The sequence below is a fragment of the Faecalibacterium sp. DFI.5.82 genome (assembly GCF_029076575.1).
GTDB lineage: Bacteria > Bacillota > Clostridia > Oscillospirales > Ruminococcaceae > Faecalibacterium > Faecalibacterium duncaniae.
Map to the genome: position 1 here is coordinate 171,625 of NZ_JARFIS010000003.1, position 57,671 is coordinate 229,295.

The 57,671-nt window shown below is 53.6% G+C and carries 49 protein-coding genes, 1 tRNA gene, 4 pseudogenes and 1 other annotated feature (2 of these 55 only partly in view); of the genes and pseudogenes, 36 read left to right on the top strand and 18 right to left on the bottom strand.

Going from position 1 to position 57,671, the window contains the following annotated elements; genetic code table 11:
- A protein-coding gene (locus tag P0G09_RS06475) for a glycosyl transferase (RefSeq protein ID WP_275252252.1) crosses the window boundary here: on the top strand, positions 1 to 525 show its final stretch. Its footprint begins 1,911 nt before the window's first position; the window shows 525 of its 2,436 coding nt (coding positions 1,912-2,436); its start codon lies off the left edge, out of view; it ends in the stop codon at positions 523 to 525.
- Positions 526 to 672: 147 nt separating this feature from the next.
- Positions 673 to 2,397, top strand: coding sequence for a DUF262 domain-containing HNH endonuclease family protein (locus P0G09_RS06480; protein ID WP_275252253.1), 1,725 nt, complete (start codon positions 673 to 675; stop codon positions 2,395 to 2,397).
- Positions 2,398 to 2,451: 54 nt separating this feature from the next.
- Here the strand turns inward: P0G09_RS06480 and P0G09_RS06485 are convergent, their stop codons facing one another.
- The 3 genes from P0G09_RS06485 to P0G09_RS06495 form a co-directional block, all read right to left on the bottom strand.
- Complete coding sequence (locus tag P0G09_RS06485) at positions 2,452 to 3,186, bottom strand: amino acid ABC transporter ATP-binding protein (protein ID WP_156070181.1); 735 nt, start codon at positions 3,184 to 3,186, stop codon at positions 2,452 to 2,454.
- A 31-nt stretch (positions 3,187 to 3,217) separates the two neighbouring features.
- A complete protein-coding gene (locus P0G09_RS06490; RefSeq protein WP_097773339.1) occupies positions 3,218 to 3,982 on the bottom strand; it encodes an amino acid ABC transporter permease in 765 nt (254 codons plus the stop codon).
- Positions 3,983 to 4,090: 108 nt separating this feature from the next.
- Positions 4,091 to 4,927 (bottom strand): ABC transporter substrate-binding protein, encoded by an 837-nt coding sequence (locus P0G09_RS06495; protein ID WP_097773338.1) that lies wholly within the window; start codon positions 4,925 to 4,927, stop codon positions 4,091 to 4,093.
- A gap of 373 nt (positions 4,928 to 5,300) precedes the next feature.
- Here P0G09_RS06495 and P0G09_RS06500 point away from each other — a divergent pair, with 373 nt between their 5' ends.
- Positions 5,301 to 5,918: a hypothetical protein gene (locus P0G09_RS06500; RefSeq protein ID WP_156059792.1), complete on the top strand. Its 618-nt coding sequence runs from the start codon at positions 5,301 to 5,303 to the stop codon at positions 5,916 to 5,918.
- A gap of 50 nt (positions 5,919 to 5,968) precedes the next feature.
- On the opposite strand, the gene P0G09_RS06505 is transcribed toward P0G09_RS06500, so the two are convergent.
- From P0G09_RS06505 to P0G09_RS06520, 4 genes are all read right to left on the bottom strand, one after another.
- Positions 5,969 to 6,427: a threonine/serine exporter family protein gene (locus P0G09_RS06505; protein WP_156059793.1), complete on the bottom strand. Its 459-nt coding sequence runs from the start codon at positions 6,425 to 6,427 to the stop codon at positions 5,969 to 5,971.
- The gene (locus P0G09_RS06510; RefSeq protein ID WP_275252255.1) at positions 6,424 to 7,218 is read right to left on the bottom strand and encodes a threonine/serine exporter family protein; all 795 of its coding nucleotides are present in this window, start codon (positions 7,216 to 7,218) and stop codon (positions 6,424 to 6,426) included. The genes P0G09_RS06505 and P0G09_RS06510 overlap by 4 nt, the downstream gene beginning before the upstream one ends.
- A 134-nt stretch (positions 7,219 to 7,352) precedes the next feature.
- On the bottom strand, positions 7,353 to 9,257 hold the full coding sequence (locus tag P0G09_RS06515) for a hypothetical protein (protein WP_275252256.1): 1,905 nt from the start codon (positions 9,255 to 9,257) through the stop codon (positions 7,353 to 7,355).
- Positions 9,258 to 9,262: 5 nt separating this feature from the next.
- Positions 9,263 to 11,362, bottom strand: coding sequence for an MMPL family transporter (locus P0G09_RS06520; protein WP_275252258.1), 2,100 nt, complete (start codon positions 11,360 to 11,362; stop codon positions 9,263 to 9,265).
- A 249-nt stretch (positions 11,363 to 11,611) separates the two neighbouring features.
- Between P0G09_RS06520 and P0G09_RS06525 the strand changes: the two genes are divergently transcribed.
- The 4 genes from P0G09_RS06525 (at position 11,612) to P0G09_RS06540 (ending at position 15,538) form a co-directional block, all read left to right on the top strand.
- Positions 11,612 to 12,205, top strand: coding sequence for a TetR/AcrR family transcriptional regulator (locus P0G09_RS06525; RefSeq protein WP_275252259.1), 594 nt, complete (start codon positions 11,612 to 11,614; stop codon positions 12,203 to 12,205).
- A 143-nt stretch (positions 12,206 to 12,348) separates the two neighbouring features.
- Positions 12,349 to 12,424, top strand: a tRNA-Val gene (locus P0G09_RS06530).
- Between the two features lie 373 nt (positions 12,425 to 12,797).
- Positions 12,798 to 13,181, top strand: a complete 384-nt coding sequence (locus P0G09_RS06535) for a hypothetical protein (protein ID WP_154256266.1) — start codon at positions 12,798 to 12,800, stop codon at positions 13,179 to 13,181.
- Between the two features lie 242 nt (positions 13,182 to 13,423).
- Positions 13,424 to 15,538 carry a cytidine deaminase gene (locus P0G09_RS06540; protein WP_275252261.1) on the top strand — a complete coding sequence of 705 codons (2,115 nt, stop codon included), beginning with the start codon at positions 13,424 to 13,426 and terminating at the stop codon, positions 15,536 to 15,538.
- Positions 15,539 to 15,823: 285 nt separating this feature from the next.
- Here the strand turns inward: P0G09_RS06540 and P0G09_RS06545 are convergent, their stop codons facing one another.
- Positions 15,824 to 16,177 (bottom strand): cupin domain-containing protein, encoded by a 354-nt coding sequence (locus P0G09_RS06545; protein ID WP_080788749.1) that lies wholly within the window; start codon positions 16,175 to 16,177, stop codon positions 15,824 to 15,826.
- A 142-nt stretch (positions 16,178 to 16,319) separates the two neighbouring features.
- Here P0G09_RS06545 and P0G09_RS06550 point away from each other — a divergent pair, with 142 nt between their 5' ends.
- Positions 16,320 to 16,652, top strand: a complete 333-nt coding sequence (locus tag P0G09_RS06550) for a helix-turn-helix domain-containing protein (RefSeq protein ID WP_005943481.1) — start codon at positions 16,320 to 16,322, stop codon at positions 16,650 to 16,652.
- 280 nt (positions 16,653 to 16,932) lie between these two features.
- On the opposite strand, the gene P0G09_RS06555 is transcribed toward P0G09_RS06550, so the two are convergent.
- Positions 16,933 to 17,877, bottom strand: a complete 945-nt coding sequence (locus P0G09_RS06555; protein ID WP_275252262.1) for a bile acid:sodium symporter family protein — start codon at positions 17,875 to 17,877, stop codon at positions 16,933 to 16,935.
- Positions 17,878 to 17,983: 106 nt separating this feature from the next.
- Positions 17,984 to 18,240, bottom strand: a binding site (T-box leader).
- A gap of 267 nt (positions 18,241 to 18,507) precedes the next feature.
- Here P0G09_RS06555 and P0G09_RS06560 point away from each other — a divergent pair.
- Both P0G09_RS06560 and P0G09_RS06565 read left to right on the top strand, forming a co-directional pair.
- The gene (locus tag P0G09_RS06560; RefSeq protein WP_275252263.1) at positions 18,508 to 19,038 is read left to right on the top strand and encodes a DUF6514 family protein; all 531 of its coding nucleotides are present in this window, start codon (positions 18,508 to 18,510) and stop codon (positions 19,036 to 19,038) included.
- A 78-nt stretch (positions 19,039 to 19,116) separates the two neighbouring features.
- Positions 19,117 to 19,431, top strand: a complete 315-nt coding sequence (locus P0G09_RS06565) for a hypothetical protein (RefSeq protein ID WP_097773328.1) — start codon at positions 19,117 to 19,119, stop codon at positions 19,429 to 19,431.
- Positions 19,432 to 19,518: 87 nt separating this feature from the next.
- On the opposite strand, the gene P0G09_RS06570 is transcribed toward P0G09_RS06565, so the two are convergent.
- The 3 genes from P0G09_RS06570 to P0G09_RS06580 form a co-directional block, all read right to left on the bottom strand.
- Positions 19,519 to 20,889, bottom strand: coding sequence for an NCS2 family permease (locus P0G09_RS06570; protein WP_156066003.1), 1,371 nt, complete (start codon positions 20,887 to 20,889; stop codon positions 19,519 to 19,521).
- A 331-nt stretch (positions 20,890 to 21,220) separates the two neighbouring features.
- Positions 21,221 to 21,679 (bottom strand): large conductance mechanosensitive channel protein MscL, encoded by a 459-nt coding sequence (gene mscL, locus P0G09_RS06575; RefSeq protein ID WP_005935290.1) that lies wholly within the window; start codon positions 21,677 to 21,679, stop codon positions 21,221 to 21,223.
- Between the two features lie 106 nt (positions 21,680 to 21,785).
- A complete protein-coding gene (locus P0G09_RS06580) occupies positions 21,786 to 23,477 on the bottom strand; it encodes a M3 family oligoendopeptidase (RefSeq protein WP_275252264.1) in 1,692 nt (563 codons plus the stop codon).
- A 244-nt stretch (positions 23,478 to 23,721) separates the two neighbouring features.
- On the opposite strand from P0G09_RS06580, the gene acpP reads away from it, so the two are divergent.
- The 10 genes from acpP to fabZ all read left to right on the top strand — a co-directional run bounded on the left by acpP (position 23,722) and on the right by fabZ (position 32,308).
- Entirely contained in the window at positions 23,722 to 23,949 is a 228-nt protein-coding gene (gene acpP, locus P0G09_RS06585; RefSeq protein WP_005935295.1) for an acyl carrier protein, read from the top strand.
- Between the two features lie 11 nt (positions 23,950 to 23,960).
- Entirely contained in the window at positions 23,961 to 24,833 is an 873-nt protein-coding gene (gene accD / locus P0G09_RS06590; RefSeq protein WP_097773327.1) for an acetyl-CoA carboxylase, carboxyltransferase subunit beta, read from the top strand.
- Positions 24,830 to 25,783 (top strand): acetyl-CoA carboxylase carboxyltransferase subunit alpha, encoded by a 954-nt coding sequence (locus P0G09_RS06595; protein WP_275252266.1) that lies wholly within the window; start codon positions 24,830 to 24,832, stop codon positions 25,781 to 25,783. The genes accD and P0G09_RS06595 overlap by 4 nt, the downstream gene beginning before the upstream one ends.
- On the top strand, positions 25,780 to 26,724 hold the full coding sequence (locus tag P0G09_RS06600; protein ID WP_207697726.1) for a beta-ketoacyl-ACP synthase 3: 945 nt from the start codon (positions 25,780 to 25,782) through the stop codon (positions 26,722 to 26,724). Before P0G09_RS06595 ends, P0G09_RS06600 begins: the two co-directional genes overlap by 4 nt.
- A 178-nt stretch (positions 26,725 to 26,902) precedes the next feature.
- Positions 26,903 to 27,838 (top strand): DUF561 domain-containing protein, encoded by a 936-nt coding sequence (locus P0G09_RS06605; RefSeq protein WP_275252268.1) that lies wholly within the window; start codon positions 26,903 to 26,905, stop codon positions 27,836 to 27,838.
- Entirely contained in the window at positions 27,832 to 28,899 is a 1,068-nt protein-coding gene (locus P0G09_RS06610) for a nitronate monooxygenase family protein (protein WP_275252269.1), read from the top strand. The genes P0G09_RS06605 and P0G09_RS06610 overlap by 7 nt, the downstream gene beginning before the upstream one ends.
- Positions 28,896 to 29,828, top strand: a complete 933-nt coding sequence (locus P0G09_RS06615; protein ID WP_097771629.1) for an ACP S-malonyltransferase — start codon at positions 28,896 to 28,898, stop codon at positions 29,826 to 29,828. Before P0G09_RS06610 ends, P0G09_RS06615 begins: the two co-directional genes overlap by 4 nt.
- The gene (gene fabG / locus P0G09_RS06620; RefSeq protein WP_154276937.1) at positions 29,825 to 30,574 is read left to right on the top strand and encodes a 3-oxoacyl-[acyl-carrier-protein] reductase; all 750 of its coding nucleotides are present in this window, start codon (positions 29,825 to 29,827) and stop codon (positions 30,572 to 30,574) included. The genes P0G09_RS06615 and fabG overlap by 4 nt, the downstream gene beginning before the upstream one ends.
- 15 nt (positions 30,575 to 30,589) lie before the next feature.
- Entirely contained in the window at positions 30,590 to 31,828 is a 1,239-nt protein-coding gene (gene fabF / locus P0G09_RS06625) for a beta-ketoacyl-ACP synthase II (RefSeq protein WP_275252270.1), read from the top strand.
- 3 nt (positions 31,829 to 31,831) lie between these two features.
- Positions 31,832 to 32,308, top strand: a complete 477-nt coding sequence (fabZ, locus tag P0G09_RS06630) for a 3-hydroxyacyl-ACP dehydratase FabZ (protein WP_275252271.1) — start codon at positions 31,832 to 31,834, stop codon at positions 32,306 to 32,308.
- A gap of 322 nt (positions 32,309 to 32,630) precedes the next feature.
- Here fabZ and P0G09_RS06635 read toward each other — a convergent pair whose 3' ends face one another.
- From P0G09_RS06635 to P0G09_RS06655, 5 genes are all read right to left on the bottom strand, one after another.
- On the bottom strand, positions 32,631 to 34,310 hold the full coding sequence (locus tag P0G09_RS06635; RefSeq protein WP_275252272.1) for an AIPR family protein: 1,680 nt from the start codon (positions 34,308 to 34,310) through the stop codon (positions 32,631 to 32,633).
- Positions 34,311 to 34,437: 127 nt separating this feature from the next.
- Positions 34,438 to 35,292, bottom strand: coding sequence for a hypothetical protein (locus P0G09_RS06640; protein ID WP_275252273.1), 855 nt, complete (start codon positions 35,290 to 35,292; stop codon positions 34,438 to 34,440).
- Positions 35,293 to 35,653: 361 nt separating this feature from the next.
- Positions 35,654 to 38,359, bottom strand: a complete 2,706-nt coding sequence (locus tag P0G09_RS06645) for an AAA domain-containing protein (protein WP_275252274.1) — start codon at positions 38,357 to 38,359, stop codon at positions 35,654 to 35,656.
- Between the two features lie 97 nt (positions 38,360 to 38,456).
- Complete coding sequence (locus P0G09_RS06650) at positions 38,457 to 40,703, bottom strand: DEAD/DEAH box helicase family protein (RefSeq protein WP_275252275.1); 2,247 nt, start codon at positions 40,701 to 40,703, stop codon at positions 38,457 to 38,459.
- Between the two features lie 48 nt (positions 40,704 to 40,751).
- Entirely contained in the window at positions 40,752 to 41,876 is a 1,125-nt protein-coding gene (locus P0G09_RS06655) for a hypothetical protein (protein ID WP_275252276.1), read from the bottom strand.
- A gap of 16 nt (positions 41,877 to 41,892) precedes the next feature.
- Here P0G09_RS06655 and P0G09_RS06660 point away from each other — a divergent pair.
- The 10 genes and pseudogenes from P0G09_RS06660 to P0G09_RS06705 form a co-directional block, all read left to right on the top strand.
- A pseudogene (locus P0G09_RS06660) lies at positions 41,893 to 43,140 on the top strand (type IV secretory system conjugative DNA transfer family protein); the annotation flags it as partial.
- Between the two features lie 140 nt (positions 43,141 to 43,280).
- Positions 43,281 to 43,409, top strand: a pseudogene (locus P0G09_RS06665) (Maff2 family protein); the annotation flags it as partial.
- A gap of 657 nt (positions 43,410 to 44,066) precedes the next feature.
- The gene (tet(W), locus tag P0G09_RS06670) at positions 44,067 to 45,986 is read left to right on the top strand and encodes a tetracycline resistance ribosomal protection protein Tet(W) (protein WP_087325445.1); all 1,920 of its coding nucleotides are present in this window, start codon (positions 44,067 to 44,069) and stop codon (positions 45,984 to 45,986) included.
- Positions 45,985 to 46,071 (top strand): annotated as a pseudogene (locus P0G09_RS06675) (helix-turn-helix domain-containing protein); the annotation flags it as partial. The gene tet(W) and the pseudogene P0G09_RS06675, both read left to right, overlap by 2 nt.
- Before the next feature lie 497 nt (positions 46,072 to 46,568).
- Positions 46,569 to 46,967, top strand: a complete 399-nt coding sequence (mobC, locus tag P0G09_RS06680) for a plasmid mobilization relaxosome protein MobC (protein ID WP_002596229.1) — start codon at positions 46,569 to 46,571, stop codon at positions 46,965 to 46,967.
- Positions 46,939 to 48,564 (top strand): relaxase/mobilization nuclease domain-containing protein, encoded by a 1,626-nt coding sequence (locus tag P0G09_RS06685; RefSeq protein ID WP_002596230.1) that lies wholly within the window; start codon positions 46,939 to 46,941, stop codon positions 48,562 to 48,564. Before mobC ends, P0G09_RS06685 begins: the two co-directional genes overlap by 29 nt.
- Complete coding sequence (locus tag P0G09_RS06690) at positions 48,554 to 48,940, top strand: cysteine-rich VLP domain-containing protein (protein ID WP_002596231.1); 387 nt, start codon at positions 48,554 to 48,556, stop codon at positions 48,938 to 48,940. Before P0G09_RS06685 ends, P0G09_RS06690 begins: the two co-directional genes overlap by 11 nt.
- A 72-nt stretch (positions 48,941 to 49,012) precedes the next feature.
- Positions 49,013 to 49,807 carry a replication initiator protein A gene (locus tag P0G09_RS06695; protein ID WP_006356266.1) on the top strand — a complete coding sequence of 265 codons (795 nt, stop codon included), beginning with the start codon at positions 49,013 to 49,015 and terminating at the stop codon, positions 49,805 to 49,807.
- The gene (locus P0G09_RS06700) at positions 49,804 to 50,646 is read left to right on the top strand and encodes an ATP-binding protein (protein ID WP_002596233.1); all 843 of its coding nucleotides are present in this window, start codon (positions 49,804 to 49,806) and stop codon (positions 50,644 to 50,646) included. Before P0G09_RS06695 ends, P0G09_RS06700 begins: the two co-directional genes overlap by 4 nt.
- Before the next feature lie 14 nt (positions 50,647 to 50,660).
- A complete protein-coding gene (locus P0G09_RS06705; RefSeq protein ID WP_002596234.1) occupies positions 50,661 to 50,855 on the top strand; it encodes a transposon-encoded TnpW family protein in 195 nt (64 codons plus the stop codon).
- Positions 50,856 to 50,919: 64 nt separating this feature from the next.
- Here the strand turns inward: P0G09_RS06705 and P0G09_RS06710 are convergent, their stop codons facing one another.
- The gene (locus tag P0G09_RS06710; RefSeq protein ID WP_002596235.1) at positions 50,920 to 51,120 is read right to left on the bottom strand and encodes a hypothetical protein; all 201 of its coding nucleotides are present in this window, start codon (positions 51,118 to 51,120) and stop codon (positions 50,920 to 50,922) included.
- Between the two features lie 225 nt (positions 51,121 to 51,345).
- On the opposite strand from P0G09_RS06710, the gene P0G09_RS06715 reads away from it, so the two are divergent.
- From P0G09_RS06715 to P0G09_RS06740, 6 genes and pseudogenes are all read left to right on the top strand, one after another.
- Entirely contained in the window at positions 51,346 to 52,962 is a 1,617-nt protein-coding gene (locus tag P0G09_RS06715; protein ID WP_002596236.1) for a recombinase family protein, read from the top strand.
- Positions 52,963 to 53,049: 87 nt separating this feature from the next.
- Positions 53,050 to 53,145: pseudogene (locus tag P0G09_RS06720) on the top strand (Maff2 family protein); the annotation flags it as partial.
- A gap of 218 nt (positions 53,146 to 53,363) precedes the next feature.
- The gene (locus P0G09_RS06725; RefSeq protein WP_275252277.1) at positions 53,364 to 54,230 is read left to right on the top strand and encodes a CD0415/CD1112 family protein; all 867 of its coding nucleotides are present in this window, start codon (positions 53,364 to 53,366) and stop codon (positions 54,228 to 54,230) included.
- Positions 54,231 to 54,243: 13 nt separating this feature from the next.
- Complete coding sequence (locus tag P0G09_RS06730) at positions 54,244 to 54,609, top strand: PrgI family protein (RefSeq protein ID WP_342760522.1); 366 nt, start codon at positions 54,244 to 54,246, stop codon at positions 54,607 to 54,609.
- A complete protein-coding gene (locus P0G09_RS06735; protein WP_118554117.1) occupies positions 54,581 to 56,953 on the top strand; it encodes a DUF87 domain-containing protein in 2,373 nt (790 codons plus the stop codon). Before P0G09_RS06730 ends, P0G09_RS06735 begins: the two co-directional genes overlap by 29 nt.
- Positions 56,950 to 57,671, top strand: partial view of a C40 family peptidase gene (locus P0G09_RS06740; RefSeq protein ID WP_275252278.1) — the 5' end (the start) only. It continues 1,024 nt past the right edge of the window; the window shows 722 of its 1,746 coding nt (coding positions 1-722); it begins with the start codon at positions 56,950 to 56,952; its stop codon lies beyond the right edge, outside the window. The genes P0G09_RS06735 and P0G09_RS06740 overlap by 4 nt, the downstream gene beginning before the upstream one ends.

The following is a 57,671-nucleotide window of genomic DNA, read 5'->3' on the forward strand; positions in this document are numbered from 1 at the left end:
TCCAGCTATCCCCCGGGCTACAAGGAGAACGCCGGTATCTTCTGCCACAACAACCCATGGATCAGCTGTGCTGAGACCGTGCTGGGCCACGGTGACCGGGCCTTTGCTGTCTACAAAAAGACCTGCCCGGCCTATATCGAGGACATCAGCGAGATCCACCGCACCGAACCCTACGTTTACAGCCAGATGGTGGCAGGCCGCGATGCCCCCACCTTCGGCGAGGCCAAGAACAGCTGGCTGACCGGCACGGCGGCATGGACCTTCGTGAACGTAAGCCAGTACATTCTGGGCATCCAGCCCACTCTGGACGGCCTGCGCGTTGACCCCTGCATCCCCCACACGCTGGCAGGCTACACCGTCACCCGCCGTTACCGGGGTGCCGTCTACCACATCCGGGTGGAGAACCCCCATGCCGTGCAGAAGGGCGTGCAGAGCGTCACCGTGAACGGCGCTCCTATTGCGGGCACCCTCCTGCCGCTGGCAAAGGCCGGTGAAAGTGTAGAAGTTGTTGTGACCATGGGATAGGCGCATAGCTTCTGTTTTGTAGAATTGTAAAGCTCCCGTTTTTCAGCTTTTCCTGAGAAACGGGAGCTTTTGTTTGTGATTCATTGAATTCACAGTGGATTCGTGCTATTCTACTAATAAATCTGAAAAGCAGCGGGAGGATTTTCTATGAATGCGCATAAAGCGACAATCACCAGCATTTTTGATGGAACCACATTGATTGAAATTCCATTTTTTCAACGTTCCTACGTCTGGGACAAATATCTTTGGGAGCGCTTCCTAAATGATATGGAATTCACGGTCAAAACAAAGTCCCCACATTTTCTTGGTACCCTGATTTTCAAAGACAACGGAACGCCAAAATCGTCCGAGCCTTATTCCACGCAGTTGCTTCTGATCGATGGTCAGCAGCGATTGACAACATATCTCATCTTCTTGAAAGTTCTCTGTCTAAAGTTAGGGCAGTCTCTTACATTTGATTCTCATTATCGATTTCCAGACACGAATGATTTGAGCCTTCAGCATGGAAAAAACGATCGTCCTGCCTTTGAAAAGGTAATGGGTATGACCGCACCAGTTTCTATTACAGATGACTTTTCAAAATCCCGTGTCGTTCAGGCTTACAACTTTTTTGTGGAATCATTGGATACATCCAAATTAAATTACACCACGATCGTTGGAAAAACTCACTTTGTTCGGATCGACCTGGATGCGAATGATGATGAACAGCAAATATTCGATTCTCTGAACTCTCTTGGAGTCAGCCTGACCACCTCTGAACTGCTCAAGAATTATTTTTTCAGTCGTAATAACCTGACAGATTATCAGACGATCTGGGAGCCTGTCTTTGATAATAGCGTCGCAACAAAAGAATACTGGGATACCATTATAGAGACCGGCCGCATTCGCCGTCCTCTGATCGACATCTTTTTTGATGCTTATTTTCAATTGTTCATCCAAAATAAAAAATACAGTATCAGCACAGAGGACAAACTGATTTATGCCCGCACAGATCGACTGTCAAATTCCTATCAGAGCTTTGTGGACAACTACTGCGGCGGAAGCAAGCAGATCATCCTTTCCTCTCTGAAGGAGTATGCCGAGTTGTTCCGTAAGACATTTCAGCCGGATATCTGCGATACTACAATTCCATCCACATTTGGTATCGAGCGGCTGAATGTGGTTATCTTCGGTCTAAAAACAACAACCCTGATTCCGTACGTTCTCTATCTTGCCAAAAATATTTCTGATACGAATGCTCTGAACCAGATGTATGGTATTCTTGAAAGCTACGTTATGCGTCGTATCGTGACCCATGCAACATCTAAAAACTATAACAATCTTTTTCTTTCTTTGATTGCTAATGAGATTCTGGATGCTGACGATCTGCGCACCCGATTACAGGCCGCTAGTGGAACGAATTCTTATATTCCGACAGATACTGAGCTTCGGGACGGTTTTGAACATTCTAAACTGATGAACCTTTATTCTAAAGGTGTTCATTATCTGATTGAAAGCCACATCCACCCTGCTCAGAGTGCTGTTGTGCTGCATGGTTTCAACAATTACAGTCTTGAGCATCTGATGCCCAAAAAATGGCGCAACAACTGGCCCGCCTGCCCTACCCCGCTGGACGCAGAAAAGAGAGATTCTATCCTTCTGACTCTGGGGAATCTTGCAATCATCCCGCAGTCTTTGAATGCCTCCATCCGGGACAGTGACTGGAGCACAAAGAAAGCCGGAAAGGGCCAAGAAAAGCCCGGTCTTACGCTCTGCGCATCGGGCCTTTCCACGCTTCAGGATGCCCTGACAAAAACGGACTGGAACGAGATTGAGATTCAGGCCCGTGCCCTCTGGCTTTACAAACAGGCACAAAGTCTCTGGAAACTTTAAACCATTCAAAAAATGCCGCCGCACGAATTTGTGCGACGGCATTTTCAGCTTCAATTACAGCATCCTGGAAAGGAAAGCCTTCAGACGAGGATGCTTGGGGTTCGAGAAGAGCTCCTGCGGGGGCTCATCTTCCTGGATCCTGCCCTCATCGATGAAGATGACGCGGTTGGATACCTCGCGGGCAAAGCCCATCTCGTGGGTGACCACCAGCATGGTGATGCCGGTGTGGGCCAGCTCCTTCATCAGCTCCAGCACCTCGCCGACCATCTCAGGGTCAAGGGCGGAGGTGGGCTCGTCGAACAGGATGACATCCGGGTCCATGGCCAGAGCACGGGCAATGGCAATGCGCTGCTGCTGGCCGCCGGAAAGGCTCTTGGGGAACACATTGGCTTTATCGGACAGGTCGACACGGGCCAGCAGCTCCTCGGCACGCTTGGAAGCCTCCTCCTTGCTCTTGAGCTTGAGCAGCTCCGGGGCCAGGCAGAGGTTCTGCTTGACGGTCAGGTGGGGGAAGAGGTTGAAGTGCTGGAACACCATGCCCATCTTCTGGCGCACGGCATCGATGTGGGCATCATCCACCTCGATGCCCTCAAACTTGATGGAGCCGCCGGTGGGGATCTCCAACCGGTTCAGGCAGCGCAGGAAGGTAGACTTGCCGCAGCCGGAGGGGCCGATCAGGCAGACCACATCGCCGCGGTAGATGTCGATGTCGATGCCCTTCAGGACATCCAGGGTGGGGGTGGGCTGCTTTGCGCCCTTTTTGGCCTCACCGCCGTAGGTCTTGGTCAGACCACGGACTTCCAGGATCTTTTCAGCATGATTAGCGGTCACCTTGCGCCATCCTCCTCTCAAACTTCGACAGCAGCCATGTAAAGAGCATGACTAAGACCAGATAGACCACTGCAACGCCCAACAGGGGGAACATGGCCTCGTAAGTACGGTTCATAATGCCCTGCGCCGCATACAGCAGCTCCTTGCCGCCGATAACGGTGATGAGCGAGGTATCCTTGAGCAGGACGATGAACTCGTTGCCCAGTGCAGGCAGCACCGCGCGGATGGCCTGCGGAATGACAATGACCACCATGGTGGTCATGTAGTTCAGGCCCAGGCTGCGGCCGGCTTCCATCTGGCCGGGGTCCACCGCCATCAAGCCGCCGCGGATGATCTCCGAGACGTAAGCGCCCGAGTTGATGCCCAGTGCCAGCGCACCGACCATGGTAAAGTTGCGGCTGTTGGAAAAGATGACCATGCTCATAATGAGCAGCTGGACCATCATGGGGGTGCCGCGGATGATGGTGGTGTACACCTGACAGACGGCATTGAAGAAGCCCAGCACCGGGTTCCTGCGGCCGGGACGCTGCTGGTCGTGCGCAACACGCACCAGTGCCACCACACTGCCCAGCACCACGCCCAGTGCCAGCGCAATGGCGGTGACCAGCAGCGTAGTGCCCACGCCCTGGATGTACTGCACCCAGCGGTCGTTCAGGATGAACGCCTGATAGAATTTGAAGAACATTTCCTGCCCGAAGTCCAGCTTCGTGCCGCTGTTGAGCAGCTCTTTCAGCAGTTCGTATTGTGCGGCCATTCGCATCCTCGCTTTCTAAAATTGTTAGAATTTTGTAACCTGTTCTTTCCAAAAAAGGGGAGGTGCCCCAGATGGGGCCGCCTCCCCGTGATACAAGGTACAGCTGAATTATTCAGCGGTGATGTACTTGTCCACGATGGACTGCAGGGTGCCGTCAGCCTTCAGCTCTTCCAGAGCGGCATTGACAGCATCCTCCAGAGCGGAACCCTTTGCCAGACCGATGGCGTAATCCTCCTCGGCGTAGCTGGTGTCCAGAATGACCAGACCGGGGTTGGCGGCAACGAACTCCTTTGCAGGGGCATTGTCGATGACAACTGCATCGACCTGGCCATTGTTCAGAGCCTGCACAGCGGTCAGGCCGTCGTCGTATGCGACCACAGCGTCATCACCGAAGTCATCAGAGCAGTAGATGTAGCCGGTGGTGCCGCGCTGGGTGCCGATCTTCTTGCCTGCCAGATCATCGGGAGAGGTGATATCAGAGCCCTCGGGAACGATGATGGACTGGATGCCGGTAGCGTAGCTGTCGGAGAAGTCCATCACAGCCTTGCGCTCATCGGTCACGGTAACGCCAGCCATGACGATATCGGCCTTGCCCTGCTGCACGCTCAGCAGTGCTGCGTCGAAGTCCATATCATCGATCTGCAGCTCCAGGCCCAGCTTCTCAGCAATGGCCTTGGCGGTGTCGATGTCGATGCCCTCAAACTCACCGGCATCGGTGGTCATCTCGTACGGAGGGAAGGCAGCGTTGGTGGCCATGGTCAGCTTGCCAGCCTCAACGGTGGTCAGCTCAGCGGCAGCGCTGGTGGAAGCAGCCTCGGAAGAAGCTGCACTGCTTGCAGTGGAAGAAGCGGTGCTGGAGGCGGAACCGCCGCAGGCAGTCAGAGCCAGAGCGGCAGCGGTCAGACCAGCGGCAGCCAGAAAGCTGCGGCGATTGATCTTTTTCATATTCAAACACTCCTCTGTTGATTGTATAATTTTTCACTTTCCCGGCACGATGCGCTTCATCGTGTCATCAAGGAACAGGATTAGTATATGTTGTACAAATAAAAAAGTCAAGTGTTGTGCAAAAAATCGGAACAAATGAAACCCTTTTGAAAACATTTATACATACAGCGTCCAATTCTCAATGTATATATACATTTTGTTCCTGTGTTTCTGTCATTCCGTTGTATTCTGCTAGTGAATCTTCCCACGGAACTTAATCCCGGACATTGACACCTTTTCCTTCTAATTGGTATAATCAGGCTGGAGCCATGGTAAAAACAGCCAAGCTCAAACCGCACTGCCCCGCCGGGATGCGGGGAGAAAGGATCCTGCTATGAAAAATCGTATACTGAAAGCCCTGGCCTCCTTTGGTCTGTCCGTCTGTGTGCTGGCAGGCAGTTCTGTGGTCAGCATGGCCGAAGAGACCCCGGGCAAAACCGAGTGCAAGGAACACACCTGGAAGACCACGACAGAGTATAAGACTGAGTGTGTGGAGACCACCTTCCAGCATAAGCTCCCCGATGGCACCACCGAGACCCTTACACTTTGCCCCGAATGCGGCAAAGTAAAGAACAACACCCAGCTGACCAAGGTAAACGGTGTCTTCTCCAACTTTTCCAACCTGACTGTTCACACCGGGACTCTGAAAAACGGTGAGCAGGTAATGACAGCAGCATTCTACTATCCCACTGTTATTGAACGGGTCATCTGCGAAAAGTGCGGCACCGTAAAGAGCGAGGAGGTCACCCCCGCCCGTGTGATGGCCCAGCCGGTCATTGCCAGCATCGAGGTACCTGCCAATACCGTTTCCGGCTACAGCCTGATGCAAATCAATGCCGACGGTACCGAAACACCAGTCAGTGTTTCCTACAACACCGAGCTGAACAAGGCATATTTCCGTCTGGATGTCACCACCGGGGCCCAGCTGCTGCGGATGGTTCCCACCACCTGATTTTCCCGCATAACCAACGAGACCGCCCGGTGGACGGTCTCGTTTTTGTTTTATCGGCGTTTCTGCGGCAGGGGGATGCCCAGCACCAGGGCAATGCCCACGGCCAGCGCCACGGCGATCTTGAAGGTGGAGATGCCGTTTGCCAGCGCCAGAGCGTTATCACCCTGAATGAAGTAGTAGGCGCTGTAATAGATGCCCGCACCGGGCACCAGCGGAAAGATGCCGGTGAGCAGGAACACCGTCACCGGTGCTCTGAGGGTCATCGCAAGGATGCGGGCCAGCAGCGTCAGCGGAATGACCGCCAGCAGCGAGGCTGCAAAGGCTTCCATCCCGAACAGCTCCGCGATCTCGTATACCAGCCACCCCACTGCGCCCACCAGCCCGCAGTAGGGCAGGGTGCGCCTGGGGCAGGCAAAGAGGATGGCAAAGCTCAGGGTGCCCGCCCCGGCCAGCAGGAACTGCAGGGCCAGACGGCCCAGCTGCTCCCCGGTGAAAAGAAGTTCTGTCATACCACGGCCACCCCCTTCAAAAAGGCATAGAGGCTCAGCACAAGGCCGGCGCCGATGGCGATGCTGGCCGCAATGAGCAGCGCGTCGATCATCCGGATTGTGCCGGACAGGTAATCGCCCTGCACAAAGTCCCGGATGCCCATGGTAAAGGCGATGCCGGGGGTCAGGATCATCAGGGTGCCGATGATGGCGTGACTGGCTTCAGTGCCCAGCAGGCTGCAGCCCAGAATACAGCACAGGGTGATGAGGGCGGCGGTGGAGATGGTTCGGAACCCGCCCCCCACGCCGTGCCGCCCGCAGAACAGCAGGTAGGCGTTGGCCGCAACACCGGCCGCAGCGGCGGCAAGCCCTGCTTTCAGGTCGCCACCAAAGATCAGCGCAAAGCAGAACGCGCCGCCCATGCCCGCCGCAAGCTGCACCCAGTCCTTCGGAAAAGGGATGCACCTGGCCTGAGCCAGCCGGGTCTCGGCCACATCGATGGTGTCCACTTCCCCGGACGCAATCTGGCGGGAAAGCTGATTCACCGCCGCCACCCGCCCCAGGTGGGTGGTACGGGTGGGCACGTTGCGCACCTCGCTCATCTCCGCCGTGCCTGCGCTGGCAAAAATGCCGTTGGTCAGCACATAGACATGGAACTCCCGCAGGTGGAAGCTGGCCGCCATGATCTCCATGGTCTGCTCCACCCGGAACACCTCTGCCCCGTTCTCCAAAAGGGTCTGACCGGCCGCCATAATAAAATCCATGATGCGGCGGCGCTGTTCCCCGTCCGGATACACTTCCCTCTCTGCCATGCTGTGGTCTCCTTAAAATTGGCATAAAAAATGACCGCCTCAACGTTTCAGTGCCTGAGCGGTCATTTTTCTTGACGAATCTATTTGTAGTATAGTCAATCTCCGGCGGCTTGTCAAGCAGGCACGCCGTTTTTTCAGAACTTGAACAGGTTCACGATCCGCTGCCACAGGCGGGTGAAGAAGTTGCCTTCCTGCACATCGGCGGTGGTCTGGGCGGTAACATCCGCAGCGGCGACCGTCTCACCGGTCTTATAGATGAACTTCACGCTGCCGGAAGCATCCTCGGACTTGCCGGCAAAGCTGGTGTAGTCCTCCAGACGGCTGGTCATCTCGTCCAGCACGGTCTTCAGGCCATGGATCTGCTCCTCGTCCAAAGCGCCGGTCAGCTTGGAGATGCCCTCCTCATTGAACTGGTTCAGGCCATCGTTCAGCCGGACCGTGCCATCGCTGAGCTGGCCTGCGCCATCATTCAGGGTGGTCACGCCGTCATACAGGGTCTTGGTGCCATCGGCCAGCTGGGCGGCACCGTCCTTTGCGGAGTGGGCACCGTCAGCGGCGGTGGCAACACCGTTGGTGTACTGGTTGACACTGGACACGAAATACTGGATCTGCGCCAGGCTGTTCTTCAGGGCACGGACATCTGCGATATCCTGGCTGTTCTCAGCCTGATACTTCAGCTCGTCATGCACGGTCTGCTTGGCGCTGGCAGTGCTCAGGTCAAGCATGGCGCTGAACATGGAGGGGTCGTAGCTCTGCATCAGCCGCAGAGCAGCTTCCAGGTCGTGGTTGGTCTTGGTTGCGGAGAGATACAGGGCAATGTCCAGCTGGCTGTCCTTGAAGCTGGGCTCCTGCTCCCAGACGGTGCGCACCATCTTCTTGCGGGCAGCGGCCAGTGTCTTTTCGTTCATGGTCAGCACTTCGTCAATAACGGAAGCGTAGTTGTCCCAGGTCATGGGGGTGTCGATCAGGCCGCCCTCCATCAGGGTGCTGTTGGCAGAGGCCAGAACGCCATCGGCCACCTGCTGGGCACCGGCCTGCAGGGCGGCGTTGTTGGAGCTCAGGGTATCCAGACCGTTGGTCAGCTGGCCCAGACCATCGTCCAGGGCAGAAGCACCGCTGTTCAGCTGAGAAGCGCCGTCCAGCAGGGCCAGGGTACCGTTGGCCAGCTGGGAAGCACCGTCCACCAGTTGGGCGGCACCATCCATCAGCTGGTTCATAGCATCGTTCAGCTGGCTGATACCATCGGTCAGCTCGTTGAGGCTGCTCAGGTCAAAGGCATTGGTGTCCAGCGCATCGGCGTTGGTGGCACAGGCCAGCATGACCTGCGGTGCGGTCAGGTTCTCGACATCGGCTTCCACGGTGACGCTGTCCTGCAGATAATCCTCCACAGTGGACAGGTCATCGGGCAGCAGACCGTCCAGAGAGTCCTTTACGCCGGGCAGGCAGACGAAAGCGGCCACGCTGCTCTTGGCGGCGGATTCCAGCATTCCGTGCTCGGCGCTCAGGTTGGTGGCATCCTGACCAAAGATCACGCCCACAGCAGTAATGAGCGGGGTGACAACGGTACGCTCCTTGCCGTTGACGGTCACGGTGCCGGTCTCGTTGTTGGTCAGGTCGACGGTCACGGTCAGGTGGCCGCTCTTGCCGATCAGGTTCTCAAGGCTGTCGGTCACGCCGTCCAGCGTATAGGTGACATTTGCGGTGATGGGCAGGGCCTTGTCGGTATTGCCCTTATAGTACACGTCGGTGTCGTCGGTGTTCCAGACCAGCTTTTCGCCGTCCTGGGTGAACGCGGCATCGCTCTCGGTGTTCTGGATATCGGTCAGGGTGCTCTCATCGGTGACATTGGACAGGCCGGAAGCGCTGTACAGGTGCTCGCTGACGGTGGTGGACTTGATGGAGCCGTCGGCGTTCATCACGGCGTAGACGGTCTCATCCTTGGAATAATCGGCCTTGGTGGCTGCAAAGGCGGGCAGGGTCATGCCTGCGGCGAGAGTCAGCGCCAGCGCCGCACTGGCGAAACGAAGCGATTTTTTCATGGTAATTACTCCTTATCAGACTTCTTGGCGTTGGAAGATTCAGGGACCAGCCAGTGCATGGTGGTGTGGCGGATGACCCAGTCCAGCAGCATCAGGGCAGCGGGCAGAACGACCAGAATGACAGCCATACTGATCAGTGCGCCGCGGGAGATGAGCCGGCAGATGCTCTGCAGCAGTTCCATCTTACTGATGGCGGCCACGCCGACGGTTGCGGCAAAGAAGGTCAGGCCGCTGGTCAGGATGGACTGGCTGCAGTGCTCCAGCGACTGCTGGGCAGCTTCCTGCGGGGTGCGGCCATAGCTGCGCTCCTCGTGATAACGGGTGGTCATCAGGATGGAGTAGTCCACAGTCGCGCCCAGCTGGATGGTGCCGATGACGATGCTGGCGATGAAGGGCAGCTGGGTACCGGTGAAGTACGGGATGCCCATATTGATGGAGATGGCGGCCTCGATGCTGGCAACCAACAGCACAGGGATGGACAGGCTCCGGAAGGAGATCAGGATGATGGCAGCGACTGCCATGATCGACCAGACGTTGACGTTCTTGAAGTCCACGTCCGCAACCTCGATCAGGTCCTTGGTCATGGCACCCTCGCCGGTGATGACACCGTTGGGGTCAACCGCCTTGATAAGGTCGTTCATCTCGGTCAGCTGGTTATTGATGGCATCGGTGCCGGTCTTATAGGAGCTGTTGGCCAGAATGAGCTTGTAGCCGCCGGACTGCAGGATCTCGGTCACGCTGTCGGGCAGCAGTTCGGTCTGGAAGCCCGGGCCGGTGATGGAATCCAGGCTCACCACCTGGGTGATGCCGTCCACATCCTTGAGCTCATCGCAGAGGTCCGACACCTGCGTTGCGGTCAGGTCCTCATCCACCAGAATAAAGTGGGAGGTGGTCATGCCAAAGTCCTCGCCCAGCTTGTTGGTGCCAACGATGCCGGTCAGATCCTGGGGCAGCGAGTCGAACAGGGTGTAGTAGACCTCGGTCTTTTGCTGGGCCACCACAAAGGGCACCAGCAGCACAAGAAAGACGGCCACGATGGGCATTGCGTGCTTGGAAACAAAGTAGCTGAGCTTGGTCAGCTTGGGCACGATGGTGCGGTGCTTGTACTTTTCGACCTGCTGATCAAAGGTCAGGATCAAAGCAGGCAGAATGACGATGGTGCAGATGACACCCAGCGCCACACCCTTTGCCATAACAACACCGATATCGCGGCCCAGCGTCAGGCGCATGGCGCACAGTGCCAGGAAGCCCGCAATGGTGGTCAGGGAGGAAGCGGTGATGGAGGTCATGGTCTTGCAGATGGCGGTCACCATGGCTTCCTCGTTGGAGGAGCGGAGTTCCTTTTCCTCCTGATAACGGTGGAGCAGGAAGATGGAGAAGTCCATCGTCACGCCCAACTGCAGCACCGTGGAAAGTGCCTGGGTGATGTAGCTGATCTGACCCAGGAAGATGTTGGTGCCAAAGTTGTACGCAATGGGGAACAGCAGGCCCAGCATGAACAGTACGGGCGTAATGGTGCTCTCCAGCGAGAGGAACAGCACCAGCATACTGGCACCCACAGCGCACAGGATGTACAGCGGCATCTCTTCATTGATCAGCGCCTTGGTATCCTGCAAGATGACGCTCATGCCGCCAAAGTAGCAGTCGTGCCGCAGCACCTGTTTGATCTGCTTGACGGCGTTCATCGTCTCGTCGCTGGCGCTGGGCGCATCAAACCGGACGATGAGCATGGTGGAATCATTTTTGCCGAACATGAACTGCTGGACATCCGCGGGCAGCATCTCGGTGGGGATGCTGGGGTCGATGACATCGCTAAGCCAGAAGGTCTGTGTGACACCGGGCACCGCATCAATGTCCTTCTTCATGGCGATCAGTTCATTGGTAGGCAGGCCTTCCACCGTGATCATACCGGTGGAGGCCAGGTGGAAGTCGTCCTCAAGCGCTACCTCGCCGATCATGGAGTCGAGCTCCTGCGGCAGATAGGTCAGGACATCATAGTTGATGCGGGTAGCAACCGCGCCGATTGCGGAAGGGATCAACAGCAGGACCGCTACTGTTAAGATCAGCTTGCGCAGACGCACGATGCTCTGTGCGATCTTTTTCATGGGAACCCTCCATACGAAAGTTGATTGGATCTGCCCTAAAAATGACCCGTGGTCATTTCTGAGCAAGCACTATTATAACCGATCGACGCAAGGTGTCAAGATAAAAAATGACCAAAAGTCAGTTTTCTTATCACAAAGCAAAAATTGTATAGCTTGTCCGGGGGCTTTTGCTCTTGCGCTCTTCCCTTCTCCCTGCTAAAATATTGTTTACACGACAAAACAACGTCAGAAAAGAGGATGCAGCAAGCTATGAGCACCGTGGAAGGAAAGAAACAGGAAAAGCGCCGCGCGCTTCTGGATGCAGCTTACGAGCTGTTTCTGGAGCGGGGCACCTCCAAGACCAGCGTGGAGGACATCACCTCCCGCGCCAAGGTGGGCAAGGGCACATTCTACCTCTATTTTGCCGATAAGGGTTCGGTCACGCAGGCCCTGCTGGCCCGGGTGAGCTACCAGCTGCTGGACAACGCCTGCACCGCTGCCGAGCAGCACGCCGCCGAGCTTACCAGCTTCCCCGACCAGATGATCTTTGTCATTGACCATATCATCGAAGCCCTGCGCGCGGACACCCTGATGCTCCGCTTCCTGGAGCGCAGCTTTGTCTGGCCCGGGCTGGATCAGATCGAAGCCAGCGGCGAGGCCGAGCCGCTGATGCGCAAGGTCCTCCAGATCGTGATGTGCAGCCCCGAGATGGCGGGCCGCACCGAGCGGGAGATCTACCAGCGCATCACCGCCCTGGGCAGCATGTGCATATCGGTGTGCTATACCTCCGTGTTGGAGGGCAAGCCCGACAACATCGACAACATGAAGCCCATCCTCTACGACATCATCCGCCGGGCACTCTGAGCGCCTCTCCCCTGCCAGCCCCCCGCAAAGGGGCCTTTGCGCCAATCCCCCGGGGCAAAAAACGGAAAAGGCAGACTTTTTTCAAAAAAGCCCTTGCAATTGCGCGAAAAATGTGGTATCATACTCAAGTCGATACGACATCTGGACGGTTAGCTCAGCTGGTAGAGCATCTGCTTGACGTGCAGGAGGTCACAGGTTCGAGTCCTGTACCGTCCACCATACAGTTCGTACTCGAACCCGATTCTTTACGAGAAAGGGTTCGGGTACGTTTTTTGTTTATCGGAAATTCTGCGGAAGGACTACACAGAGCGTTAAACGAGCAAAGGCAGGGTATCACTATGACGGTGGTATCCTGCCTTTTTGCTTTGTATTTCCCTATATTGCGCTTTTCGGACTAATCGTTGCGTACGTCCGTACATGGTCGGTACGCACGTACGCAGGAAAAAGGGCAGGGTCTGATATATAACAGTAGTCTTTCATTGTGTAATATGATATACTCAAGTCAACATAACAATTGTGAACGAGCGCAATTTCAAATGGACATCAATCGTATTTTAAGTGAACGAGCTATCTAAAAAAGGAGGTATTTGCTATGAAAAAAACGTCGAACATTTGGGTTCGCAGAGGTCTTTTGCTTCACCGTTTGCATGGACAGGAATTGGCATTAGCTCTCCTATTAAAGCAAAAACCGATGTCTGCTCCACAAATTTACTCGTCCCTTTTGGAAAAAGAAATACGCTTTGACCGCAAGAAGATTGGAAAACTTTTGGCAGACCTTGAATGGTGGGGAGTTGTCTCTAACGATAGTGGTGTATATAGCTGCCAATGTGCTGTGCTGGATAACTGTCAAGAGAGCTATAACGAGAGCCAGTTGATTGATTTGATTGGGTTGACTCAAAACACTGTGAATGGCCAATCTTTTTATAGTTCTATACCTCCGATGAGCGTCAGTTCTCGTGGACCCAGTGGTGCATAATTGTGTGATTTCCAAATAGTAAGAAGCAGGGTTTGGGGCAGGCACGCCCCAACAAGAAGCTGTCCCAAAGGGGCAAGAATTTTCAAGAATTGAAAATTTGTGGCCACGGGACGATTCTTGCTCTCACCTTTTTCGCTGCGTTTCGCAATTTTCACATTTCAATCTGCTCGCAGATTGTTGACAAGCTGCGCTTGACCCGATACTATAAAGGCAAGTCGAATACGCGCCAAGGAGGTGCAACCATGACCGCCGTGATCTACGCCCGCTATTCATCCGACAGCCAGCGTGAAGCGTCCATTGAGGGACAGCTGCGCGACTGCAAGGACTACGCCGAGAAGAACGGCATCACCGTGGTCGGCACCTACATTGACCGTGCCTACTCTGCCAAAACGGATGACCGCCCAGACTTTCAGCGGATGATTAAGGACAGCGCAAAGAAAATCTTCGATGTGGTTCTGGTCTGGAAACTCGACCGCTTTGCCCGGAATCGGTTCGATGCCGTGAACTACAAGTACCAGCTGGAAAAGAACGGTGTCCATCTGGTGTCTGCCATGGAACCCATCTCGCAGGGGCCTGAAGGCATTATGGTGGAGAGTATGCTGATTGGCATGGCGGAATATTATTCCGCCGAACTCGCCCTGAAAGTGGCGCGCGGTGAGCGCGAAAACGCCCTCCAGTGCAAGTACAACGGCGGTGTGGTGCCGCTGGGCTTCACCATCGGCAAGGAGGACAGGCTGTACCATATCGACCCGGAGACGGCTCCCATCGTGCAAGAGATCTTCACCCGGTATGCCGACGGCGAACCGGCTGAGAAGATCGCAGCATCCCTGAACGAGCGCGGCCTGCGTACCCGCACCGGGAAGCCGTTCGTAAAGAACAGCTTCTTCCAGATCTTCCGCAACCGCCGCTACATCGGCGAATACCGCTACAAGGACATTGTGACGCCGGGCGGCATTCCGGCCATTGTTGACCAGGACCTGTTTGACCGGGTGCAGCAGCGTTTTGAGCAGAACAGGATCGCCCATGGTCGGCCTGCAAAAGAGGATGTGAGATATCTGCTGACCACCAAGCTGTTCTGTGGCAAGTGCGGCACCCTGATGGGTGGCGAAAGCGGCACCAGCCACATGGGAAACACCTACTATTACTACAAGTGCGGCAACGCCAAACGCCACGGCAAGGCGCACTGCGACCTGAAAGCCATCCGCAAGGAGCCGCTGGAGCGGTTCGTGGTGGACACCGCCATTAAGGTGATTTTTAGCGACGAAATCATCGAACGGCTGATAGATTTGGTCATGGAAGCCCAGCAGAAGGAGAACACCCGGCTGCCTGTCCTGAAAGACCAGCTCAGGGACACAGAGAAGCGGCTGGCAAACCTTCTGGAAGCCATTGAACAGGGCATCCTGACCCCGACCACCAAGCAGCGGCTGGACGAATTGGAAGCCCGGAAAGAAGCCCTGAACACCAGCATTCTGGAAGAAGAGCTGAAAAAGCCCGTCCTGACCCGTGAGTGGATTCGGTTCTGGCTTGAAAAATTCCGCAAGGGTGACGTGGGCAGCACGGAACACCAGCGGCAGATCATTGATACCTTTGTCAACTCGGTCTACGTCTTTGATGACCGGGTCGTACTCAATTTCAACTTCACGGATGATGCCAAAACGGTCACCCGTGAGGAAGTGTTGGGTTCGAGTGCTGTGGAGAATGCTCCACCATACAGTTTGTACCTGAACCCGATTCTTTACGAAAAAGGGTTCGGGTATTTTTTTATTTCACAAGATGTTCTCTATGCCGAGAGTATGCAGGACGGTAAACAGGAACGAACAAAGGCAGGGTATCGCCATGATGGTGGTACCCTGCCTTTTGCTATTCTTCATAGAGTATGGTATACTCAGCTCAACAATTCAGAAGTTGGCATGGAGATTTATATGAGAAACTATGAAATCGAAAACGAAATGTACCGCAGGGCGGTAGAACTGATTGAAACACGGTATCCTGTCGGTTGGGGTGGTGCTGGTGTCGTGCATACATCGAATGGAAATTATTACACAAGTGTCAGCATTGAGACTGCTAACGCATCTGCTGTTTTGTGTATCGAGACAGGTGCAATGCTTGAAGCACATAAATTCAATGAAAAGGTAACGCATTGCATGTGTCTTGTCCGTAAAGATGAGAAATCCCCCTATCAGATATTGTCTCCGTGCGGTATTTGCCAGGAGAGATTAAGATACTGGGGTGAAGATGTGCAGGTAGCAGTTACCGCAGAAGAGGAAAAAATCAAATTCGTACAGCTGAAAGAATTGCAGCCCTATCATTGGACAAAAGCATACCCCGCTGAAGAACTTGAACATTGGAACGAATAAGTTCGCCGCACATCCTCATCGCATCGGGGAACTGCCCATGGGGCGGTTCTTGCTTTCACGCTTTTAGGAAAAGTGTTCGGGTACTTTTTTGTTTATTGGAGGTTTGCGTTTGCGCCAGTAACAAACACCCCAGTGGGGTGTTTGAGCAACAGAACGGTCTGTGTTAGCAGATGGAGGGGCTTCGCCCCAACAAGTTCTGAAAAAAGACTACTCAGAGCGATAAACAAGCAAAGGCAGGGTATCATCATGGCGATGGTATCCTGCCTTTTGTTTTGATATGTTTTATCAGTAGATCACAGCATCCGTTGCAGTATAGCCTTCGAGAGAATTCTCCTTGACCTGAATACAAATATAAGTGATCTCAGAATTGCTTGCAGCAAAGAACTGACGTTTTGCCACGGGAGAAATCTTCAGCCAGTCGCCTGCTGCAAGGCTGATTTCTTCGCCATCGATAACGACCTTGCCTTTGCCGGAAAGAACACCGTAGATTTCCTCATTTGCCTTGTGGGAGTGGACAAACGGAACATTTGCTCCCGCAGGAAGCGTATTCAAGCTGATCTCCGCACCAGTCAGGGCGAGCTTTTCATGGAGCTCCGTCCGATTTTCTTTTCCAACTGTCATTTTTGTGTAGCTTGCCATTGTAAGCACCTCCATTTTGATTCGCAATCTTTCATTGCCTGAGCTAAGTATAGAAGCTCACACATTCAAAAACAAGTACGCACTTTTTTGTAACTGTACACTCAAAAATGAATGTGATATACTATATACAGAGGTGACTGATATGCGTACAAAAGAAGAACTGCCGGAATGTCCGGTTGCAACAGCAGTATCCCTGATTGGCGGAAAATGGAAACTCTTGCTTCTGCGCAATCTGAAAGAGCGTCCATGGAGATTCAATGAGCTGCAAAGAAGCATCGACGGGATCTCGCAGAAAGTTTTGACCGAGAGCTTAAGACAGATGATTGATGATGGGCTTGCCTACCGTCGTGATTATCACGAGAATCCTCCCAAAGTAGAATATGGGTTGACCGATCTCGGAACGGAAATGTTACCAATCGTCAATGCACTTGCAGACTTTGGCAATTACTATAAATCAGTCGTTGATCGGTCATGATCGATATTATGAAGTAGGGTTTGGGGCAGGCACGCCCCAACAAAACCGCGTTTGTGAAGCAACAAACGCCCCAGTGGGGATTTCAAGCAACAGAACGGTCTTGCGCAGCAAGATGGAGGGGCCTCGCCCCGGCAAGTTCCTGCGGAAGGACTACTCGGAACGGTAAACAAGCAAAGGCAGGGTACCGCCATCACGGTGGTATCCTGCCTTTTGATATTATAAGTTCAGCAGATCGAAAATTATACTGGGACTTCCGGGCGTTCGAGGTTCTAATGAACCATCAGTCCTTCTTCTCTGCAGTGCGGGCAAAGAAGTTGGCAAGGACAGCACCGGAAATGTTATGCCACACAGAGAACACCGCACCGGGGATGGTTGCCAGCGGATACTGTGCAAAGTGGGCAGCGGCCAGAGAAGTGGCCAGACCGGAGTTCTGCATACCGACCTCGATGGAAATTGCACGGCACTTAGTGGAGTCCAGCTTCAGCAGCTTGCCCACGCCAAAGCCGGTGAGGTAGCCCAGCAGGTTGTGCAGGATGACCACGGCCAGGATCAGCAGGCCGCTAGTCATGATCTTAGCGGAGTTTGCGGACACAACGGCGCAGATGATGAGCACGATAGCAGTGGTGGAGATCAGCGGCAGCACACGGACGGCATTCTGGGTGAACGCATGGAAGAAGTGATTGACCACAAAGCCCAGTGCGATGGGAACCAGCACCACCTTGACGATGGACAGGAACATATTCACGGGGTTCACCTCCACGCGCTGACCGGCATACAGCAGAGTGAGCAGCGGGGTGAGGAACGGAGCCAGCACGGTGGAAACAGCAGTCATGCCAACGGACAGTGCAACATCGCCCTTGGACAGATAGGTCATCACGTTAGAGGAGGTGCCGCCGGGGCAGGTACCCACAAGGATGACACCGATGGCCAGCTCAGTGGGCAGATGGAACACCTGCGTCAGCGCCCATGCAAGGAAGGGCATCAGGGTGAACTGTGCAATGCAGCCGATGATCACGTCCTTCGGGCGGCTGAACACCACCTTGAAGTCGTCCGGCTTCAGGGTGAGGCCCATGCCGAACATAACGATGCCCAGCAGGGTGTTGACCCATGCGGTCTTTACCACGCTGAATGTGCCGGGGAAGAACAGGGCCAGCGCTGCCACCACAATGACTATGCCAGCCATATACTTGCCTACAAAGTCGCTTACTTTTTCCAGTGTTTTCATGTTAAACTCTCCTTTTCCAGGTCCTGATTTTTGCGGATGCAAAGGCAATGAAACATCCGGAAAATGGCTTTCCCGCAAACAAAAACGCCTTTGTCCCTTACGGTTTGTAAGAGACAAAGGCGTAGATCCTCTGCGGTACCACTCTTATTGCCGGTGCAAAGCCCGGCCCCTCAGTGCGCATCCAACAATGCGCGGCCCGTGATAACGGGGGCCTGCCGTTCCCGCTTACTGGGGCGCAGATGCCGCCCATTCAGCCGGAAAGCTCGGAGAGGATCTTCCCACGGACACCCTGCACTGCCTTGCACCATCCGGCAGCTCTCTGCAGCATTCTTTCCGGGTACTCTTTCTCGTCATAGCCGAATATTTCACTGCCCCGGAGTATACTCCCCTGCAAGGGGAAAGTCAAGTGATATGGCCCGTCGGATTTTTCATCTGGTTTGCATCCGGAGTGAAAGCATTTCAGACAAGGGCAGTGCCGGGGTCTGCGGCAGACGATGCGGAGGCAAAGCAGAAGAGGCCGCCTTATCCGCACAGCGAACAAGTGATATACCAGAAAGCTCGATCTTACGGCTGATTTCGCAACTTTTTCTGTCAAAAAGTGGTTAAGCTACAGCAAAGATTTTTCTTTTTGTGCTTTCGGTTTTCCGCGGAGCATTCTTTCATCTGCTGCTGCGTGAAGTTGATTTTTCTCAATTTTACACGGTATTCCGTAAAATTGTTCGTTCTCGTTTTCCGGTTCGTCTTCTTACTGCACCACCGGTTTCACCGGACATGCAAAACACGCCGCCAAATTTTGAAATTTTGGCTGTTTATTTTGAAGCCAAGAGATGGTATATAAATTTTGTCAGAACATTTTGCGGGCAGCGAACCTGCATTCATGCAGCCGTTCCAAAGCGGCGTGACAATTTTGATAGAGAGGTGATTGGTGTGTTTTGGTATCATTGTGTTATGGAACGACTTTATCATCCCGCGTGTGGTGCGTATACATCCTTTGGCATCGCCGCGTATTCTACATCTCACGGACGACACCGAAAACTGCGGTTCATCTCAGATGTCTCCGTTGCCCCAGTGCAGGTCCTTCGCCTGGCCGCGCGCTGTACCGCGTGCCAGCTCGATCCGTCTCAGCTGATGGATGTAGTGGAGGATCTGCTGGCGGAATAAGGCCGCTTTTTGCGGGAGGAGTTTTTTCTGTCACAATTCTATGGTATACTGGTAGAAAAAACGCCGGAGGATACCACCATGGCAGAAATGAACCAGGCCCAGCGGGAGGAAGAGCTGGCCCGCCGTGAGGCACTGCTTGCCCAGCGAGAGGCCCAGCTGGAAAAGGAGCAGGCAGAACTTGCCGCCGCCAAAGCCCAGAGCGCCGAGAGAAAAAAGACTCTGCTGGACAACAACGACCCGAATTTCGTCAACCCCAAGGAAAAGCTCTACGATAAATTCCCCCTTACGGTCCACCAGATGGACATCATCATTGGAGTGCTGTTTGCCCTCATTCTTCTGTTTCTGGTGCTGGGCATGACACACACCAGCTTTTTCGGGCTGTTCGGCGGCTGAACCCTGCCCACCCCACCCGCACAGGAACCAATAAACGCACGAAAGCCCCGGCCGGAGCCGGGGCTTTCTGTTTGCTGCAAATGCCTGTTACAGCAGGACGTATTTCAGGATGAACAGAACGGTCAGCACATACATCAGGGGGCTGATCTTCTTCTCCTTGGCCTTGCCGGTGATGACATTCAGCAGGGTCCAGGAGATGACACCGATGGCGATGCCCTCAGAGATGCTGTATGCAGTGGGCATTGCCAGGATGGTCAGGAATGCGGGGATGCCCTCAGCAGGATCGTCGAACTCGATCTTCAGGGCAGAACCCATCATGTAGAAGCCAACGATGATCAGGGCCGGAGCGGTCGCAAAGCTGGGGATGGTCAGGAACAGGGGGCTGAACACCACGGCCAGCAGGAACAGCACACCGGTGGTCATGGAGGTCAGGCCGGTGCGGCCGCCCTCGGTCACGCCGGAAGCGCTCTCGACGAAGGTGGTGGTGGTGGAGGTGCCCAGCACGGCACCGGCACAGGTGGCGATGGAGTCGGCCATCAGTGCACCCTTGATGTTGGGCAGCTTGCCCTCCTCATCCAGCATGTCGGCCTTGGAAGCAACACCGATCAGGGTGCCCAGGGTGTCGAACAGGTCAACGAAGAGGAAGGAGAACATCACGGCAAAGAAGTTCAGGATGCCCACGCCGGAGAAATCGGTCTTGAACACCTGACCAAAGGTCTTGCCCAGAGCAGAGAAATCGAAGCTGATGAAGCTGGTAGGGATGACACTGTACATACCGGCATCGGGGTTGGGGATGTAGATGCCGGTCAGCTCGCAGAGGATGCCCAGCACCCAGGTGATGAGGATGCCGTACAGGATGCCGCCCTTGACCTTTTTGACCAGCAGGATGGCGGTGATGAGCACGCCCACCAGCGCGAGGATCGCACCCACGCCGATGCTGTGGAAGGTCTCGCCCTTGAAGTGCTGATAGGTAACAAGGGTGGAATCGCTGTTCACGATCAGCTTTGCGTTCTGCAGGCCGACGAAAGCAACGAACAGGCCGATACCCACGCTGACAGCGCTCTTCAGGGTCATGGGGATGGCATTGAAGATGGCCTCACGCACATTAGTCAGGCTCAGCACGATGAAGATGATGCCCTCTACAAAAACGGCCATCAGGGCCAGCTGCCAGCTGTAACCCATGGTCAGGACGACCGTGTAGGAGAAGTAGGCGTTCAGGCCCATGCCGGGAGCCAGAGCGAACGGATAGTTGGCCAGCAGAGCCATCAGGGCAGTGCCAACGAACGATGCCAGCGAGGTGGCGATCAGGACCGCATTGGCATCCATGCCCGAAGCGGACAGGATGCTGGGGTTGACCGCAAGGATGTAGGCCATCGTCATAAAGGTGGTGACACCCGCCATGAGTTCGGTCTTGACATCGGTGTGGTTTTCTTTCAGGTGAAAGATCTTTTCTAACATGAAAGTTCCTCCTGTGTTATAGTAAAAATAAAAACCGCCGCGTGGGAACCGGCGGAAAGAACAGCTCCCATTGTAGCAGAACTGTTCCCACCTGTCCATGGTCGAAACACAGAAAATTCACGAAAAGTTCAAACTTTCTTGTATAGGTATGACTTATCTGAGGGCTTTTTGGCGTTTTATGGAATTTTTTCTCTCCGGTTATGGAGTTTGTGCCGCTCCGTATATCCCCATAGTCTGTATTTGCGATAAAATCCACCTCCTATTCACAAGAAAGCGCCCCCGCTCACTGCGATCTTACAGTGAACGGGGGCGCTGTGCTTTTTCAGGGAACTCAGTCGTTGATCTCAGGGAAGCCTTCCAGCTTGGAGGTGCACTGGGGGCAGCGGACGGCCTTGATGGAGATCTCGCTCTGGCAGTAGGGGCAGACCTTGGTGGTCGGCTCCGCAGGAGCTTCCTCGGCCTCTTCCTTCTTCTTGTTGAACACGGCGTTGAAGGCCTTCAGCACCAGGAACAGCACAAAGGCAACGATCAGGAAATTGATGATCGCACTGATGAAAGAGCCGATCTTCAGATCAACATCGCCGATCTTGACAACAACTTCAGAGAAGTCATTGTTGAAGAACAGACCGATCAGCGGATTGATGACATCGCCCACCAGAGAATTCACGATTGCCGTGAATGCCGAGCCGACGACCACACCAACTGCCATATCCAGCACGTTGCCGCGCATGGCAAAGGCCTTGAACTCCTCAAAAAACTTTTTGACACCCTTGATCTTTTGTTCTGCCATATTGCAATACCGCTCCTTTTCACACCCCGCAATGGGATCTTGTTGGTTCTATAATAATAGAAAAGAGCGGATTTTGCAAGAAAGAATCTCCGTAGGCCCGGGAGGCTTACACCTGATGCTCTGCGATCCACTGGCCCATCTGCTGGGCGATGGCCTTGATCGAGCCATCCTCAAAGGGAACCTTCAGCCCGGCGGTCTGCATCAGCTCTGTGTAGCTGGCCAAACCGGCGCAGCGCACCAGCTTGAGGTAGCGCTCCCAGGCATCCTTGTGGTCCTTGAGGCTCAGCAGGAAGAACTGCAGCGCGGCCATGGTGGACAGGCAGTAATCAATATAGTAGAAGGGGCACTCATAGATGTGGAGCTGACGCTGCCAGCCGGCACCGCGGCCATAGAAGGGCAGGTTGTCGAAATCGATCCAGGGGCGGTACTTGTGCTCCAGCTCCAGCCAGACGGCGTTGCGCTCATCCGGGGTGAGGTCGGGGTTCTGGTACATCCTGTGCTGGAACTCGTCCACGATGCAGCCATAGGCCAGGAAGAGGAAGCTGTCCTCGGCGTGGAGCAGGGCGTATTTCTCAGTGTCCTTGCCAAAGAGCAGATGGTGCCAGGGAGCCGTCAGGAACTCCATGGCCATGGAGTGGATCTCGGCGCTCTCCATGCCGGGGCACTCGAGGTCTGCGGGGACCTTGGGGTCACGCTCGGCCACATAGCCCTCAAAGGCGTGGCCGCACTCGTGGGTCAGCACGTCCACGTCAGCAGAGGTGTTGTTCCAGTTGGCAAAGATAAAGGGGGCCTTGTAGGTGGGCAGGCTGGTCATATAGCCGCCGGACATCTTGCCGGGGCGGCTCTCCACGTCGAACAGCTCATTGTCCTGCATAAAGTCAATGAATTCTGCGGTCTCGGGGCTCAGCTCGTGGTACATGGTGCGGGCGGCGGCCATCCGGGCATCGTAGCCGGGGATGGGAGAGGGGTTGCCATCCTGAAACGCCACAGGCAGGTCGGAGAAGGTCAGGTGGGAGATGCCGGTGCGCTTGCAGCGCAGCTCGATCACCTTTTTCAGCTCGGGCACCACATCGCTGGCCACCTGGTCGCGGAACTTCCGGATCTCGGCAGGGCCGTAGCCGATGCGGTTCATCCGCACATAGGAAAGCTCGCTGTAATCGTGGTAGCCCAGGATCTGCGCCTGTGCGTTCAGGTTCTTGACGATTTTGGTGTACAGGCCGTCCAGCTCGTCACGGTGGGCATCAAAATACGCGGCCTCGGCCTCGTAGGCGGCGCGGCGGACGGCAGGGTCCAGGTTCTCCTTATAGGGGCCCAGCTGGGGAATGGTCAGCTGCTTGCCGTCAAACTCGACCAGTGCGCCGCCATACACCTGCTGGTACTGGCTGACAAGGGCGTTGTACTCCTTCTGCAGCTCCACGGTGCGGTCATCCATGCCCAGCACGGCGTTCTTCATACCGGCCACGCAGGTGGTGCCAAAGGCTTCGGTCAGCGCATCCACATGGGCGTTGGCCAGAAATGCCCGGCTGATCTCCACCCGTGCGTTCTCCACGGCGGGGCCATTGGCATCAAAGAAATCCTGCTCGGCCTTCCAATAAGCGTCACGGGTGTCGCAGGTGTAGTGGATGCTTGCCAGCTGTGCGGCGGTGCTGTAATCGGCAAAGGCGTGGCTCTGCTCGTAGTAAACATTCACCAGCTCCTCGCCGCTGGCGGCCCCGGCGGCCTTGGCGGCCAGCGCCTTGCACTGGCCCAGCAGGGCATCAATGTCCGGGCGGGTATAACTCATTTCGCTGAATTTCATGGGATTCATCCTTTCGTTCCTTCTTGTCTGAGTGCTGAACCCATATTAGCACGTTTGGGGAAAAAGGGCAATGGAAAAGAGGAACTGCCCCTGTGGAGGAAAGTGTGTCAGAATTGTAAAAGATAAAATATTTTAGCTATTATTCTTGACTTATCCGACGATTCAGATATAATGGTCGTGTTCGCAAGAAACCTCAAACTTTTTAGATAATAAAAATACAAACCAATCAAAGGAGAATATTACCATGACGTTTGAAGAAATGAAGAAGATCGTTGTTGACACCCTGAACTGCGAGGAGGACAAGGTGACCATGGAAGCCAGCCTGACCGAGGATCTGGAGGCCGACAGCCTGGATGCCGTGGAGCTGAACATGGCGCTGGAGGATGCCTGCGGTGTGTCCATCCCGGACGAGGAGCTGGCAAAGCTCAAGACCGTGGGTGACATCTACAACTACATCACCGCACATATCTGAGGAAACATGCGATGAATGATATCCGAGATCTGCTCCCCAACCGGATGCGGGAGCGCACTTTCCAGCTGAAAGCCAAGCGGGATGCCGGAGCTGTCTGGCACGAGCCGCAGTTTGTGGAGTGCAAGCAGTGCGGCCGCCGCGCTGCCCGCACCCTGTGGGGCAAAAGCCTGTATGTCTGCCCCAACTGCGGCTATCACATGCCCATTGGCGGGTATTACCGGCTCAGTCTGGTGCTGGATCACGGCAGCTTCCGGGAACTGGACGCTGACCTTGATCCGCAGGATGTGCTGAACTTCCCCGGATACGGGGAAAAACTTGCCGCCGCCCAGAACAAGACCGGCCTGCACGAGGCTGCTGTCACTGCCGTCGGCCGCATTGGCGGCGTGGCCTGTGTGGCAGCCGTGCTGGACAGCCGGTTCTTTATGGGCAGCATGAGCACGGCTGTGGGCGAGAAGATCACCCGCGCCGTGGAGTACGCCACTGCCAAGCGCCTGCCTCTGGTCATCTTTTCGGCCAGCGGCGGCGCGCGAATGCAGGAGGGCATTTTCAGCCTGATGCAGATGGCCAAGACCAGCGCCGCCATCCAGCGCTTTTCGGCAAAGGGCGGGCTGTACGTCAGTGTGCTGACCCACCCCACCACCGGCGGCGTGACCGCCAGCTTTGCAAGCCTGGGCGATATCATGCTGGCCGAACCGGGGGCACTCATCGGCTTTGCCGGCCCCCGTGTCATTGAGCAGACCATCGGTGAAAAACTGCCCGCCGGGTTCCAGCGCAGCGAATTCCAGATGGAACACGGCTTTGTGGATCAGGTGGTGCCCCGCAGTCAGCTGCGGGATACGCTGATCCAGGTCCTGCAGCTTCATGCCGGAGGGAAACACGAATGATAAAAGATATTTTGGAGCAGCTGGCCCCGCTGGACGCACAGATCGCCGCGCTGAAGGGCAGCGGCAGTGACATGGAGGCCATCACCGCCCATGCGTCCGAACTGGCAGAGCTGGCGGTGGAAGAGGACGAGATCCTGCGCTCCTGCGGCCCGCTGACTGCCGAGGATCGGGTCTTTCTGGCCCGTCACCCGGAGCGCCCGCACATCGACGAGACGATCTCTGCCCTGTTCACGGATTTCTTTGAGCAGCGCGGCGACCGGCAGTGCAAGGAGGACGCGGCCATTCTGGGCGGCGTGGCCCGTTTCCACGGGATGCCGGTGACGGTCATCGGCCACCGCAAGGGCTCCACGCTGGAGGAAAATCTGGCCTGCAACTTTGGAATGCCGGGGCCGGAGGGTTACCGCAAGGCTCTGCGCCTGATGAAGCAGGCTGAAAAATTCGGCCGTCCCATCATCACCTTTATCGACACGCCGGGCGCTTACCCCGGCAAGGATGCCGAGGAGCGGGGGCAGGGCGAGGCCATTGCCCGGAATCTGATGGAGATGAGCGGCCTGACGGTGCCGGTCATCGCCGTGGTCACCGGCGAGGGCTCTTCCGGCGGCGCGCTGGCACTGGGTGTGGCCAACCACATCCTCATGCTGGAAAACGCGGTCTACTCCGTGCTGAGTCCCGAGGGCTTTGCCAGCATCCTGTGGAAGGACTCCTCCCGCAGCGGCGAGGCCTGTGAGATGATGAAGCTGACGGCGCAGGATCTGTACCGCGGCGGCATCGTGGAAGAAGTGATCCCGGAGCCGGTGGGCGGTGCCCAGCGCTGCCACGCGGCCCTGTTTGAGCGCATGGATGCCGCTCTGCGCGTCCACCTGAAGGAATTGTGCCGCATGAGCGACCGGCAGCTGGCCGATCAGCGCTATAAAAAGTACCGCCAGATCGGAGAAACGAGGAACGCATGAATGGTTTACAGCTGATCGCCACCGGCGGGGCACTTCCCGGACGGACGATCACCAATGACGCGCTGAGCCGCATGGTGGACACCAGTGACGCATGGATCACCAGCCGCACCGGCATCCGCACCCGGCACTGGTGCACCGAGGACGAATCTGCCGCCACGCTGGCCATTGCGGCCGCGCGGCAGGCCCTTGACCGCAGCGGCCTTGCCCCGGCGGACATTGCCTGCTGTGTCTGTGCGACCCTTTCTGCCCCGGATGCCACCCCCAGCGTGGCCTGTCAGGTACAGGCGGCACTGGGCCTGCCCGAAAACCGGCCCGCGCTGGACATCAACGCGGCCTGTTCCGGTTTTCTCTATGGCATGGCTGTGGCGCGGGGGATGCTGACGACTCTGGGCGGGCAGTATGCCCTCGTCATCGGGTGCGAAGCGCTTTCCCGCCTGATGGACCCCACCGACCGCTCCACCTGCGTGCTGTTCGGCGACGGAGCCGGAGCCGCCATTTTCCGGCTGGCAGATACCCCCTTTGCGTTGACGCTGGGGGCACGCGGCAGTGATGTCCTCCATGCGGGCGGGCCGAGCCGGGAAGGCTCTGCCCCCATCACCATGGACGGCAAGGCGGTGTTCCGCTTTGCGGTGGATGCCCTGCCCAAGTGCCTGCACACGGTGCTGGACGAGACCCGGCTGACCCTCGAGGATCTGTCGTGGGTGGTCTGCCATCAGGCCAACAGCCGCATCATCGACCACTGCATCAAGGCCCTGCAGGCCGACCCGGCAAAATTTTATAAGAACATGGATCGCCACGGCAACACCAGCGCCGCCAGCATTCCGGTCGCCCTCAACGAGCTGGCCGAGAGCGGGCAGCTGACCCCGGGCAGACCGCTGGCCTGCATCGGCTTTGGCGGCGGCCTGACCTGGGGCGGCGCGATTTTTCAATACAAAGAGTAAAAATCATGTTCGGCAAACGGGCTCGCCCTCTCAGTCACCTTCGGTGACAGCTCCCCCAAAGTGGGAGCCTTTGGCAAAACCGAAAAGTTTACCGTACTGCCAAGGGCTCTCCCCTTGGGAGAGCTGTCGAGCAGAGCGAGACTGAGAGGGCGAGGACGCTTACCGATAGGATAAAACTATGAAACTTTTAAATGAAATTTTAGGCACAAAATACCCCATCATCCAGGGCGGCATGGCAAACATTGCCACCGGTGAGTTTGCCGCAGCCTGCTCCAATGCAGGTGCACTGGGCATCATCGGTGCGGGCGGCATGAATGCCGACACCCTGCGCGAAAATATCCGCCGGTGCAAACAGCTCACAGACAAGCCCTTTGGCGTGAACATCATGCTGATGCACCCGCAGGCAGACGAGTTTGCCCAGATCGTTGTGGAAGAAGGCGTGCAGGTGGTCACCACCGGCGCAGGCAACCCGGGCAAATATGTTCCCATGTGGAAAGCGGCGGGCATCAAGGTGATCCCTGTGGTGGCTGCCGCCGTGCTGGCAAAGCATCTGGAGAAGCTGGGCATCGATGCCGTGATCGCCGAAGGGACCGAGAGCGGCGGCCATGTGGGCGAAATGGCCACCATGGCGCTGGTGCCGCAGGTGGTGGACGCAGTGGATCTGCCCGTCATTGCGGCGGGCGGCATTGCCGATGGCCGTCAGCTGGCAGCAGCCCTTGCGCTGGGTGCCTGCGGCGTGCAGGTGGGCACCTGCCTGCTGGTGAGCGAGGAGTGCCCCATCCACGAAAACTACAAGACTGCCCTGCTCAATGCCAAGGACAGCGACACCATCGTGACCGGACGCATCGGCGGTTCCCCGGTCCGGGTGCTGAAAAACCGGATGAGCCGTGAATATGTCCGGCAGGAAAAGGCTGGTGCCGATAAGATGGAGCTGGAAAAGTACACCCTGGGCAGTCTGCGCCGGGCCGTGTTTGAAGGCGACACCTCCACCGGCAGTCTGATGGCCGGTCAGGTGGCCGGAATGCTCCACGAGGTACGCCCTGTGGCGGACATTCTGGATGACCTGTGGAACGGCGGGAGGCAGCGTATCCACGCGCTGAGCGAGGAATGCTGACGCTCGGAAAGAAAGCCCTGTCTGTGCCCATCCTGCAGGGCGGCATGGGCGTGGGCGTTTCTTTGGGCGGGCTGGCCGGTGCCGTGGCGGCCTGCGGCGGCATGGGGTGCATCTCCACCGCCGATGCAGGCTACCGGGATCCGGACTTTGCCCGTGACCCGGCCAGCGCCAACCACCGCGCCCTGACCGCTGAGATCCGGAAAGCAAAGCAGATCGCAAACGGTGCCGGTATGGTGGCCATCAATGCAATGGTGGCCACACAGGACTATGCCGCCGCCATCCGCACCGCTGTGGAAGCGGGCGTGGACGCTGTGGTGTCCGGCGCTGGTCTGCCGCTGGAGCTGCCCGGCCTTGTGAACACGATGGAGGTCGCCATCGCGCCCATCGTTTCCAGCGGGCGGGCGGCAAAGCTCATCCTGCGCCGCTGGGCCAAGGAGTTCGGCCGCACCGCTGATTTTGTGGTCATTGAGGGCTGCAAGGCAGGCGGTCATCTCGGCTTTGCGGAGCAGGACCTGTTCTCCGGAAGCTGCCAGACGCTGGACGAGATCCTGCCGGAGGTGCTGGCTGAGGTAAAGCCCTATGAGGCGCAGTTCGGCCACAGCATCCCCGTGTTTGTGGCGGGCGGCGTGTACACCGGGGCCGACATGGCTCACTTTACCAGACTGGGTGCCGCAGGCGTTCAGCTTGCCACCCGCTTTATCACCACCTACGAGTGCGATGCATCCCAGGGGTACAAGGACGTTCTGCTGAATGCAGGTTCTGAGGATGTGCGCATCATCCACAGCCCGGTCGGGATGCCGGGCCGGGCGCTGAACACGCCGCTGGTGCAGGCCATGGCGGAGGGCAGACGCTTCCCGCCCCGGCACTGTGCCCGCTGCCTGAAGACCTGCGACCCCGCCAAGGTGCCCTACTGCATCACCCATGCACTGATCGAAGCGGTCAAGGGCAACCTGGAGGAAGGACTTTTCTTCTGCGGGGCCAATGTGGGCAGGCTGGACCGGATGTACACTGTCCGTGAGCTGATGGATGAACTTGTGACCGAATGGAGGCAAAACCAATGAAGCTTGCCGTTTTGTATGCCGGTCAGGGTGCCCAGCACCCCGGCATGGGCAAAGAATTTTACGAAGCATCTTCCGCTTTCCGTGCCGCGTTCGACGCTGCAGACCTTCCGTTTGATCTGCACCGCGTCTGCTTCGACGACCCGGACGGCGTTCTGAATCAGACCGAATACACCCAGCCCTGCATGGTGGCCTTTGCCTGCGGCGTATCCGCCGTTCTGGCCGAGCAGGGGGTCAAGCCCGCTTATGTGGCCGGTCTCTCTCTGGGCGAATATTCCGCGCTGGAAGCCGCCGGTGTATTCACCGCCAAGCAGGCCATTGAGCTGGCAGCCTACCGCGGCAAAGCCATGGCCGACGCGGCCAGCGGCATCGACTGCGGCATGACCGCAGTGCTGAACCTCGACCGGGTCCCCCTTGCAGAATGCTGTGAGCAGGCATCCGCGCTGGGCTGTGTGCAGATCTGCAACTACAATTGCCCGGGCCAGCTGGTCATTGGCGGCGAAAAGGCCGCAGTGGACAAGGCTGCAGAGCTTGCAAAGCAGGCCGGTGCCCGCCGGTGCATCCCGCTCAAGGTGAGCGGCCCGTTCCACACCCGTCTGATGGCTCCCGCCGGGGATGCACTGGCAAAGCGCTTTGCCGCCGAACCCTTTGGCGAAATGAGCGTTCCGGTGCTGTTCAACTGTCTGGGCCGTGAAAAAGCCGAGAGCGACAGCATCCCGGCCCTGCTGGTCCGGCAGGTACAGAGCAGTGTCTACATGGAGGACACCCTGCACCGTCTGGGTGAGCTGGGTGTGGATCACATTCTGGAGGTCGGGCCCGGCAATGCGCTCTCCGGCTTTGTGAAAAAGACCCTGCCCGGTGTGACTTGTGTGTCGGTGGAGACCCCGGCGCAGCTGGACACCGTTCTGAACGCATGGAAGGAAGAACAATGAACGAAGAAACCATCATCCGTACCGCCGTTGTGACCGGCGGAAGCCGGGGAATCGGCCGGGCCGTGTGCGTACAGCTTGCCCGGCAGGGCTGCCATGTGGTGGTCAACTACTGCCACGGCGAAGCGGCCGCCGCTGAGACCGTGTCTCTCTGCAGGGCCGAGGGCGCGCAGGCTGTGGCCGTGCAGGCCGATGTTTCCACCGCCGAGGGCTGCAAAAAGCTCTTTGAGGAGGCGGTGAACGCCTTTGGCCGGGTGGATATCCTTGTGAACAATGCAGGCATCACCCGGGACAACCTGATCCTGCGCATGTCCGAAGCAGACTTTGATGCTGTGCTGGACGCAAACCTCAAGGGTGCGTTCCTCTGCTGCAAGGAAGCGGCCCGCCGGATGGTGCGCCAGCGCTGGGGCCGGATCATCAATCTGAGCAGCGTCGTTGCCCTGCGGGGCAATGCAGGCCAGACGAATTACGCCGCCAGCAAGGCCGGGCTCATCGGTCTGACCAAAAGCCTGGCCCGGGAGCTGGCCAGCCGCAATGTGACAGTAAATGCTGTTGCGCCCGGCTTTATTGAGACTGATATGACCGCCGCCCTGCCGGAGGCTGTCCGCACCGAAATGGCAAAGGACATCCCGGCAGGCCGCGCAGGCCAGCCGGAGGACGTGGCAAACGCGGTGGCGTTTTTTGCCGCAGAACAAAGCAGCTATCTCACCGGGCAGGTGCTCTGTGTGGACGGCGGCATGGCAATGTAAAAGGAGAAATTCTCTATGGAAAAACGCAGAGTCGTGATCACCGGTCTGGGCACCGTGAATCCGCTGGGCAACACTGCTGCCGACAGCTGGGCTGCCGCAAAGGCAGGCCAGTGCGGCATTGGCCCCATCACCCAGTTTGACACCACCGATTTCAAGTGCAAGCTGGCCGGTGAAGTGAAAAACTTTGACCCCGAGACCGTTGTGGACAAAAAGGAAGCCCGCAAGATGGCCCGCTTCACCCTGCTGGCACTGGCTGCTGCAGCCGAGGCCATTGCCGACAGCGGCCTGAACACGGAAGCAGAGGCCAAAAACATCGGTGTGGTCCTTTCCAGCGGCATTGGCGGCCTGCCCACCATCGAGGAGCAGCACACCCGCGGGGAAGAGAAAGGCATGGAGAAGGTCAGCCCCTACTTTGTGCCCATGTCCATTGCCAACATGGCGGCGGCACAGGTGGCCATCCGCTTTGGCCTGAAGGGCATGTGCACCTGCCCGGTCACGGCCTGCGCCGGCGGCACCAATGCTGTGGGCGATGCCTTCCACCGCATCCGGGACGGTTACGAGACTGCCATGGTCTGCGGCGGTGCCGAAAGCTGCATCAGCCCGCTGGGCATCGGCGGTTTTACCAGCATGAAGGCGCTTTCCACCGCCACCGACCCGGATGCTGCCAGCCTGCCCTTTGATGCCCGCCGCGGCGGCTTCGTGATGGGCGAGGGCAGCGGTGTGCTGGTTCTGGAAGAGCTGGAGCACGCCCGGGCACGCGGTGCGCATATCTACGCCGAGGTGGTGGGCTATGGTGCCAACTGCGATGCTTACCACTTTACCGCACCGGCTCCCGGCGGCACAGGTGCCATCGACTGCATGAAGCTGACACTGGCCGATGCAGGCATTGCCCCGGAGCAGGTGGATCACATCAACGCCCACGGCACCGGCACCCACATGAACGATGCCTGCGAGACGGCTGCCATCCATGCCGTGTTCGGTGAACACGCAAAGCAGCTGACCGTGGTCAGCACCAAGAGCATGACCGGCCACCTGCTGGGTGGTGCGGGCGGCATCGAGGCCGTGTTCACGGCACTGGCCCTGCGAGACCAGTTTGCCCCGCCCACCATCCACTACGAGCAGCCTGACCCGGAATGCGATCTGAACTATGTGCCCAATGCAGGCCGTGCCCAGGCCATGACCTACGCACTGAGCAACAGCCTGGGCTTTGGCGGTCACAACGCCTGCATCGCCCTGCGCAGATGGGAGGGCTGAGCCATGGCAGAACCGCGCACCGTGCGGGAGAACGCAAACGCTCTGAGCAGTGAGCAGATCGCAGCCCTTCTGCCCCACCGCTACCCCTTTGCTCTCGTGGACCGCATCCTGGACTACGAGCCGGGGCAGTGGGCCATTGGCCGCAAGTGCGTATCCCGCAATGAAGAATTCTTCTGCGGTCACTTCCCGGGCCAGCCGGTCATGCCGGGAGTGCTGATCCTGGAAGCACTTGCCCAAACCGGAGCTGTTGCGGCGCTGAGCCTCCCCGAAAACAAAGGCAAACTGGCCCTCTTCGGCGGCATCAAAAATGCCCGCTTCCGCAAACAGGTCACCCCCGGAGATGTTCTCACGCTCCATTGTGAGCTGGTGGAACAGCGCGGCCCTGTGGGCATCGGGAAAGCGTCTGCTTATGTGGATGGCAAGTGCGCCGCCACAGCGGAGCTGACCTTTGTGCTGACCGAAGCAAATACAGAAGCTTAAGGCGCTTTGTGCGCTGCAATCGTCCCCAATACCATATCGTATATAAAAGGCAGGATACCATCGCCATGATGATATCCTGCCTTTGTTCGTTCCTGTTTACCGTTCTGCATACTCTCGGCATAGAGAACATCTTGTGAAACAAAAAAGTACCCGAACCCTTTTTCGTAAAGAATCGGGTTCGGGTACGAACTGTATGGTGGAGAATTAGGGACTCGAACCCCAGACCCCCTGCGTGTGATGCATGATGGCTTTTCGATTTTTAGAACGTTGATTCGTTAAATAGGATCGATTTGCTACAGATCTGCTACAAACAACAAGTTTGTTAATTACTTTTTATTGCCGTTTCTATCTCCTTGCACTTTTGAACATTCTTGAAGATGTTAGCTGGATATGATTCTGGATAAGTTCTTTCTATCGTCTCGGCCAATCGCGACTCAAGGTCGTCAATCAATGGGGCCACTTTATCACGCATCCCGTGGCAATCCAAAATGGTTGTATAAAAGTTTGCGTCCATCTTTACTACCTGCAAAACAAGATGAAGCATTACGCGGTTTCCGTGGATATAAATTAATCGTTCTCTATTATTTTCCGCCAACGTTTTCTTTTCTTGTAAATATTTTTCAACTTCCCGCATATATAGAACTGTATTTAACAGTACGAAAGAATTGGTTCCACCGTTGATCAAAACTTTATACGGAGCTTTTGTAATATCTTCGGATAGCGCACCTACATTTCTCTTTGCGAGTACCGCATATGTGATGTCCTCATGTAAGCATGCTAATGCCACAATGCCTTCATCAAAAGAAATTTGGTTATCAGGGTTTGTCATTTTATCGCCACTTTTATAAAGATAGCCGTAGTGAGAAAAAGCCAACTCTTGTCGCAGTCTTTCTTGTTCTATATCAAGTGCTGCAAAATCCTTATTTTCAATTCTATTCTGAGTATTCGATAATCTTGTAATTTGAGTCGATGTATCCACATCAATATTACTTAGATCTATTATCTGAACCATCACGTTGGCCTTGGCAAGTTGGTCAGAATGATCCGTATAAAGTGCTCCTATCGTGCCTGCTGTTTGTGCACCATTAACCAAGGATACTCCCTCTAATGCAAATAGTCCAGTCTCATTTGTCGTGCTCTTTTTGGCTTTACGCTGAATTTTTCTGCACAGTAATTTAAGGCCATTGTTATAATAATAAAATTTTTCTGGTTCTTGTAACAAGACCTTTTTCATTCCCTCATTAACTTCAGTATTTCCCTTGTAAAACCGAATATTTTTTTCAAATAAAAAATTCCCATATGTATTGTACCATTCTCCAACAGCAACAGCCGAAACTGTCCCATAGTATGCAGTATAAGGAGTCTCTATTTTGCCCCAATTATTTAAAATAACATCTGCAATATCAATTGTCTGTTGCTCTTGTCCTTTAGACAAAAACTCGTAAATATTTTTAAACGAGATTTCTTCAAACGATAAAATTGAACTTATTTCATCGTTTGTACGACTCATTAAATCTTCCATTAATTTCAAGACAAATGAATTAGCATTTTGATTTCCTGTGTGGATAAATACCCCTTGAATTTGATACCCCATTTGTGTCAATGCCGTATCAACATCCATTATTTTCGCTTGAATTTTGGTATTTGCTCCTGCGAGATTTTCATCCAACACCCTTTGAAGTGCTTGCACGAACACTAACATTTCTTCTTGAGCTATTCCACCACTACCGTCAGCTCTCCATTTACTTTGCACAACAAACAATTTTTTCTGTTTTTCATCTAGGTACAGCGCATCAATTCCAAGGTCATGATACCCATCTGTTATATGCGCACATGCTTGTTGTATATCCAGTCCAGACAACATAACTAACGCAAATGCTGCTAGAGAACGCGTTTCAAATGTATACGGAGCCGGACTTTTTAGATCTGATAAATCGATTTCATCTTTAAACAGTTCGGCAATTCTAGTTTGGACCCGCCTCATATTTATATTCATTGCCATAATTTTCTCTCCTCCAGATTTATAGTATAAAACCAGCTGTTTCTTTTCGGTTTGAATACCGTCTTCTAGTAGCCGGGTAGTTTACCGCGCGCTATACTGTCAGAACAGCTCACTCGGAGTCTATGGATCATACAGATAGACAAATCGCATTGTCCACCAACAGACCCCAGTTTTCCCAATGGCGGTCGGTGTTGCCCACCAGATAATCCAGAATGTTCATCATATAGTATCCGTGGGCATCCAGTTCCAGAATTTTATCCAGTATATTCCAATCATGGTTTGTGCAGTAGACATCATAGGCTGCATACGTCACAAGGCTATATCGCTGCGAGGTCATGATTTTACTGATGGAAACCGGCTCGTTCTCAAACATTCCCTGCTCATACAAAACCTGATGACAGTCAAAGCATCGGCAGATCTTACTTGCCAGCACTTCGCGCTCGACTGCATCTTGTCCGCCAGCTTTATAAAGATAGAAGCCTTCCTCTTTGCGCACCCACGCTTTAGGATAGCATCCGCCAGTGGACAAATCATTTGCCAAAAGATGTGCATTTGTCACAGTCATCTGATGCCCACGCAGTGCAACATCCACAAGAGTATTGCCTAAAGAGAGTGTGTAGAGATTGATATCCTCAAATCTGATATTCTCTTTTTCTCCTTTTACCCAGAACACATCCAACAACGATAGGCAATGATACGAAAGCGCGATCTGTGCACGCTCCCGATCCGTAACACTCTGAGATGCACCAATGCTGTTCAAGATTTCCTTTGCATAAGAACGGTTCTGCGGTATCAGCCGGGATGCACACCATGAATGGAAGCCAATCACATTATTGATTCGAGCATCAAAGTCATTCGATTCTTTCAGCACCAAACCATAGGGCATGAAATCTTCAAAATAAATTTTACACTCACCAGCCGTACTCACCTGTGCCACACATCTTTCCGTGTGCATAATGCAGTAGACTGTTGCCTTGCCCATCGCCTCCACCACCTTATTCGACCGATGCACGTTTTCTTTTCTACCATTGTACCTTCTTTTATGTTCCAAAACAAGATGTAAAAAAGCTCTTGATCCTTAATATAGAGGCCAAGAGCTTTTTTATCCGATTATCTTTGTCTGTTCCCGAGCTTTAGCTCAATCATTAGATTTCATCCAAGCCATACTTGTGTCTTTTCCCTCCACAGCATTGCACATAAATGCCATATCGACTTATCTTGGCTTTGAGAGAGCAGCCGCATCTGGGGCAAAGCATTCCGTTTTTATTGCCCTTATGATAAAAATACTCTTCTACGAATTCCGTTTCGACAAATTCTGTATGCTTGCAGGACGGATAGCCAGATCAGCTCAAAAAATACTTTTGATTTCTGGACTTTTTCAGCTGCATAGGTTTTCCGCAGACAGGGCACTTTTTGTGTGCAAGAACATAATCCGATAACTTATCCGTTATCAAGTTTCCCTGTGCATCCTTTTCAACGGTTTTGGCTTGATCCATCACCTGACTCATTTCCAGTAATCCGTAAAGGATCTTTGCTGTGTGCGTTCCCCAAAAACGAATACATGGACGATTGTTAATAGCGCTTGTCCTACCTTCTATTTTGAAGCACGCTGCAGATTCTGGCATGCCAAACCATGTTACAGTCTTGTCGATTAATGCAATCGGATCTGTCAGATAGTGATTTTCTACCGCAAAATACTTTAACGTCGGATGGAGATTCTTCTTCGATTCGGCTCGAACAAATACTTTTACTCCACGGCTTTGAGCTTCTGCAAGAGCCTGTGCAATTCTAGTGGTATTTATATCCGAGTTTGCCGGAGAATCCGGAATGTCAATCCGGACCTCACGCCTTGCAGTAGCCAAATCCTTAATGAATTCATCCACTTGATTTTCTTTTTCCACGAAATCAAAATAGTATTTTTCAAGGTCGTCATTCGGGCGAATTATTTCCGGAATCATGGGAGCTGTCGCGCGATAGCTTTTCAGCATTTGCATGAACATCAGATTTTCTGACATTCCTTTATTTCTCATGAACGATCCATTTGCTACGCAAATAAACTTCCCCTTTGATCGCGTCATGGCAACGTTAAAAAGTCTGTCAGCATAACGTCCAGCAGTTGATGCGATCAATGCCCCCGGGAAAGGAAGTCGATAGCAGTCAACTGCATCGTATACAATAACGTCCTCTTCAGAACCTTGGAACTGATGTACCGTCGCACATTTTATGGCATGCGGAAGCGCTTCCAGCTCATTGACGTCACGCACCATTGCATGTAGAAGCCGTGATTGTGCATGATAAGGAGTAATAATACCAACTTCCTGCGTCTGTGCTGCCTTTAACGCCAGCGAAAATGTCACAAATGCGCTCAGAACGTTTGCATGAGAGTCGTCGCTGCTTTTAATACAGGTTGACATTGTTCCACTCAGATCAACAAACTCCATTGCACGTCCCGCGAATGGCTCTGCCATCACAGTTTTTTCTCGTTTTTCGGTCATTCCGTTCGCAGATTTCAGCAAACCATTGTATATAGATCTGCCCGCAAAATCCGCAATTTCCGGATGCATACGATACTGCGTATCCAAGAGGCACAGCCATTTGTGATTGCTGCCTTGATCTACCGCCTGTGTGATTCCGCAATACTGAAAAATATCCGCATTCAGTGGTGACTCTTTGCTACTCTGGACAATAGGCGGAAGCTGTCGGAAATCGCCCATGCAGACAAAATTCTTTCGTGCAAGTTTAGCAGCATATGCTATCTGGGGTATCGTTGCCATACTTGCTTCATCAAAAATCACAACGTCAAAAGCACCATTACGAATTTCCTTATCAACAATGGCCTTTGAAACCGTCGTCGCTACAAATTTCGCATTCCTCACGCACTGACTTTCCGCTGCTCTGAGTTCCCGTCGAATCTCGTTGAGTTCTTTCTCCACCTGAATCAGTTTTGGATCATTTTTCTCCAAGCGCTTCTTTTCCGCTTGAAGCTGCGTTCTCCTTTTTAGCAGATCCGGATAATTATTGATTGCTAAATTGTATGAGGAGAGATAGGGATGCTCTGATATTCTCTTATCCTTCGGAAAACCATACCGGACGAGCTGTCCGGGGAAAACGTCATTTTTCAACGACGTCACACGAAGAATTGCACCATCAACGGAAACGTTGCTGTAGGACAACATAAGAACACGTTCGCCCTTGTCAATGTGAGCCCACGCAATTTTTGCAAGCGTTTGAGTCTTTCCTGTTCCCGGAGGTCCCCAAACAAATGTTATCGGTTGCTCTAGTGACATTCTTACCGCTGTCTCCTGCCCCTTGGCAATATCCGAATTGCGATAGTCGATCTCTTTCAACCCATTACAGATTAGGTCCTGTGCAATTTCCGATGGTTCAAGAGACAGATCCATAAGGCGCTCTGATACAGATTGGAGCAAATAGCAAGCCTCCGCAGAAATATTCAGCATTTCAACCTCTGCGCCCAAATCAAGTTCACTGATCAGATAGACTGAAAACGCTTCACAATTCAGGATCTTGCCTGAAATTTGCGATTGTCCCTTCCAAATTGTAACTGGCGTTCCTTCAGGATAATTAAGCTCATCTTCCGATTCAAGAAGGTACACAAATTGCCCGTTGTCTCGTCCGATTCGCTTACCTTCCTGAAGAAGGATATGCTTTCCACCTGTCATTCGAATGAAGGAGATTTCCGCGCTTAAAGCCATCCTGTACGCCTGACAAAAATCAGCCACGGAGGCAAACGGTTTTATCTGAACACTTTTGTCTTTTTCCTGACGACGGTTTGACGAAATCGACGTTTGAAGTTCATTGATTCGCTGTTTTCTCTCAGCCGTCTCAGCGTGTTCGTGTTGGCTTACCACTTCCTGAACATCTTCTTTCAGGTCGGTATCCAAAATTTTGAGATACGTCTGAAAGCAGCCAGGATAGCTAAACATTTTAGCTCCATCACGAAAGGTCACAACGATCGTAGTTTTCTTTTGCTCTGTAATAACTCCATCACCAAAGCTTCGATGATGCACACGCTTTCCTGTCAGATCCATTTCATCCAGCCTTTCCTTGCCTTGTCCATTATCAGGGCTTTTTCTGTTGCCCTGTCTAATTTTGCAAAACAAGATATACGATAAGCGTCTCTTCTACTTACTTTTTTATCCGCAAATAGTATTTTTCAAGGCTCTTATCGCAGACATCCACAATATGCAGCCAATCTTCCCGTGTAAGCTTGCGGAAGATGATCGGGTTTACCTCGATAGTCTCCACGTCCTTGCAGCGCATCAAGAATCGCATATCCTCAAAGCGCTTGAAGGGATTGGAGAGGATGTTCTTCTCCACATCTTTCCGGGTATAGCCACCCTTCTGATAAATGCTGGTGGATTTCTCTGCGATCATCCCGTGCGCCTTGCGGTCCTCGTAGAAGTCGATGAAGTAGTCCACCACATCCGGCAGGGCAACTCTGCCGCTGCTGTCCATGTACTCATAGATTGCTTTGAGCAGCACCGGCTTGTAGGAATAGCTCATGTCCATCGTTTCGATAAATTTCATGAACTTGTCCGCCATATTCTGCGGCGTAATGAGATCCCAGCCATACTGTTTCGCAATGTTGCGGATGCTTTCCTCCCGGAAATAGTGGAACATTCGCTTATCACCAAAGGGAATCGAAAGGTCCGGTTTGACTTTTCCGTCCTTAATGTAGCGTTCCACCGTCTCGGACTGTACATCCACCATCCGGACGAACTCGATCTGCGAGGTCATATCCTTGACGCTGTTCTGCCAGTTGAAAAGGTCGATGATCTCATAGTCAGACACATCGATCGGCACATCCAACCATGCTTCGGGCTTTTCACCCTGGAACAACATATCCTGATCCAGCTTGCGCTTGTTCTCCGGCGCCAGCACATACGCCATGGGCTGATATTTTGCAATGTCCAGCACCCGGTGCAGGCTGTAGGGCATATTGAACATATTAGCGTTGTCCACAAAGTCAACCACCAGCAGATCCTCTTTGCCCGGGCAGCGGCGTGTGCCACGACCAAGCTGCTGCAAATAAATCGTTTTGGACATGGTCGGGCGCGCCATGAACAGCACCGTGGTATGCGGGCTGTCCCAGCCTTCGTTCAGAAGGTCGCAGGCGCAAAGAACATTGGTCGAGCCGGTTTCATAGTCCTTCAGAATCTTTTCCCGAACCTCCACACGATCCCGCCCGGAAACTGCTTCTGCCTTCACGCCGCTATCTCGCAGCAACTTTGCAATTTCGGCTGCATGGTCTACGCTGGCACAGAAAATTACTGTCTTTTTGCCGTTGACGTACTTTAGATAAGTGTCAACGATCAACTGATTGCGTTCCGGGATGAACAGCTTGCTTTCCAGATCCTGCGAATTGTATTTGATGCCGTTGATCCGCACATCGGTCAGGTCGATGTTGGTCTTGACCCGGATGCAGCGAATCGGCACCAGAACGCCACGCTCTACAGCAGTCTTGAGATCCATTTTGTGGGCAACGTTCTGGAACAGCTCCAGCATATCCTCGCCATCGCTGCGTTCCGGAGTGGCGGTCAGACCCAGAATGAACTTCGGGTGGAAGTAGGTGAAAATCTTCTGGTAGGTGTTGGCTGCCGCATGGTGACATTCGTCCACAATCAGGTAGTCAAAATCTGTAGGCGAGAACTTTTCCAGATCCTTGGAGATACTCTGCACCGTTGCAAAAATGACCGTCTGGGTCATATCCTTCTGGCTTCCGGTGTACTCTCCCAAAGTCGCTTCCGACCAGACCTTGGCGAAAGTCTCTTTTGCCTGAGATGCCAGCTTCAGGGCGTTGACCAGAAATAGCGTGCGTCCGCCCACTGCCTTGGCATCCGTTGCAGCCGTGATGGTTTTTCCAACGCCGGTCGCATGGTACAGTAGCGCAATGGTCTTGCCGTCCTCTCGCATTTTCTGCAGATTCTCGGTAGCCTCCTGCTGGTAATCCCGAAGCTCGATGGTCTGCCCCATCTGAACCGGCAGGTCCGCTTCAAAAGCCTTGAATATAGGGCTGGTGCCTAAGAAAGTAATCAGCTCGTCCTTGACCTTCTCCGGCTGCTTTTCCAGCTGGCTATAAATCCATCGGTATACTTTCCAGTTGTCATAGACCAGGCTGTTTTGCTTCAGGAGGTCATCAGCGTACTTGTTTTCAGACACTTTGCTAGGATTATGGTAGGTTTCTCCGTCTATTTCGATTGCAATCTTAGATTCAGGAGATTCCAGCGCAAAGTCGATATAGCGGTGCCGACCATAGATGTCCACGCAGGGGTACTGGACCTGCAGATTTTCGGTCTTTTCCGGGCCAAAAGCCTCACAGAAAAGCTGCACAAACAGCTCCTCCGCACGGCTGTTGACACTGATTGCTTTCATTGGCTCCATGGTGGCCTCCTAAATTCAGACATGCTCTATTCTCACAGATCATAATAGCGCTCCGCCAAAGTCCTGAATTACGAGATCACTGTCACGACCGGAAATCGACTTTCCAGTCGCTTTTTCAATCTCATTCAAAATAGCAGTTGCGCGCTTGATGAAGAAATCATCAAACCGGTCTGCGCGGATATCACTCGTATCGATCAAATGTGTCTTAAGATAGCCATCCAGTATATCTGGTTCGACTTGGCCTTTCTTTTCAATCTTGGTCAGATATTGGCTTGGTGCTACTCCGCCAATTTCACGGTTTGTAGAATATGTAATAGGTGTCTTATTCACAACAGAATTCCATTTTGCACGCGGCAGACCTTTTTTCTCACAATAATCTCGTGGAAATATATGGTGAATATCTATGCTCTCTGCTTTATAAACCGTAAAGTCCATTTCACGACCGCTGATAAAATCTTTGCACTGATTCTTCAAGATCCGTGCCATAATACCTTTATAGGCGGCACTCAATCTTGATTGCAAGGATAGCAAGCGCACCGGGTTAAAATAAAACTCCTGAACCGTTTTAGGCGTTTTGCTGGCGTCATCCAACCACGCCATTACCCCCACCACATCGTACACATAGCGTGTTTCATTTGCGCTTCCATACATTTCGCCAAAGACACCGCACCAATACCATTGCTTTATTTTATCTTTTACGCTCGTTGTTTTGATGCGGTTATGGTCTGCCAGCAACGTGCAAAGAACTGCAAGCGGAATCAACTGCGTCGTATATGGCAGGTCTTTACTAGAAAAGATCCGTTCTTCCTGTAATATTTTTTCCGCTTCCACAAATCCTTCCGTCAAATCATCTGCATACTGCTGGTATTCCGCCAGCGTCAGATTCAGCACATCTTTCTTTTTGCAACTCACGGTCCCGCCTTTTTTATACGAAGATAACAGAGTACAAGCCGTCAGGAAATCCGTTGCAGAGGTCACCGAAAGAATGTCGTCACTGAAATATTTTTTCTGTCTTTCTTCCCAATCCTTGCGTAGTTCAAAATTATCCATTGCAAAAATGGCAGTAACCAGCTCAAATACAGTAAGCGACACCCCACCTGTATTGACATTTTCGAAGACCTGACAAACCGCCTCCTTGGGGGTATCCTTGTCCAATGTAATCACTGGAATCGTATACTGCCCCAAAGGAACGATAGTTCTCGAATGTGGGCAGGCCATGTTGAAGAATGGCTACAAGGTAAAAATCCTGAACACTATCAACTTCAAAAAGTCGATGCACTATAATCCGTTCAGTTATGTTCACAGTGAAAAGGACATTCTGAAACTGGTCACTACCCTGATGACCAACACCAAGGGTGAGGGGTTTGGCGGCGATCCATTTTGGGAGAAAAGTGAACGTCTTTTGCTTACCGCTCTTATCGCCTATCTGCATTATGAAGCCCCTGTCGAGGAACAGAATTTCGCTACGCTGCTGGAAATGCTCAATACCATGCAGGTGCTGGAGGACGATGAAGAATACCAAAATCCAGTTGATTTGCTCTTTGAGGATTTAGCCAAAAAGAAGCCGAACAGCTTTGCAGGACGGCAGTACAAGCTCTATAAATTAGCTGCCGGAAAGACCGCAAAATCCATCCTCATTTCCTGCGGTGCTAGGCTTGCCCCATTCGACATTCAAGAATTGCGCGATTTAACGATGTATGATGAGCTACAACTGGATACGCTGGGCGATAAGAAAACAGCTCTGTTCCTCATCATGTCGGATACGGACAGCACCTTTAATTTCCTGATTTCGATGGTCTACACCCAGCTTTTTAACCTCTTGTGCGACAAAGCGGATGATGTGTACGGTGGCAAGCTGCCTATTCATGTGCGCTGTCTGATTGACGAGTGCGCCAACATCGGGCAGATTCCAAATCTGGAAAAGCTGGTGGCAACCATCCGTAGCCGTGAGATTTCGGCTTGCCTTGTTTTGCAGGCGAAAAGCCAGTTAAAGGCCATCTACAAAGACAATGCCGACACCATCATCGGCAATATGGACAGTCAGATTTTTCTCGGCGGTTCGGAACCCGGCACACTGAAAGACTTGTCTGAAATGCTGGGCAAGGAAACGATTGATGCGTTCAATACCTCGGACACGCGCGGCAACAGCCCAAGCTACGGAACAAATTACTCCAAGTTGGGTCACGAATTATTGAGCCGGGATGAGTTAGCTGTGATGGATGGCGGCAAGTGCATCCTGCAACTGCGCGGTGTGCGGCCTTTCCTCTCGGACAAGTACGATTTGACTCAGCACCCGAACTACAAGCTCACTTCTGATTTTGACGAAAAGAACCGATTCGATATTGAAAAATATCTGAACCGAAAAGCAAAAATCCACCCCGGTGATGAGTTCATCGTGGTGGACGCTGATTCGCTCCCGTCTGCCTGATTCGGTAGGCGGCTTTATTTTCACCCGGCCAGAGAGGTACACCAGCAAGTCAACTCCCACCGCAGCTTGCGGCTCAACTATTATGGCTTCAGGTGTGTACGGACGGTCTACAAGTTTTCAATTATAAAGGAGAAACGACTATGGAATTCTTTAACTCTGCTATCGAAGTTCTTCAGACTCTGGTTGTCGCTCTGGGTGCTGGCCTCGGCGTTTGGGGTGCCATCAACCTGCTGGAAGGTTATGGCAACGATAACCCCGGCAGCAATGCTCATGTACGGTAAGGAAGCAAGCAACCGAAAACAAGAGATAGACCGCCAGCACTACACTATTCCGAACCAAAGACCAAAAGATAAGCATTGTGGGAAAATCTAAACTTTTGGATTTTCCTACAATGCCGACTACGGCGGAATCCCTCCCACTCCTTATATATTTCTTTCTGTATACATTGAATTTGTATTTAGTAAAATGCAGACAACACCACGGATCGGCTTTTGGCTGGACAATTCCAACCAAACACCGCAGCAGACAGTAGAAACCATTCTGAACGTTAGGAAGCCGGTATGATTGTTACATATAAGGGGAAGAAAAATTTCTTTTAGATACTTGTTTTCCTAAAACTGATGTGATATAATAATTCAAGTCCAGAAAAGGAGTAAAAAATATGCGGCAAGGTATTCTTAAATAAAACTATAATCAAATAGTGGGAACAAAGGATTATGATAGTCCCTTTTGTAGGGGCTTAGTTTTTTGTACCCAATTTAAGAATACTTTTGCCTTATCAATTTTGACATATCCCCAAAAACAGCACTCACAAACAGGTGTATGCTGTATATGTGTATGTCCGCAAATTATCATCCCCAGTGGTAAAAGTATTTTACTGCTGGGGATTTTTATGCCCTTCGGGGCAGTAAAGGGAGGACAATCACATGAAAATAATCAATATTGGAATTCTTGCCCATGTAGACGCTGGAAAGACGACCTTGACGGAGAGCCTGCTATATGCCAGCGGAGCCATTTCAGAACCGGGGAGCGTCGAAAAAGGGACAACGAGGACGGACACCATGTTTTTGGAGCGGCAGCGTGGGATTACCATTCAAGCGGCAGTCACTTCCTTCCAGTGGCACAGATGTAAAGTCAACATTGTGGATACGCCCGGCCACATGGATTTTTTGGCGGAGGTGTACCGCTCTTTGGCTGTTTTAGATGGGGCCATCTTGGTGATCTCCGCTAAAGATGGCGTGCAGGCCCAGACCCGTATTCTGTTCCATGCCCTGCGGAAAATGAACATTCCCACCGTTATCTTTATCAACAAGATCGACCAGGCTGGCGTTGATTTGCAGAGCGTGGTTCAGTCTGTTCGGGATAAGCTCTCCGCCGATATTATCATCAAGCAGACGGTGTCGCTGTCCCCGGAAATAGTCCTGGAGGAAAATACCGACATAGAAGCATGGGATGCGGTCATCGAAAATAACGATAAATTATTGGAAAAGTATATCGCAGGAGAACCAATCAGCCGGGAAAAACTTGTGCGGGAGGAACAGCGGCGGGTTCAAGACGCCTCCCTGTTCCCGGTCTATTATGGCAGCGCCAAAAAGGGCCTTGGCATTCAACCGTTGATGGATGCGGTGACAGGGCTGTTCCAACCGATTGGGGAACAGGGGAGCGCCGCCCTATGCGGCAGCGTTTTCAAGGTGGAGTATACAGATTGCGGCCAGCGGCGTGTCTATCTACGGCTATACAGCGGAACGCTGCGCCTGCGGGATACGGTGGCCCTGGCCGGGAGAGAAAAGCTGAAAATCACAGAGATGCGTATTCCATCCAAAGGGGAAATTGTTCGGACAGACACCGCTTATCCGGGTGAAATTGTTATCCTTCCCAGCGACAGCGTGAGGTTAAACGATGTATTAGGGGACCAAACCCGGCTCCCTCGTAAAAGGTGGCGCGAGGACCCCCTCCCCATGCTGCGGACGACGATTGCGCCGAAAACGGCAGCGCAAAGAGAACGGCTGCTGGACGCTCTTACGCAACTTGCGGATACTGACCCGCTTTTGCGTTGCGAAGTGGATTCCATCACCCATGAGATCATTCTTTCTTTTTTGGGCCGGGTGCAGTTGGAGGTTGTTTCCGCTTTGCTGTCGGAAAAATACAAGCTTGAAACAGTGGTAAAGGAACCCTCCGTCATTTATATGGAGCGGCCGCTCAAAGCAGCCAGCCACACCATCCATATCGAGGTGCCGCCCAACCCGTTTTGGGCATCCATAGGACTGTCTGTTACACCACTCTCGCTTGGCTCCGGTGTACAATACGAGAGCCGGGTTTCGCTGGGATACTTGAACCAGAGTTTTCAAAACGCTGTCAGGGATGGTATCCGTTACGGGCTGGAGCAGGGCTTGTTCGGCTGGAACGTAACGGACTGTAAGATTTGCTTTGAATACGGGCTTTATTACAGTCCGGTCAGCACGCCGGCGGACTTCCGCTCATTGGCCCCGATTGTATTGGAACAGGCATTGAAGGAATCGGGGACGCAGCTGCTGGAACCTTATCTCTCCTTCATCCTCTATGCGCCCCAGGAATACCTTTCCAGGGCTTATCATGATGCACCGAAATACTGTGCCACCATCGAAACGGCCCAGGTAAAAAAGGATGAAGTTGTCTTTACTGGCGAGATTCCCGCCCGCTGTATACAGGCATACCGTACTGATCTGGCCTTTTACACCAACGGGCGGAGCGTATGCCTTACAGAGCTGAAAGGATATCAGGCCGCTGTCGGTCAGCCGGTCATCCAGCCCCGCCGTCCAAACAGCCGCCTGGACAAGGTGCGCCATATGTTTCAGAAGGTAATGTAACGCCGAGGTGGAGGACTATGTAAAGCAGCGGTTAATTGACTGTCAATTCAAGTTCCGGCTTGACGAACCACCGGACAAGTCATAAAAACTGAATACCAGCCGCCACCGACGCGGCCAGCGAAAGCAGTAAGTCTTGAAAAAGATTTACTGCTTTTTTTGTTGTCCGGCTCCGCTCCCGGCCATTTTGCCCCCTGCCGGTTGTAGTAGTAAGCGAGGAGGGAATTTTTCTGCCCTGGTGTTTGGCATTTGGAGCATTTACCCGTAGTAGAGGGCAAAGAGAAAGGATTTCTCCAACACCGGGTAGAAACCACTGCGTCCGGTGTCATTTTAGCGAAAGCGGGCAGGAATGCCCTTTACAGGATTAGTAGTAGCAGAAAAAGAGAAACAAACTTTTGTGGTTGCAGTTTTCCAAAAAAGTGGCGGACGGAAGTGAGAGAAAGTTTGCAGTCACGGAGAGCAAGTTTCTACCACGGTGCCAAAATCCGCAATTCTGCAGTTTTGCCCCTCGCGGGAAACTTGTTGGGGAGTGCCTTCCCCAAACCCTGCTCATGCGCCCTTACGGGCGAGAAAGGAGGTCACACCATGCGAAAGAAATACAACACGCCCCACCGCAGCCGCGTTGTGAAAACCCGGCTGTCCGAAGATGAGTATGCCGACTTCACAGCGCGGCTTGCGCCCTATGGTATCAGCCAGTCCGAATTTCTCCGGCAGGCGATACGGCGGGCGACCATACGCCCGGTTGTCCATGTGTCGTCGGTCAATGACGAGTTGCTTTCCGCTGTCGGGAAGCTGACAGCCGAGTACGGCAGGATCGGCGGCAACCTCAATCAGATTGCCCGGTATCTGAACGAATACGGCGTACCCTACAACACCCTTTCCGGCGAGGTACGCGCCGCCATATCCGACCTTGCCGTCCTCAAGTATGAAGTCCTCAAGAAAGTAGGTGACGCGGTTGGCAACACTCAAGCATATCAACTCTAAAAACGCCGACTACGGAGCCGCCGAGCAATATCTTCTCTTTGAGCATGACGAGTTTACCATGAAGCCCGTCCTTGATGAAACCGGCAGGCTTATCCCCCGCGAGGACTACCGGCTGTCCACGCTGAACTGCGACGGGGAGGATTTTGCCGTTGCGTGTATGCGGGCCAATCTCCGCTATCAGAAAAACCAGCGGCGGGAAGATGTGAAAAGCCACCACTACATCATCAGCTTTGACCCGCGGGACGGGCCGGACAACGGCCTGACCGTAGACCGGGCGCAGGCGTTGGGGGAACAATTCTGTAAAGAGCATTTTCCCGGCCACCAGGCCCTTGTCTGCACCCACCCGGACGGGCATAACCACAGCGGCAACATTCATGTGCATATCGTCATAAACAGCCTGCGGATTGAGGAAGTGCCGTTCCTGCCCTACATGGACAGGCCGGCCGATACGAAAGTCGGCTGCAAGCACCGATGTACCGACGCTGCCCTGCGCTACTTCAAATCCGAAGTCATGGAGATGTGCCACCGGGAGGGGCTTTATCAAATCGACCTCTTGAACGGCAGCAAGAACCGCGTCACCGACCGGGAGTATTGGGCGCAGAAAAAGGGACAGGCCGCGCTGGACAAGCAGAACGCCCCCATGATTGCCGATAGTATCACGCCCCGGCAGACCAAGTTTGAAACGAACAAGGAGAAGCTGCGGCAGACCCTACGGAAAGCCCTTGCCACCGCCGCCAGCTTTGACGAGTTTTCCTCTCTGTTGCTGCAGGAGGGTGTGACCGTCAAGGAGAGCCGGGGGCGGCTTTCCTACCTCACGCCGGACAGGACAAAGCCAATTACCGCCCGGAAGCTGGGCGACGATTTTGACCGCGCCGCTGTCTTTGCCGTTTTAGAGCAAAACGCCGCCAGAGCAGCCGAAGCGCCAGCCAGATCCCCCGATCCCCCACGCACCATAAAAGACCGCTTGCAGGTTGCCAGAGCCGAGATAGCCGCCCCGAAACAGGACGGAGTGCAGCGGCTTGTGGACATTGAGCAGAAAATGGCCGAGGGCAAAGGCCGGGGCTATGAACGCTGGGCGAAGATACACAATCTGAAGCAGGCCGCCAAAACGCTGTCCGTCTACCAGCAATACGGCTTTACTTCCCCGGAGCAGTTAGAAGCCGCCGTTGACACCGCCTATCAGAAAATGCGCCAGACCAGCGGCGAACTGAAAGCACTGGAAACGAAGCTGCAAGGGAAAAAGAAGTTGCAGCGGCAGGTGTTGGCCTACGCCCAGACCAAGGCCGCCCGCGACGGGCTGCGGGCACAGAAATCCGAGAAAGCCCGCGCCGCATACCGGCAGGCCCATGAGAGCGATTTTATCATAGCCGACGCAGCAGCCCGGTATTTCAAGGCGCATGGCATTACCAAGCTGCCCGCCCGGAAAGCGTTGCAGGCCGAGATCGAGCAGCTTATCTCCGAGAAAGACGGCCTGTATAACACCTATCACGAACAGAAACAGCGGTTCAAGGAGTTGCAGACCGTCAAGCGGAACATCGACCAGATTTTGCGCCGGGACGAGCCGCACCGCAGAAAGGAGCAGAGCCATGAGCGATAACCTGCCCCACATGGACTACCGCCAGCACCGGCGGGCGCGGCGGCTGGTACATGAGTGCTGTAACTACGATGAGGGGAACTGCCTGCTATTGGACGACGGGGAGCCTTGCGTGTGCGTCCAGAGCATTTCCTTTTCCCTCATGTGCCACTGGTTCCGTGTGGCTGTCCTGCCCCTTGACGGGGAGCTGGCCGCAGCCCTCTTGTGCCGGGGAAGCCGGAAACGGTGTGCCGTCTGCGGGGCGGCCTTTGTCCCCAAATCCAACCGGGGAAAATACTGCCCCGACTGCGCCGGGCGCATGAAGAAAATCAAAGCCGCCGAGAGAAAGCGGAAACAAAGGCAGAGATGTCACGCTTTAGAGCCTTTCAAACCCGCATAAATCAAGGCTTTTTTCGTGGGTGTCAAAGGGTACGCGATACATTTATCCTTTTCCCCCGGAAACGGCGTTTTAATGCGTGACAATACGCCAAAATCAACCCGAACACAGGGAGGTGATCCTATCGCTGATTATATCAGGGCAGACACGCGGCTGCCCGCCTATCTGCCGTATCCCCGTTTCCTGCTGAAAATGGAGATTTCACAGACCGCCAAGCTGCTGTATTCGCTGCTGTTAGACCGTTCCACCCTCTCCCAGAAAAACAAGTGGCTGGACGACGAGGGCAGGATTTATATTATCTATCCCATCGCGGAGATAGCAGAAATACTGGATAAAGGCAGCACCACCATCAAGGGGGCGCTTAATGAACTGGACACGGCGGGGCTGTTGGAACGGGAACGGGGCGGCTTCTCCGCACCGAACCGGCTTTATGTCAAAGTACCGCCAGTGCCACAGGTACAGTTTTCAGACCAACTGATGGCCGGAAGTCCGCCCCTCATAGAGCCGGAAAACCGTCCTACTGATGGTCAGAAAACCGACCTTATGATGGTCGGAAAACCGTCCCCTAACCAAACTACTATAAACAACCTTACAGAGAGCCAAACAAAGGGAGTGAGTGGGGGGCCGTCCGCGCCCTATGGCCGATATGGAAATATTTTTCTGTCACAGACCGAATACGACGAGTTGCAGGCAGAGTACCCTGACAGGCTGGAACGGTTCATCGAGGAAATGAGCCGCTACCTTGCCGCCAACGGGAAAAGCTACCAGAACTATGCCGCCGCCCTGCGGATATGGGCGGGGAACGACAAAAAGGAAGCCCCTAAAAAGGGCATACCAGACTACTCATGCAAGGAGGGCGAGAGTTTATGAAGAATGAAATCAACGCGGTTTTGGAGAATATGACGACCACCATCCCGGAGCCGGAGGACTACACCGGCGAGGACGGTTTACTGTACTGCGGCAAGTGCCGCAAGCCGAAAGAAGCCTATTTTGCGCCGGATAAGGCCGCTATCTTCGGGCGCGACCGCCACCCGGCAGAGTGCGACTGCCAGAGAACCGCCCGCGAGGAACGGGAAGCCGCCGAAAAGCGGCGCAGACACCTTGACACCGTGGAAGAACTGAAACGCCGGGGCTTTACCGACCCCACCATGCGGGACTGGACTTTCGAGAACGACAACGGCAGGAACCCGCAGACCGGGCTTGCCCGCCGGTATGTGGAGCATTGGGAAGATATGCGGACAGACAATATCGGCTGCCTGTTCTGGGGCGGCGTAGGCACCGGCAAAAGCTACCTTGCAGGCTGTATCGCAAACGCCCTCATGGAGAAAGAAATCCCCGTCCGCATGACGAACTTTGCTCTTATCCTCAATGACCTTGCCGCCAGCTTTGAGGGGCGCAACGAGTACATTTCCCGCCTTTGTCGTTATCCGCTGCTGATCCTTGACGACTTCGGCATGGAACGCGGGACGGAATACGGGCTGGAACAGGTGTTCAATGTGATTGACAGCCGTTACCGCAGCGGCAAGCCGCTGATCGTCACGACCAACCTTACGCTGGACGACCTGCACAACCCGGAGGACACCGCCCATTCCCGGATTTATGACCGCCTGCTTTCCATGTGCGTCCCGGTACGCTTTACCGGCGACAACTTCCGGCAGGAAACCGCCAAGCGGAAAATGGAGAGCATGAAGAAACTGATTACCGACTGAAAGGAGTATTGCCTATGGCAGATAACAAGCAGCACGACACCCGCACCACCCGCCGCCCTGACTGTGTGACGGAAATCCGCATGGGCAATTCCGTCCTTGTCGTGTCCGGCTATTTCAAGAAAGACACCACAACCACAGCCGCCGACAAAATGGCGCGGGTACTGGAAGCGGAAGCCGCTGCTACACAGGAGCCGACTTATCCGGCGTGAACCGGGGCATGGAAAAGCGGCCATGCCAGGGAGCATGACCGCTGGAACGAAAATCGGAAGTGCTTTAGCAATTCTTAATCTCATTCTCTATAAAATAATTTGCAATTTCAAAGGCTTTTATTCTTCTCTTTGCCAATGTGATTTGTGATTTATAACGCTCGGAATTATCCTTTGATTCAAATGTTTTTACTGTTTCTCTTAGCTTGTGCAGAGTTGAATCAATTTGCCTTTTGGCCGCGGTTAATTCATCTATTGTATACTTCATGTTTTCTCCTTTAACTTCTGATTTTTTTGTTAAATCAGAGTATACCACGGAGTTATGAACTTTTCTACTGCAAATATGGGACGACAACCCATACCATAAAAATCGGAAAATTGAAAAGCTGTAAAGAAGCAAATTTAACGCTTTTGCCGCTGTACAGCCCCCGCCGTTCCGTGGTACAATGAAACCACGGAATAGTGGGGCTGGCTGTCGGAAACGGAGGATTTTATGTTAAGACAAGCCACCCAAAACCTCATTACCGCCCTTTATCCGAGATTGTCCCACGAGGATGAATTGCAAGGCGAGAGTAATTCCATATCGAACCAAAAAAGGATACTCGAAACCTACGCAAAACAGAACGGCTTTACCAATCTGCGCTGGTACACCGACGACGGTTTTTCCGGCGCGAACTTCCAGCGGCCCGGATTTCAAGCCATGCTTGCGGACATTGAAGCCGGGAAAGTGGGTACGGTCATCGTCAAGGACATGAGCCGGTTAGGGCGAAACTACTTGCAGGTAGGGTTTTACACGGAAATGCTGTTCCCTCAAAAGGGTGTGCGTTTTATCGCTGTCAACGATAATGTGGACAGTGCCAGCGAGGGCATGGACAACGATTTTACCCCGCTGCGAAATCTGTTCAATGAATGGCTGGTGAGAGATACGAGCAAGAAAATCAAGGCAGTGAAAAAGTCAAAAGGCATGAGCGGCAAGCCTGTTACCAGCAAGCCGGTTTACGGCTATGTGATGGACGAGGACGAGAATTTTATTATAGACGAGGAAGCCGCCCCGGTGGTGCAGCAGATTTACCAGCTTTGCCTTGCCGGGAACGGCCCGACCAAGATTGCCCGTATGCTGACGGAGCAGCAAATCCCCACGCCGGGGACGCTGGAATATCAGCGGACAGGCAGCACCCGCCGTTATCACCCAGGCTATGAGTGCAAATGGGCGACCAACACCGTCGTTCATATCCTCGAAAACCGAGAGTACACCGGATGTCTGGTGAACTTCAAAACGGAAAAGCCTTCTTATAAGGTCAAGCACAGCATAGAGAACCCCGTCGAGAAGCAGGCCATTTTCGAGAACCACCATGAGCCGATCATCGACAAGGAAACATGGGAACGGGTGCAGGAGTTACGCAAACAGCGCAAACGCCCGAACCGCTACGATGAAGTGGGGCTGTTCTCCGGGATTTTGTTCTGCGCCGACTGCGGCCATGTGCTGTATCAGCAGCGGTATCAGAACAAAGACCGCAAACAGGACTGCTACATCTGCGGCAGCTACAAGAAGCGCACCCGCAACTGTACGGCGCACTTTATCCGCACCGATCTGTTGACCGCTGGTGTCCTGGCAAATCTCCGGCAAGTGACCGAATACGCAGCCAAGCATGAGAGCCGGTTTGTGAAACTACTTGTCCAGCAGAACGAGATCGGCGGCAAGCGAAAGACCGCCGCAGCCATCAAGCAGCTTGAACAGGCGCAGGAACGCATTTCTGAAATCAGCCGCATTATCAAGCGGCTGTATGAGGACAATGTAAACGGCAAAATCAGCGATGAGCGTTTCATGGAACTGTCGGCTGACTACGAAGCCGAGCAAGCGGAGCTGAAAAAGAGAGCCGCCGCCCTGCAAGCCGAACTGGACAAGTCACAGGCAGCTACCGTCAACGCCGAGAAATTTATGGGCATTGTCCGCAAGCACCTTGCCTTTGAAGAACTGACCCCCACTCTCTTGCGGGAAATGATCGAGAAAATTGTGGTGCATGAGTGCAGCTATGATGAGAACGGCACCCGCAGGCAGGACATTGAGATTTATTACAGCTTTGTCGGCAAGATTGACTTGCCCGAATAACCGCCCGACCTATCCGACACAATGGCCAAGTGTCGGATAGGAACGGCAAAATTTTTTGCACTTCTATTGCTTCTTTATCACACATAAGCAAAGAGTCAGGGTATGAAGCAGCTCATGGCTGGCGGCGGTGTCGCGCTGGTCGGCATTACCCTGATTCCTCTGCTGAGCGGCCTGTTCGGTTAAGAACAGCGGGCGGATTTATTCCGCCTGTACATACGCAATCGCTTCAATCCTCGCTGTGGATAACAGCCCCTATTATAATAGGAAGTGAATTGCTGCAAGACCATCCACCCATCAACGAAAGGCGGTGCTATTATGCAGCTTCTGACCCACATTATTTTTGTTCTGAACCTTCTCAAGACCCTTATCAACCACTTCACCTAAAGGACGGTGACTGCTGAATGGAAACCGTTCTCAAAGCCATAGCCGATTGGATAAAGGGTATCCTGACGGCTGGCATCATGTCAAACCTGTCCGGGCTGTTCGATGCCGTAAATGAGCAGGTCGGTGACATTGCGCAACAGGTCGGCACACGGCCATCGGCCTTTGAACCACGCATTTTTGCGATGATCGAATCGCTCTCCCGGAACGTGGTTCTGCCGATTGCGGGCATTATCCTCACATTTATCGCCTGTTACGAACTGATTGAAATGATAACCCAGCATAACAACATGGCGCAGTTTGAGCCAGCACTTATTATGCGCTGGATTTTCAAGACCGCTGTTTCAGTATGGTTCATCTCCAACACGTTCGATATTGTGATGGCAGTCTTTGACCTGACGCAGAAAGTCGTGTCCGATTCCAGCGGCATTATTGCGGGCAATACTCGCGTCAATGAAATCGGCCTGTCGATGCTGGAAGCCAGTCTGATGCAAATGGATGTCGGTCCACTCTTCGGGCTTTTTTTGCAGAGCTTCTTCATCGGCATCACCATGAGAATCCTCTCAATCGTGATTTTCGTCATTGTGTACGGACGCATGATTGAGATCTACTGTATGGTGAGCCTTGCGCCGATTCCCATGGCAACATGGGGCAACCATGAACAGAGCCACATGGGACAGAACTATCTGAAATGCTTGTTTGCGCTGGGATTTCAGGGCTTTCTCATCCTCATCTGCGTGGCCATCTATGCCGTGTTGATTCAGAATGTGGCGATTTCCGGCGATGCCATCAATTCGATCTGGGGCATTGTCGGCTACACCGTCCTGCTCTGTTTCAGTCTGTTCAAAACCAGCTCCGTGACGAAATCTGTTCTCGGAGCGCATTAAAGGGGGTGCTTTATTGGCTGCGTATATTTCTGTTCCTCGCGATTTGACCAAGGTGAAGTCAAAAGTGGCTTTCAACCTGACAAAGCGGCAGCTCATCTGCTTCGGAACGGCGGCACTGATTGGAGTGCCGCTTTTCTTTTTGCTCCGGGATTCCGGCGGCAACTCTGCCGCTACCCTTGGCATGATGGCAGTTATGCTCCCGGCTTTTTTTCTCGGTATGTACGAGAAAAATGGTCAGCCGCTGGAAAAGCTGCTGTCATATTATGTCCGGGCGCGATTCCTGCGTCCGAAAATCCGGCCTTATAAGACCGAAAATTACTATGCGATGCTCATGAAAGGAGGCATGAACCATGATTCCGTTTTGGAAAAAGACCGATAAAGGCGGCAAGAAAACGCCGCCGAAACCCGCTATTCCTCACACGGCACAGCAGTCCATTCCCATGCAGCGGATGTTTGAGGATGGAACCTGCCGGGTGAGGGCAAACTACTACACCCGGACGATTGCCTATCAGGATATTAACTATCAGCTGGCACAACAAGAGGACAAAAACGCGATTTTCGAGGAATGGTGTTCGTTCCTCAACTTCTTCGACAGCTCCATCAAGTTTGAGCTGTCCTTTGTGAACATGGCAACGGACAGTTCAGAATTCGAGAAAAGCATCCGCATTCCATTCCAGAAAGACGGTTTCGATGATGTGCGGGCTGAGTATTCGCTGATGCTGCGCCAGCAGCTTGCCAAGGGCAATAATGGTCTGACTAAGACCAAGTTCATCACCTTTGGCGTGGAGGGCGAGAGTATGCGTCAGGTGAAAACACGGCTCGACCATGTGCAGAACGATCTGCTCAACAACTTCCACCGTTTGGGTGTTCAGGCCAAGCCGCTGAATGGTACGGAACGGCTCAAGCTCATGCACGATATGTTCCACATGGACGGTGAATCGAAGTTCCGTTTTGAATGGAATGATCTCGTGAAAAGCGGCCTTTCGGTGAAAGATGCCATTGCACCGACTGCTTTCGCCTTCAAAAATTCCCGGACGTTCCAAATGGGCGGAATCTACTGTGCCGCCAGTTTTCTGAGCATCACGGCCTCCGACATCAGCGACCAGCTTCTGAAAGATTTTTTGGATATGGATTCCAGCCAGATTGTCACCATGCACATTCAGAGCGTTGACCAAAACCGCGCCATTAAAACGGTCAAGCGCACGATTACTGAACTTGATAGAAGCAAGATTGAGGAGCAGAAGAAAGCAATCCGCGCCGGGTATGATATTGACATCATTCCGTCCGATTTGGCGACCTATGGCCGTGATGCCAAAGCCCTGCTGAAAGAATTGCAGAGCCAGAACGAGCGAATGTTTTTGGTGACATTCCTCGTGCTGAACACCGGGCGTACCGAACAGGAACTGGAAAACAATGTCTTTCAGGCAAGCTCCATCGCACAGAAGCACAACTGCAATCTGTGCCGCTTGGATTACCAGCAGGAACAGGGGCTTATGTCCTCTCTGCCGCTGGCCGATAATCAGATTGAGATTCAGCGCGGCCTTACTACCAGCAGTACGGCCATTTTCATTCCATTCACCACACAGGAGCTTTACCAGTCCGGCAAAGAATCTCTGTACTACGGTTTGAATGCTCTCTCCAACAATTTGATTATGGTGGACAGAAAGAAGCTGAAAAATCCGAATGGACTTATCCTCGGTACTCCCGGCTCCGGCAAAAGTTTCTCGGCAAAGCGTGAAATCGCAAATGCCTTTCTGGTGACGGATGATGATATTATCATCAACGACCCCGAAGGCGAATATTCCCCACTGGTAAACCGACTGAAAGGACAGGTCATTAAAATCAGCCCCAACAGCACCCAGTTCATCAACCCGATGGACATTAACGCCAACTATTCGGAAGAAGATAATCCGCTGTCCCTGAAAGCGGACTTTATTCTTTCTCTGTGCGAACTGGTTGTCGGCGGCAAGGAAGGTCTGCTCCCGGTGGAAAAGACGGTCATTGACCGCTGTGTGCATCTGATTTATCGGAAATATTTTGCTGACCCCTGCCCGGAGAATATGCCGATTCTGGAGGACTTGTACAACGCCCTGCTCCAGCAGGACGAGAAAGAAGCTCATCATGTTGCTACCGCTCTGGAAATCTACGTCAAGGGCAGTCTGAATCTGTTCAACCACCGCACCAACGTGAACGTCAACAACAGAATCGTCTGTTATGACATTAAAGAACTGGGCAAGCAGATGAAGAAGCTCGGTATGCTCATCGTGCAGGATCAGGTCTGGGGACGTGTCACTGCCAATCGTAGTAGCGGAAAGTCCACCCGATATTATATGGACGAGATGCACCTCCTCTTAAAAGAGGAGCAGACTGCGGCCTATTCTGTGGAGATTTGGAAGCGGTTCAGAAAATGGGGCGGAGTGCCGACTGGATTAACGCAGAACGTCAAAGACCTGCTTTCTTCGCGTGAGGTCGAGAATATTTTCGAGAACAGCGACATGATCATCATGCTGAATCAGGCCGCTGGCGACCGTCAAATCCTCGCAAAGCAGCTCAACATCTCGCCCCATCAGCTTTCCTATGTGACGCACTCCGGTGAAGGTGAAGGACTGCTTTTCTTCGGCAATGTTATTCTCCCGTTCGTGGACAGATTCCCCACCGATTTGGAACTGTATCGCATCATGACCACGAAGTTGGGTGAGGTTTCGGAGGGCAAAAAGGAATGAGCAATCCGAAGCTGAACTTCAAAGAGGAAACGTCAGCCAAAAAGACACGCTCTCCCCCGAAGAAAGCGAGGGTCGAGCAGTCCACGCCCAAAAAGAAGAAGCTGAAACTCGATGCGGACAAGGCCGCAGAAAAAAACCAGCATTTGCGATTTGGCAAGGCAGAACTGACCCCGGACGAACTGAGCCGTTTGAGCAAAGCGCAAAAGCGCGAGATGTACGCTGCCAATGCTGCCCGGACTGCGGTGCATCGGGAAATCGACCAGTATGAGGAAGATAATGTCGGTGTGCAGGCGTTGAGCGAGGGTGAAAAGGCCGCTGGAAATGTCCGCGATATTTCCAAGAGCCGCTATGCCCGGAAACTGAAAAAGAAAGCCAAGGTGCAGGGCAAGAAAAACTCCAAAACCGCAAAATCTTCTGCGCAAGAACCAACTGCATCACAAAATGCAGGAGATTCCGGCATCGGTACCCGTGAGGGTGGTTCCAATTGGCTCTCCCGATGGCGGCAGAAACATGACATTCGACAGAGCTACTATGCCGCAGCCCGGTCTGGTGGCACAGCGGCACAGACCGTTGGAAGCAAAAAAGCTGTATCCGGCGGTGCATCTCCCGCACGGTCTGGTGTAGAACAAGTAGTGGACAAGGGAAAATCTGTGGTCGGTTCGGCAGTAAACAGCCTTATGACCGCCGCAAAGAGTAACGCGCACGTTCTTGTAATCGT

Bases quoted from the DNA above. Each gene is read 5' to 3' on its own strand.
- P0G09_RS06480 (WP_275252253.1), top strand. From the start codon at position 673: ATGAATGCGCATAAAGCGACAATCACCAGCATTTTTGATGGAACCACA.
- P0G09_RS06555 (WP_275252262.1), bottom strand. From the start codon at position 17,877: ATGAAAACACTGGAAAAAGTAAGCGACTTTGTAGGCAAGTATATGGCT.
- P0G09_RS06545 (WP_080788749.1), bottom strand. From the start codon at position 16,177: ATGGCAAGCTACACAAAAATGACAGTTGGAAAAGAAAATCGGACGGAG.
- P0G09_RS06695 (WP_006356266.1), top strand. From the start codon at position 49,013: ATGCGTGACAATACGCCAAAATCAACCCGAACACAGGGAGGTGATCCT.
- P0G09_RS06690 (WP_002596231.1), top strand. From the start codon at position 48,554: ATGAGCGATAACCTGCCCCACATGGACTACCGCCAGCACCGGCGGGCG.
- P0G09_RS06610 (WP_275252269.1), top strand. From the start codon at position 27,832: ATGCTGACGCTCGGAAAGAAAGCCCTGTCTGTGCCCATCCTGCAGGGC.
- P0G09_RS06495 (WP_097773338.1), bottom strand. From the start codon at position 4,927: ATGAAAAAGATCAATCGCCGCAGCTTTCTGGCTGCCGCTGGTCTGACC.
- fabG (WP_154276937.1), top strand. From the start codon at position 29,825: ATGAACGAAGAAACCATCATCCGTACCGCCGTTGTGACCGGCGGAAGC.
- P0G09_RS06715 (WP_002596236.1), top strand. From the start codon at position 51,346: ATGTTAAGACAAGCCACCCAAAACCTCATTACCGCCCTTTATCCGAGA.
- P0G09_RS06595 (WP_275252266.1), top strand. From the start codon at position 24,830: ATGATAAAAGATATTTTGGAGCAGCTGGCCCCGCTGGACGCACAGATC.
- P0G09_RS06580 (WP_275252264.1), bottom strand. From the start codon at position 23,477: ATGAAATTCAGCGAAATGAGTTATACCCGCCCGGACATTGATGCCCTG.
- P0G09_RS06520 (WP_275252258.1), bottom strand. From the start codon at position 11,362: ATGAAAAAGATCGCACAGAGCATCGTGCGTCTGCGCAAGCTGATCTTA.
- P0G09_RS06490 (WP_097773339.1), bottom strand. From the start codon at position 3,982: ATGGCCGCACAATACGAACTGCTGAAAGAGCTGCTCAACAGCGGCACG.
- P0G09_RS06735 (WP_118554117.1), top strand. From the start codon at position 54,581: ATGATTCCGTTTTGGAAAAAGACCGATAAAGGCGGCAAGAAAACGCCG.
- P0G09_RS06705 (WP_002596234.1), top strand. From the start codon at position 50,661: ATGGCAGATAACAAGCAGCACGACACCCGCACCACCCGCCGCCCTGAC.
- P0G09_RS06635 (WP_275252272.1), bottom strand. From the start codon at position 34,310: ATGGCAATGAATATAAATATGAGGCGGGTCCAAACTAGAATTGCCGAA.
- mobC (WP_002596229.1), top strand. From the start codon at position 46,569: ATGCGAAAGAAATACAACACGCCCCACCGCAGCCGCGTTGTGAAAACC.
- P0G09_RS06710 (WP_002596235.1), bottom strand. From the start codon at position 51,120: ATGAAGTATACAATAGATGAATTAACCGCGGCCAAAAGGCAAATTGAT.
- P0G09_RS06540 (WP_275252261.1), top strand. From the start codon at position 13,424: ATGACCGCCGTGATCTACGCCCGCTATTCATCCGACAGCCAGCGTGAA.
- P0G09_RS06550 (WP_005943481.1), top strand. From the start codon at position 16,320: ATGCGTACAAAAGAAGAACTGCCGGAATGTCCGGTTGCAACAGCAGTA.
- mscL (WP_005935290.1), bottom strand. From the start codon at position 21,679: ATGGCAGAACAAAAGATCAAGGGTGTCAAAAAGTTTTTTGAGGAGTTC.
- P0G09_RS06500 (WP_156059792.1), top strand. From the start codon at position 5,301: ATGAAAAATCGTATACTGAAAGCCCTGGCCTCCTTTGGTCTGTCCGTC.
- P0G09_RS06565 (WP_097773328.1), top strand. From the start codon at position 19,117: ATGGCAGAAATGAACCAGGCCCAGCGGGAGGAAGAGCTGGCCCGCCGT.
- P0G09_RS06640 (WP_275252273.1), bottom strand. From the start codon at position 35,292: ATGGGCAAGGCAACAGTCTACTGCATTATGCACACGGAAAGATGTGTG.
- P0G09_RS06600 (WP_207697726.1), top strand. From the start codon at position 25,780: ATGAATGGTTTACAGCTGATCGCCACCGGCGGGGCACTTCCCGGACGG.
- P0G09_RS06535 (WP_154256266.1), top strand. From the start codon at position 12,798: ATGAAAAAAACGTCGAACATTTGGGTTCGCAGAGGTCTTTTGCTTCAC.
- fabZ (WP_275252271.1), top strand. From the start codon at position 31,832: ATGGCAGAACCGCGCACCGTGCGGGAGAACGCAAACGCTCTGAGCAGT.
- accD (WP_097773327.1), top strand. From the start codon at position 23,961: ATGAATGATATCCGAGATCTGCTCCCCAACCGGATGCGGGAGCGCACT.
- acpP (WP_005935295.1), top strand. From the start codon at position 23,722: ATGACGTTTGAAGAAATGAAGAAGATCGTTGTTGACACCCTGAACTGC.
- fabF (WP_275252270.1), top strand. From the start codon at position 30,590: ATGGAAAAACGCAGAGTCGTGATCACCGGTCTGGGCACCGTGAATCCG.
- P0G09_RS06725 (WP_275252277.1), top strand. From the start codon at position 53,364: ATGGAAACCGTTCTCAAAGCCATAGCCGATTGGATAAAGGGTATCCTG.
- P0G09_RS06510 (WP_275252255.1), bottom strand. From the start codon at position 7,218: ATGGCAGAGAGGGAAGTGTATCCGGACGGGGAACAGCGCCGCCGCATC.
- P0G09_RS06570 (WP_156066003.1), bottom strand. From the start codon at position 20,889: ATGTTAGAAAAGATCTTTCACCTGAAAGAAAACCACACCGATGTCAAG.
- P0G09_RS06700 (WP_002596233.1), top strand. From the start codon at position 49,804: ATGAAGAATGAAATCAACGCGGTTTTGGAGAATATGACGACCACCATC.
- P0G09_RS06605 (WP_275252268.1), top strand. From the start codon at position 26,903: ATGAAACTTTTAAATGAAATTTTAGGCACAAAATACCCCATCATCCAG.
- P0G09_RS06650 (WP_275252275.1), bottom strand. From the start codon at position 40,703: ATGAAAGCAATCAGTGTCAACAGCCGTGCGGAGGAGCTGTTTGTGCAG.
- P0G09_RS06645 (WP_275252274.1), bottom strand. From the start codon at position 38,359: ATGGATCTGACAGGAAAGCGTGTGCATCATCGAAGCTTTGGTGATGGA.
- P0G09_RS06525 (WP_275252259.1), top strand. From the start codon at position 11,612: ATGAGCACCGTGGAAGGAAAGAAACAGGAAAAGCGCCGCGCGCTTCTG.
- P0G09_RS06505 (WP_156059793.1), bottom strand. From the start codon at position 6,427: ATGACAGAACTTCTTTTCACCGGGGAGCAGCTGGGCCGTCTGGCCCTG.
- P0G09_RS06615 (WP_097771629.1), top strand. From the start codon at position 28,896: ATGAAGCTTGCCGTTTTGTATGCCGGTCAGGGTGCCCAGCACCCCGGC.
- P0G09_RS06515 (WP_275252256.1), bottom strand. From the start codon at position 9,257: ATGAAAAAATCGCTTCGTTTCGCCAGTGCGGCGCTGGCGCTGACTCTC.